Source organism: Nocardia ninae NBRC 108245 (assembly GCF_007990755.1).
GTDB classification, from domain to species: Bacteria; Actinomycetota; Actinomycetes; order Mycobacteriales; family Mycobacteriaceae; genus Nocardia; species Nocardia ninae.
The window spans coordinates 115,344-161,209 of the sequence record NZ_BJXA01000011.1 but is presented as its reverse complement, the minus strand read 5'-3'; the positions used below and the strand labels follow the sequence as shown (position 1 = coordinate 161,209).

48 protein-coding genes (1 of these 48 only partly in view) are annotated in these 45,866 nt (G+C 68.1%); 21 read left to right on the top strand and 27 right to left on the bottom strand.

Features of this window, described 5'->3' with window-relative positions:
* Together NN4_RS11505 and hpf are read left to right on the top strand one after the other, a co-directional pair.
* A partial coding sequence (locus NN4_RS11505; RefSeq protein WP_147129900.1) for a type I phosphoribosyltransferase occupies window positions 1-381 on the top strand: 381 nt, incomplete at its 5' end.
* Between the two features lie 182 nt (window positions 382-563).
* Window positions 564-1,316, top strand: coding sequence for a ribosome hibernation-promoting factor, HPF/YfiA family (gene hpf, locus NN4_RS11500; RefSeq protein ID WP_371865643.1), 753 nt, complete (start codon window positions 564-566; stop codon window positions 1,314-1,316).
* 82 nt (window positions 1,317-1,398) lie between these two features.
* Here the strand turns inward: hpf and NN4_RS11495 are convergent, their stop codons facing one another.
* Genes NN4_RS11495 through NN4_RS11480 form a run of 4 tightly spaced genes read right to left on the bottom strand, consistent with a single transcriptional unit; the run spans window position 1,399 to window position 4,261 of the window.
* Window positions 1,399-2,535 carry an MAB_1171c family putative transporter gene (locus NN4_RS11495; RefSeq protein ID WP_147129899.1) on the bottom strand — a complete coding sequence of 379 codons (1,137 nt, stop codon included), beginning with the start codon at window positions 2,533-2,535 and terminating at the stop codon, window positions 1,399-1,401.
* Window positions 2,532-3,056: a hypothetical protein gene (locus NN4_RS11490; RefSeq protein WP_147129898.1), complete on the bottom strand. Its 525-nt coding sequence runs from the start codon at window positions 3,054-3,056 to the stop codon at window positions 2,532-2,534. Before NN4_RS11490 ends, NN4_RS11495 begins: the two co-directional genes overlap by 4 nt.
* A 49-nt stretch (window positions 3,057-3,105) precedes the next feature.
* Window positions 3,106-3,543 (bottom strand): XRE family transcriptional regulator, encoded by a 438-nt coding sequence (locus NN4_RS11485; RefSeq protein ID WP_147129897.1) that lies wholly within the window; start codon window positions 3,541-3,543, stop codon window positions 3,106-3,108.
* 10 nt (window positions 3,544-3,553) lie between these two features.
* Complete coding sequence (locus tag NN4_RS11480; protein ID WP_147129896.1) at window positions 3,554-4,261, bottom strand: helix-turn-helix domain-containing protein; 708 nt, start codon at window positions 4,259-4,261, stop codon at window positions 3,554-3,556.
* Between the two features lie 317 nt (window positions 4,262-4,578).
* Here NN4_RS11480 and NN4_RS11475 point away from each other — a divergent pair, with 317 nt between their 5' ends.
* Window positions 4,579-5,871 (top strand): acetyl-CoA C-acyltransferase, encoded by a 1,293-nt coding sequence (locus tag NN4_RS11475; protein ID WP_147129895.1) that lies wholly within the window; start codon window positions 4,579-4,581, stop codon window positions 5,869-5,871.
* A 216-nt stretch (window positions 5,872-6,087) separates the two neighbouring features.
* Here NN4_RS11475 and NN4_RS11470 read toward each other — a convergent pair whose 3' ends face one another.
* From NN4_RS11470 to NN4_RS11460, 3 genes are all read right to left on the bottom strand, one after another.
* Entirely contained in the window at window positions 6,088-6,333 is a 246-nt protein-coding gene (locus NN4_RS11470; protein ID WP_135233024.1) for a hypothetical protein, read from the bottom strand.
* Between the two features lie 279 nt (window positions 6,334-6,612).
* Window positions 6,613-7,233: a 5,6-dimethylbenzimidazole synthase gene (bluB, locus tag NN4_RS11465; RefSeq protein ID WP_147129894.1), complete on the bottom strand. Its 621-nt coding sequence runs from the start codon at window positions 7,231-7,233 to the stop codon at window positions 6,613-6,615.
* A 294-nt stretch (window positions 7,234-7,527) separates the two neighbouring features.
* A complete protein-coding gene (locus NN4_RS11460; protein WP_147129893.1) occupies window positions 7,528-8,802 on the bottom strand; it encodes a fatty acid desaturase family protein in 1,275 nt (424 codons plus the stop codon).
* 364 nt (window positions 8,803-9,166) lie between these two features.
* Here NN4_RS11460 and NN4_RS11455 point away from each other — a divergent pair, with 364 nt between their 5' ends.
* Window positions 9,167-10,165 (top strand): endonuclease/exonuclease/phosphatase family protein, encoded by a 999-nt coding sequence (locus tag NN4_RS11455; protein WP_147129892.1) that lies wholly within the window; start codon window positions 9,167-9,169, stop codon window positions 10,163-10,165.
* Window positions 10,166-10,212: 47 nt separating this feature from the next.
* On the opposite strand, the gene NN4_RS11450 is transcribed toward NN4_RS11455, so the two are convergent.
* The 4 genes from NN4_RS11450 to NN4_RS11435 all read right to left on the bottom strand — a co-directional run bounded on the left by NN4_RS11450 (window position 10,213) and on the right by NN4_RS11435 (window position 15,005).
* Window positions 10,213-11,649 (bottom strand): fatty acid desaturase, encoded by a 1,437-nt coding sequence (locus tag NN4_RS11450; protein WP_147129891.1) that lies wholly within the window; start codon window positions 11,647-11,649, stop codon window positions 10,213-10,215.
* A gap of 82 nt (window positions 11,650-11,731) precedes the next feature.
* On the bottom strand, window positions 11,732-12,889 hold the full coding sequence (locus NN4_RS11445) for a ferredoxin reductase (RefSeq protein WP_147129890.1): 1,158 nt from the start codon (window positions 12,887-12,889) through the stop codon (window positions 11,732-11,734).
* 150 nt (window positions 12,890-13,039) lie between these two features.
* Entirely contained in the window at window positions 13,040-13,582 is a 543-nt protein-coding gene (locus NN4_RS11440; protein ID WP_147129914.1) for a DUF6912 family protein, read from the bottom strand.
* Window positions 13,583-13,592: 10 nt separating this feature from the next.
* Window positions 13,593-15,005, bottom strand: coding sequence for a WS/DGAT/MGAT family O-acyltransferase (locus NN4_RS11435; protein WP_147129889.1), 1,413 nt, complete (start codon window positions 15,003-15,005; stop codon window positions 13,593-13,595).
* Here NN4_RS11435 and NN4_RS46755 point away from each other — a divergent pair.
* The 3 genes from NN4_RS46755 to NN4_RS11420 all read left to right on the top strand — a co-directional run bounded on the left by NN4_RS46755 (window position 14,937) and on the right by NN4_RS11420 (window position 19,473).
* A complete protein-coding gene (locus tag NN4_RS46755) occupies window positions 14,937-15,725 on the top strand; it encodes an Rv3235 family protein (RefSeq protein ID WP_308633309.1) in 789 nt (262 codons plus the stop codon). The genes NN4_RS11435 and NN4_RS46755 overlap by 69 nt on opposite strands.
* A gap of 205 nt (window positions 15,726-15,930) precedes the next feature.
* A complete protein-coding gene (secA, locus tag NN4_RS11425; RefSeq protein WP_147129887.1) occupies window positions 15,931-18,783 on the top strand; it encodes a preprotein translocase subunit SecA in 2,853 nt (950 codons plus the stop codon).
* A gap of 288 nt (window positions 18,784-19,071) precedes the next feature.
* On the top strand, window positions 19,072-19,473 hold the full coding sequence (locus NN4_RS11420) for a nuclear transport factor 2 family protein (protein WP_135233015.1): 402 nt from the start codon (window positions 19,072-19,074) through the stop codon (window positions 19,471-19,473).
* Between the two features lie 11 nt (window positions 19,474-19,484).
* Here the strand turns inward: NN4_RS11420 and rsgA are convergent, their stop codons facing one another.
* Genes rsgA through NN4_RS11405 form a run of 3 tightly spaced genes read right to left on the bottom strand, consistent with a single transcriptional unit; the run spans window position 19,485 to window position 23,345 of the window.
* On the bottom strand, window positions 19,485-20,501 hold the full coding sequence (gene rsgA, locus NN4_RS11415; RefSeq protein ID WP_147129912.1) for a ribosome small subunit-dependent GTPase A: 1,017 nt from the start codon (window positions 20,499-20,501) through the stop codon (window positions 19,485-19,487).
* Window positions 20,498-21,808, bottom strand: coding sequence for a 3-phosphoshikimate 1-carboxyvinyltransferase (gene aroA / locus NN4_RS11410; RefSeq protein WP_147129913.1), 1,311 nt, complete (start codon window positions 21,806-21,808; stop codon window positions 20,498-20,500). The genes rsgA and aroA overlap by 4 nt, the downstream gene beginning before the upstream one ends.
* 28 nt (window positions 21,809-21,836) lie before the next feature.
* A complete protein-coding gene (locus NN4_RS11405) occupies window positions 21,837-23,345 on the bottom strand; it encodes an aldehyde dehydrogenase family protein (RefSeq protein ID WP_147129886.1) in 1,509 nt (502 codons plus the stop codon).
* A gap of 209 nt (window positions 23,346-23,554) precedes the next feature.
* On the opposite strand from NN4_RS11405, the gene NN4_RS11400 reads away from it, so the two are divergent.
* A complete protein-coding gene (locus NN4_RS11400) occupies window positions 23,555-24,340 on the top strand; it encodes an SOS response-associated peptidase (RefSeq protein WP_147129885.1) in 786 nt (261 codons plus the stop codon).
* A gap of 23 nt (window positions 24,341-24,363) precedes the next feature.
* Here NN4_RS11400 and NN4_RS11395 read toward each other — a convergent pair whose 3' ends face one another.
* Both NN4_RS11395 and ybaK read right to left on the bottom strand, forming a co-directional pair.
* Window positions 24,364-24,678, bottom strand: coding sequence for a hypothetical protein (locus tag NN4_RS11395; RefSeq protein ID WP_147129884.1), 315 nt, complete (start codon window positions 24,676-24,678; stop codon window positions 24,364-24,366).
* Window positions 24,679-24,750: 72 nt separating this feature from the next.
* Window positions 24,751-25,245, bottom strand: coding sequence for a Cys-tRNA(Pro) deacylase (gene ybaK / locus NN4_RS11390; RefSeq protein ID WP_147129883.1), 495 nt, complete (start codon window positions 25,243-25,245; stop codon window positions 24,751-24,753).
* A 173-nt stretch (window positions 25,246-25,418) separates the two neighbouring features.
* Here ybaK and NN4_RS11385 point away from each other — a divergent pair, with 173 nt between their 5' ends.
* Window positions 25,419-26,258 (top strand): sigma-70 family RNA polymerase sigma factor, encoded by an 840-nt coding sequence (locus tag NN4_RS11385; protein ID WP_371865645.1) that lies wholly within the window; start codon window positions 25,419-25,421, stop codon window positions 26,256-26,258.
* A 20-nt stretch (window positions 26,259-26,278) separates the two neighbouring features.
* Complete coding sequence (gene rsrA, locus NN4_RS11380) at window positions 26,279-26,554, top strand: mycothiol system anti-sigma-R factor (RefSeq protein WP_107660878.1); 276 nt, start codon at window positions 26,279-26,281, stop codon at window positions 26,552-26,554.
* Window positions 26,555-26,630: 76 nt separating this feature from the next.
* Here rsrA and NN4_RS46885 read toward each other — a convergent pair whose 3' ends face one another.
* Window positions 26,631-26,705 carry a 50S ribosomal protein bL37 gene (locus tag NN4_RS46885; RefSeq protein ID WP_022597109.1) on the bottom strand — a complete coding sequence of 25 codons (75 nt, stop codon included), beginning with the start codon at window positions 26,703-26,705 and terminating at the stop codon, window positions 26,631-26,633.
* A gap of 135 nt (window positions 26,706-26,840) precedes the next feature.
* Here NN4_RS46885 and NN4_RS11370 point away from each other — a divergent pair, with 135 nt between their 5' ends.
* Together NN4_RS11370 and NN4_RS11365 are read left to right on the top strand one after the other, a co-directional pair.
* Window positions 26,841-27,056, top strand: coding sequence for a biotin/lipoyl-binding carrier protein (locus NN4_RS11370; protein WP_107658974.1), 216 nt, complete (start codon window positions 26,841-26,843; stop codon window positions 27,054-27,056).
* Window positions 27,057-27,078: 22 nt separating this feature from the next.
* Window positions 27,079-28,593 (top strand): sensor histidine kinase, encoded by a 1,515-nt coding sequence (locus NN4_RS11365; RefSeq protein WP_107658973.1) that lies wholly within the window; start codon window positions 27,079-27,081, stop codon window positions 28,591-28,593.
* Window positions 28,594-28,706: 113 nt separating this feature from the next.
* Here the strand turns inward: NN4_RS11365 and NN4_RS11360 are convergent, their stop codons facing one another.
* Both NN4_RS11360 and NN4_RS11355 read right to left on the bottom strand, forming a co-directional pair.
* Complete coding sequence (locus NN4_RS11360; protein WP_011211115.1) at window positions 28,707-28,961, bottom strand: WhiB family transcriptional regulator; 255 nt, start codon at window positions 28,959-28,961, stop codon at window positions 28,707-28,709.
* Window positions 28,962-29,213: 252 nt separating this feature from the next.
* The gene (locus NN4_RS11355; RefSeq protein ID WP_107658972.1) at window positions 29,214-30,158 is read right to left on the bottom strand and encodes a diacylglycerol/lipid kinase family protein; all 945 of its coding nucleotides are present in this window, start codon (window positions 30,156-30,158) and stop codon (window positions 29,214-29,216) included.
* A gap of 96 nt (window positions 30,159-30,254) precedes the next feature.
* Between NN4_RS11355 and NN4_RS11350 the strand changes: the two genes are divergently transcribed.
* Window positions 30,255-30,689 (top strand): hypothetical protein, encoded by a 435-nt coding sequence (locus NN4_RS11350; protein WP_234391228.1) that lies wholly within the window; start codon window positions 30,255-30,257, stop codon window positions 30,687-30,689.
* Between the two features lie 21 nt (window positions 30,690-30,710).
* Here NN4_RS11350 and NN4_RS11345 read toward each other — a convergent pair whose 3' ends face one another.
* From NN4_RS11345 to NN4_RS11325, 5 genes are read right to left on the bottom strand one after another with little or no spacing between them, the layout of a single operon-like run.
* The gene (locus NN4_RS11345) at window positions 30,711-31,397 is read right to left on the bottom strand and encodes an endonuclease V (protein WP_147129881.1); all 687 of its coding nucleotides are present in this window, start codon (window positions 31,395-31,397) and stop codon (window positions 30,711-30,713) included.
* A gap of 10 nt (window positions 31,398-31,407) precedes the next feature.
* Window positions 31,408-31,893 (bottom strand): GNAT family N-acetyltransferase, encoded by a 486-nt coding sequence (locus NN4_RS11340; protein WP_147129880.1) that lies wholly within the window; start codon window positions 31,891-31,893, stop codon window positions 31,408-31,410.
* Window positions 31,890-32,501 carry an acid phosphatase gene (locus NN4_RS11335; RefSeq protein WP_147129879.1) on the bottom strand — a complete coding sequence of 204 codons (612 nt, stop codon included), beginning with the start codon at window positions 32,499-32,501 and terminating at the stop codon, window positions 31,890-31,892. The genes NN4_RS11340 and NN4_RS11335 overlap by 4 nt, the downstream gene beginning before the upstream one ends.
* 56 nt (window positions 32,502-32,557) lie before the next feature.
* Entirely contained in the window at window positions 32,558-33,793 is a 1,236-nt protein-coding gene (locus NN4_RS11330; RefSeq protein WP_147129878.1) for an Rv3212 family protein, read from the bottom strand.
* Window positions 33,794-33,820: 27 nt separating this feature from the next.
* Entirely contained in the window at window positions 33,821-35,581 is a 1,761-nt protein-coding gene (locus NN4_RS11325) for a DEAD/DEAH box helicase (RefSeq protein ID WP_147129877.1), read from the bottom strand.
* A gap of 368 nt (window positions 35,582-35,949) precedes the next feature.
* On the opposite strand from NN4_RS11325, the gene NN4_RS11320 reads away from it, so the two are divergent.
* The 3 genes from NN4_RS11320 to NN4_RS11310 are packed head-to-tail and all read left to right on the top strand — an operon-like array spanning window position 35,950 to window position 38,677.
* Window positions 35,950-36,807 carry an SCO6745 family protein gene (locus NN4_RS11320; RefSeq protein WP_147129876.1) on the top strand — a complete coding sequence of 286 codons (858 nt, stop codon included), beginning with the start codon at window positions 35,950-35,952 and terminating at the stop codon, window positions 36,805-36,807.
* Window positions 36,808-36,861: 54 nt separating this feature from the next.
* Window positions 36,862-37,929, top strand: coding sequence for an alpha/beta fold hydrolase (locus NN4_RS11315; protein ID WP_147129875.1), 1,068 nt, complete (start codon window positions 36,862-36,864; stop codon window positions 37,927-37,929).
* A gap of 58 nt (window positions 37,930-37,987) precedes the next feature.
* On the top strand, window positions 37,988-38,677 hold the full coding sequence (locus NN4_RS11310; RefSeq protein ID WP_147129874.1) for a ferritin-like fold-containing protein: 690 nt from the start codon (window positions 37,988-37,990) through the stop codon (window positions 38,675-38,677).
* A 3-nt stretch (window positions 38,678-38,680) separates the two neighbouring features.
* Here NN4_RS11310 and NN4_RS11305 read toward each other — a convergent pair whose 3' ends face one another.
* Window positions 38,681-39,517: a helix-turn-helix transcriptional regulator gene (locus tag NN4_RS11305; RefSeq protein WP_147129873.1), complete on the bottom strand. Its 837-nt coding sequence runs from the start codon at window positions 39,515-39,517 to the stop codon at window positions 38,681-38,683.
* A gap of 102 nt (window positions 39,518-39,619) precedes the next feature.
* Between NN4_RS11305 and NN4_RS11300 the strand changes: the two genes are divergently transcribed.
* Together NN4_RS11300 and NN4_RS11295 are read left to right on the top strand one after the other, a co-directional pair.
* Entirely contained in the window at window positions 39,620-40,171 is a 552-nt protein-coding gene (locus NN4_RS11300) for a YceI family protein (RefSeq protein ID WP_135233001.1), read from the top strand.
* A gap of 143 nt (window positions 40,172-40,314) precedes the next feature.
* A complete protein-coding gene (locus tag NN4_RS11295) occupies window positions 40,315-40,542 on the top strand; it encodes a DUF3107 domain-containing protein (RefSeq protein ID WP_107658961.1) in 228 nt (75 codons plus the stop codon).
* Window positions 40,543-40,617: 75 nt separating this feature from the next.
* On the opposite strand, the gene fasR is transcribed toward NN4_RS11295, so the two are convergent.
* Window positions 40,618-41,274, bottom strand: coding sequence for an HTH-type transcriptional activator FasR (gene fasR / locus NN4_RS11290; RefSeq protein ID WP_107658960.1), 657 nt, complete (start codon window positions 41,272-41,274; stop codon window positions 40,618-40,620).
* A 309-nt stretch (window positions 41,275-41,583) separates the two neighbouring features.
* Between fasR and NN4_RS11285 the strand changes: the two genes are divergently transcribed.
* The 3 genes from NN4_RS11285 to NN4_RS11275 all read left to right on the top strand — a co-directional run bounded on the left by NN4_RS11285 (window position 41,584) and on the right by NN4_RS11275 (window position 44,975).
* Complete coding sequence (locus tag NN4_RS11285; protein ID WP_371865642.1) at window positions 41,584-42,753, top strand: DUF3152 domain-containing protein; 1,170 nt, start codon at window positions 41,584-41,586, stop codon at window positions 42,751-42,753.
* A gap of 86 nt (window positions 42,754-42,839) precedes the next feature.
* Window positions 42,840-44,024 (top strand): adenylyltransferase/sulfurtransferase MoeZ, encoded by a 1,185-nt coding sequence (gene moeZ, locus NN4_RS11280; RefSeq protein ID WP_147129872.1) that lies wholly within the window; start codon window positions 42,840-42,842, stop codon window positions 44,022-44,024.
* A 96-nt stretch (window positions 44,025-44,120) separates the two neighbouring features.
* Window positions 44,121-44,975, top strand: a complete 855-nt coding sequence (locus tag NN4_RS11275) for a TIGR02569 family protein (protein ID WP_135232998.1) — start codon at window positions 44,121-44,123, stop codon at window positions 44,973-44,975.
* 85 nt (window positions 44,976-45,060) lie between these two features.
* Here NN4_RS11275 and NN4_RS11270 read toward each other — a convergent pair whose 3' ends face one another.
* Window positions 45,061-45,866, bottom strand: the 3' portion of a protein-coding gene (locus tag NN4_RS11270; RefSeq protein WP_147129871.1) for an MFS transporter. It continues 685 nt past the right edge of the window; 806 of the gene's 1,491 nt are visible here — the last part of the coding sequence; the start codon falls outside the window, past its right edge; the stop codon is at window positions 45,061-45,063.

Here is a 45,866-nt window from a genome sequence, read left to right as displayed (position 1 = left end):
CGGACGGCCGATCGGCCACTGGTGCTGGTGCCCGCGCCGAGCCGGAAGGTCGCGGCGCGCAAGCGCGGTGGTGATCCGGTGCTGCGTGCGGCGGAGGTAGCCGTGAGTTGGCTGCCCGATAGCCAAATGGTATCCGTGCTCCGGGTGTGGTGGGGTGTCCGTGATTCGGTGGGGTTGACACCCGGTGCGCGGGCACACAATCTGCGCGGGCGGATCACGACGATACCCGCTTGCCCGGCGCTGCGCGAGATCGCGGAAAACGCCGAGGTAGTGCTGGTCGACGACGTGCTGACGACCGGAGCGACGGCACGCGAATCGGTGCGCGCGCTTGCCCGGATCGGATTACGGACGCGTGCCGTGCTGGTTACCTGTGCTGCTTGACTCCGGGAAATTTGCGTGAACACTGGCGCACTCCCGAATGTCGTACTACCGTCGCGATCACACACCCGAACCGGGAGTTTGGAGGTGGCGCCTCGGACATCATGTGCCGAGAGATCGTCGATCGGCACGGCTCAATCCCGCCGCACGCACATTGTCTGTGCGGCCATATTCGGGAGGTACGCGTGACGACTTCTTCACGACCTTCAGTGCAAGACGCTGACCCTTCGGTGCTGGACGACCGCACCGTCGACGTGACCGAACAATCCACTGCAGACCGAACCAGGACGCCCCGTGCGGACGTCGTGGTCAAGGGTCGCAATGTCGAAGTTCCGGATCACTTTCGAATCTACGTCGCGGAGAAACTCTCCCGCCTCGAACGCTTCGACCCGTCCATTTTCATTTTCGACGTCGAGCTGTTCCACGAGCGAAATCGACGGCAGCGCAAGAGCTGTCAGCGCGTCGAGATCACCGCGCGCGGTAAAGGCCCGATCGTGCGGGCCGAGGCCTGCGCCGATAGTTTCTACGCCGCGTTCGAGTCGGTGACGGCCAAACTGGAGAGCAGGCTGCGGCGCACCAAGGACCGCCGCAAGGTGCACTACGGGGACAAGACCCCGCTGTCGGTCGCGCAGGCCACCGCGGATCTGGTGGATGAGTCGCTGTTCGCGCAGCCGAACGGATCCGGCGCGCATGACCACCCCGAGGGCGACACCCGCCGCTCCGAGGAGCAGGCGGAGAATCAGGAATACGCGGCCGGACCCGGGCATATCGTGCGCACCAAGGTGCACACCGCGACCCCGATGTCCGTCGACGACGCCCTCTACCAGATGGAGCTCGTCGGCCACGATTTCTTCCTCTTCCAAGACCGGGAGACCGACCGACCGTCGGTTGTCTACCGTCGGCACGCCTTCGACTACGGGCTCATCCGGCTCGCATAGTTCGGCTGCCACCTTCCACCGCTCCGGGTATCCAGCGCCCGAGTCGGGTGCCCGGAGAACCCGCACCCCGTCACAGCGATCGTCAGCCGCCCCGGCTGGGCTTCGGCAGTAGTTTCGTCAAACCTGTTGGTAACGTGTGAGTTTCGTGTATCCGCCAAGCTCGTGCCAGTTCGAGCAGGCGGCGGATGTCGGAGTCGAGATCGCTGGACGGTGTGCCGAATCGATCGGATTCTCTGGTGCCTGCGGTGGGGGCGATACCGGCCCGCTTGGCGGTGATCGCCTGCCACAGTCGCTGGGCATAGCGCTCGTTACTCGGCGGACCCGACATGGCCTGCTCGGCGGGCAGATACCGGTGCAGGTGCATCAGCGCGTCCCGGATCTCCACCGTCATCCGGAGCAGGCGGGCGTCCGGCGGGACCGGACCGCTTGCGGGCAGCACGATCTCGGGTACCGCCGCGGTGAGTTCGGACCACAGCGGCCGCAGGCGACGGCAGCGCCGACCGGACCGGTCCCACCCGGCCCGCGCCGACACCAGCTCCGCCAGCGGTACCGCCAGCATCGCGGCCAGCACGAACACGGTGCCGAAATTCGGTGCCGCCCAACGGGTCAGGTGCGGGTCGTCGGCGTTCCAGTGACCGGTGTGCCGGGCGATCGAGCTCACCAGGCTCGCGCCCGCGATGACCGGCGCGGCGAGCAGCGCGGTGAAGACGGCCCGCTCGTACCTGCTGACCTGACCGGTGCGCAGCTCGCGCAGGCCGACCCGCCAGACCAGCCTGCCCGCCGCGATCAGCGGAATCCACATCACCGCCGACACCACGAACTCCTGCCAGCTGCTGTCCTGGCCGAGCAGGGTGCCTGCCCGCCGGTAGGGCGTGCCGATGATCAGGATCAGCCCGACGGAGGCGACGGCGGCCAGGTCGTAGTACCGCTGCCGACGTGCCGCGACGCGCGGATCGGTGTCGGCCCACAGGGTCGCGGCACCGTAGATGTTCGCGATCGCGAGCATGGTGGCGCCCATCGACAGCTGGTGCATCAAGCTGCCGAACTGCGGTGCGATGCCCCGCTCCAGCAGGACGAGCGACACTGCGGTCCAGGCCAGTGACCGGTTGAGCAGCCGGTCGATAGCAGTGTGATTGAGCACCGCGAAACGGCCGAGGGCCACGGCGACGACGAAGACGATCACCGGCACCGCGAAGGCCGCGGGGACGGGGGAGCTCACCGACGACGGTCGCGGAAGAATGTCCGGTGTAGCAACGAGTCTCGGCGTGGCGGGCGCATGGCGTGCAGCATGACCATGTCGGCGAAGGTTTCGGCGTCGCGTTCGCGGGTGGTGCCGTAGTCGGTCCGGCCCAGCACGTGCGCGATGGACTCCGGCGAGATCGAGGGTAGTAGTTCGGCGACCGCGGCCACCGTCGGCGTGGTCGCCGCGGGTTCGTCGTCGGTCGGCTGCTCCGGGCCGTGACCGAGCAGCATGTGGCCGAGCTCGTGCACGATGATGTGCTCGGCGTGCCACTCGGTGGTGTCCGCGCCGTAGACGATGACGTCACTGTCCTGCTTCGCGATCCACAAACCGCTGCCGGTGCCGCACCCGGTGCCCGCCAGCAACGCGGTATCGATCGGCAACAGACTGATGCTCCGGCCGCGATAGCGCGCGACATCGTCGAGATAGCTCGACAGATCCCACGGGTGGGGTATCGGTACGTCGCGGGTCAGGTTCCGGAACCGGGCCTGCATGGCCATGCGATCGATCTCCTACAGCAAGCTCGTTGCCCCCATGTAGGTGGAGATGTTACCGACTCGGCGGTACGGGACGATCGGTGCTCTCGATGATCCGGGCCAGGATCGACTGATCGACGTTGGAACCGCGCAGCGCGATGCTCGAAACATTGGCATCGCGCATGGTCGCGAGCAGCTCGAGCTCACGGTCGATCGCCGCGGCCGCCGGGCCCGTGGTGGTGAGGTAGTCCGCGGCGACGCCGAAGCTCTGCGCGATCGCCGCGAGGACCTCGGGTTCGATTGCGGCGGAACCGTTTTCGCCGTCGAAGTCACCACGGCGTAGTCGCTCCAGCTGGCTCGCCGGGATGGTCCGGCGCAGGTAGTCCCCGGCCTGCTCGGCCACCGTCGCATTGCTGCGCTCGGGCGCGGAGCGCGGGTGCACGACGGCGAAGAGCCGGTTGAGCTTGTGGCTCAACGTGAGCGTCCCATTGGTCGGCGCGTTGTTCGTCATCTCCGTCACCTCAGTGCCCGCCGTTTCGACTCGCGGTCGTGGCCAGGTTGGCAGCCAGCCACCGTGCCCGGAACTGGGCTTCTGTCGCAGCATCCACGTCCTCCGATCGTCCGGCCAGCCAGCGCCGGTATCGCCGTTCCTGTAGTTCGGTAGCGTCGCTGACTTCGGCGGGCACCTCCAGCAGGTGCGCGAAGGCCATTTCGACGAGAGGGTGCAGGGCGCGGCCCGGTCCGCCGTTGCGTTCCAGCATGGTGGTGGCGTAGCGCGCCGACAGTTTGGAGACCACGCGGTTGAGCTCTTCGATGGCCGCGACCAGCTGCGGGTCGGTGGCCGTACCGCGCTCGACCGCGTCGTTGAGCCGGCCCGCGGTGGCGAGCAGGCCGGTGAGGTCGGCGATTTCGAAGCGGATCGAGTCGGGCCCGGCCACCACGGATTCGCCGGTGTGGCGGGCGGCCGGGCCCGGCTCGTCGGCGGTCGGCGTGCCGCCCGCGTAGGTGCGCGCGGCACTGCCGGGCAGCCAGCGCAGCGGCGCGTCGAGTTTGTTCAGCGTGTGCGTGCTGATCGCCGCGTCGCCGTCCTCGATCTTGCGAATCGTCGGTGCTGAAGGCCCCCCGAGGTCGCCGATCTGTAACTGCGTGAGTCCGAGCTCGTCCCGGCGCTCCTTGATGATTCGGCCGAATCTCTTCTGGCGTCGCGACAGCTCCGAAGGGCTATGCATAGTGGCTTCAGGGTAGGCGCGAGCAGGGCTGAAAGCAAATCGATAGAAAGTGTTTGAAAAATCAGTGGAAATATTGCTACTGTTCTGAGGCGCCGAGTCGATCCGACATCGGCCTTGCGGAGCGTTCCGGGACGAGCAGGGGCGTTCGTCGGGACGGGCGCCTTCCGGTCTGTTGCGCAACGGCGCGCGGCAGGCCGGAATCAGCGACGGTGGAGGGGATCGCCGCTGCGCACGGGGTCACCGTCGGCGAAGGGGGTCGACGGTGAACTTACTATGGAGTAAGTTTGGTGGTCATAGATCTCTCGAAAGGAAATCGCATGGCCACCAAGGCTGCTCGCCGTGCCGTCATCGTGTCCGGTGCGCGCACGCCGTTCGTGCGTGCGTTCACCGGATACACACGGATGGATTCCATCGCCCTCGCCGATGCCGCCGTTCGGGGATTGCTGGAGCGCACCGGGTTGCCCGGCGCGCAGGTGCAGGCGATCGTGTGGGGCGGGGTGATCCTGCCTAGCGCAGCGCCGAACATCGCCCGGGAAATCGCGCTCGACCTGCGGCTGGACCCCGGCTGCGAGGGATACACGGTGACCAGGGCCTGCGCGTCCGGCCTGCAGGCGGTGACCTCCGCCGCGGCCGCGATCGAGCGCGGCGAGTACGACATCATGATCGCGGGCGGCAGCGACTCCACCTCCAACGCCGAGGTCAAACTGCCGCAGAAGGTGGTGCACGCCGCGGCGCCGCTGGCGCTCGGTAAGCCGAAGCCGAAGGATTACCTGTCCGCGGTCGCGCAGCTCGCGCCGTTCACCGACCTGCTGCCGAGCAGGCCGAAGATCGCCGAGCGCACCACCGGCGAGGTGATGGGGGAGTCGGCCGAGAAGATGGCTCGCATCCACGGCGTCAGCCGCGCCGACCAGGACGAATTCGCCGCCCGCTCGCACCATCGTGCGGCTGCGGCCATCGATTCCGGCCGGTTCGACGACGAGGTTCTGCGGGTGCGGACCCCCGAGGGCACCGAGATCGCCCGCGACGGACTGGTCCGCGGGGACACCAGCATAGAAAAACTATCGAAACTCAAGCCCGTGTTCGCCGAAAACGGCACCGTCACGGCGGGCAATGCCAGCCCACTCACCGACGGTGCGTCCGCGGTGTTGCTGATGAGCGAGGAGAAGGCCCTCGAACTCGGCTACCGGCCGCTCGCCGCGTTCCGCTCCTGGAGCTACGTCAGCGTGGATCCGACCGACCAGGTGCTCATCGGACCCGCCATCTCCATGCCGCGGGCGCTCGACAAGGCCGGAATGTCGTTGGGCGACATCGACTTCGTCGACATCCACGAGGCTTTTGCCGCGCAAACCCTGTCCGTGCTCGCTGCTCTCAGCAGTGACGAGTGGGCCAAGACCCGGCTCGACCGGGACACCGCCGTCGGCGAGATCGACATCGACACGCTGAACGTGCACGGTGGGTCGGTCTCCCTTGGTCACCCCTTCGGCGCCACCGGAGCTCGTATGGTCACCACCATGGCGAACGAACTCGCCCGCACCGGGAAGAACGCGGCACTGCTCGGCATTTGCGCCGCGGGTGGTATCGGTGCGTCGGCGGTCCTGGAGCGCGTCTGACCGTCGCGTCCTGCGCTACATGGCAGTCCTGGAGCGCGTCTGGCCGCCATGCCCCCGCACGGTATCGGCACTCCGGTGGCGAACCACACATCGTTTTCGTGAGCCGCACAGCCCTTTTCGTGAGCCGCAACCCCGTATAGCGGGTGTGGGGCTCACGCAGAGGGGATGCGGTGTAGCGAAGGGCGGGTACGGCTCGGGCCGAAAGTCGGGCTCGGGCTAGCGCGGGCGGCGCGGGCGATCCGGGGGGATCACCGGGATGGTGCCGTCGGCGGTGGGGCGGGCGCCGTAGGGGGTGAAGGTGCGGCGCGGGGTCTGTGATCGCCCGCCCTCCTCGGCGATGATCCGCAGGCAGGTGTCGTGGTGGGTCTCGCCGGGATGGCCCTCGCGGCGCAGGCGCAGCATGGCATGCGCGAGGTCGATGCCCAGCTCATGCGACAGCCGGACGGCGTCGACATTGGCCATGGCAAACCTCCTGAGCTGACGAGCTTTTGTGCGCGAGACGAATCCATTGTCCTAGATGGATATCCTCCTTGCGTACCCACTCGGCACCCAGACGAATCCTCGAGGTTGCGCGCGACGGCCGCGCACCCGGTGATCTCACGCACAGCGAATCGCGGGCGGCGGTCGCCAATCGCGTGCGAAATCGCGTGCGGCAGGCGCGAGTTCATCGAGGTGGTCCAGTCCGGGGGCGTGCGCCGTGGGGGTGATGGGTTGGATCGCGGGACGTCAGTCAGGTGTGCGTCAGGCGCGGAAGGTCTCGTGGTGCACGGCGTCGTGCAGGGGGCGTCGGGCGCGCCAGCCGAATCGTTCGAGGTCGGGGACCTGCTGGAATTCCTGCACCGGACCGACGCACAGCCAGGCCACCGGCTGGATGCCCTCGGGTAGCGCGACGAGGTCGGCGAGGAATTCGGGGTCGTAGAACGACACCCAGCCGACACCCACCCCCTCGGCGGTCGCGGCCAGCCACAGGTTCTGGATGGCGAGAACCGCGGAGTAGACACCGGTTTCGGGCACGCTGGCGCGCCCGAGCACCTGCGGCCCACCGCGGCTGTGGTCGTAGCTGACCACGATGCCCGTGCCGCTCTCGATGATTCCCTCGATCTTGATCGGCTCGAACGTCGCCGCTCGCTCCGTCGGCAGCGACGCACGGAACTCCACCCGCTTGTCCGCCACGTGATCCGCGAATTTCCGCAATGTGCTCGGATCGCGCACCACCACGAAATCCCACGGCTGCGAATTCCCGACGCTCGGCGCTCGATGCGCGGCCTCGAGAATCCGCCACAATGTCGCGTCGTCCACGAGCTCGCCGGTGAACTCCGCGCGCACGTCCCGCCGCACTCGAATCGCCTCGTAAACACTCAACCCGTCAGCACCCACGCGCCTACTCAACCACTCGGCCCTACTACGCAGACGAGCAGAGTCATATGGTCGTGGATCGATCTGGATCAGCCACCATATGACTCTGCTCGTTATGACTCTGCTCGTTTCTCGGAGTGGCTCGGCAAACGACTGTGCGGGCGGCTGTAAAAGCCGCCCGCACAGTCGATTTCTCGATCATCCGGTGATCACTACTGCGACCCTTGCCCGTAGTGCTCGATGAAGTTGCCGTTACCGTCGCGCTCGCAGGTGCCGCTCAGCGGGCCCGGGCCGACCGGTTCACTTCGTGAGTTGCAGGGCGCGCTCGACCGGCGCGGGGCGGCGGGTGAGACGGCGGCGGCCGGAGGCGAGGGCGGTGCGCAGGCCGTGGCGTTTGCCGGTGACCGGGTCGATGAACGGGCCCGTTTTGCCGGCGAACTTGCGCTCCGAGGCGGTTTCGGGGGCGTCGTCGGCGGTGTCGCGCAGGTACTTGTCCGGCAGCGACAGCTTGAGGATGGTGCGCCAGGCCTTGAAGTACTGCACCGGCAGCGAGCCGGTGGTGTAGGGCAGGTCGTACTTTTCGGCCAGCTCCCGGACGCGCACCGCGATCTCGGCGTACCGGTTGCTCGGCAGGTCGGGGAAGAGGTGGTGTTCGATCTGGTGGCTGAGGTTGCCGGTCATGAAGTGGGTGAGCGGTCCGCCGGAGATGTTGGCGCTGCCCAGCATCTGGCGCAGGTACCACTGGCCCTTGGTCTCGCCGTGGACATCGGCCTTGGTGAACTTCTCCGCCCCGTCGGGGAAGTGCCCGCAGAAGATCACCGCGTTGGACCATACGTTGCGGATCGCGTTCGCGGCGAGGTTGGCGGTGAGCGTGGAGAAGAACGCGGGGCCGGTGAGCGCCGGGAAGATCACATAGTCCTTGAGGACCTGCTTGCCCATCTTGGTCAGCGCTTCGCTGCGCTTGCGCTCGAAGTCGGCCCGCTCGGGGGTGCCCGGCTTGAAGCGGCCCGCGGCCAGCTTGCCGAGCTCCATGTGCTGGATGGCGACGCCGTATTCGAACAGCAGCTGCAGCACCAGGTTGTAGATCGGGTTGCCCAGGTTGAACGGCTTCCAGCGCTGATCGCGGGTCACCCGCAGCAGGCCGTAGCCGATGTCGTCGTCCATGCCGAGCACGTTGGTGTACTTGTGGTGCAGGTAGTTGTGCGTGTGCTTCCAGTGCTTGGCCGGGCCCGCGTTGTCCCATTCCCAGGTGCTGGAGTGGATCTCCGGATCGTTCATCCAGTCCCACTGCCCGTGCATGGCGTTGTGCCCGATCTCCATGTTCTCGATGATCTTGGAGGTGCTCAGCAGGGCGACACCGGCCAGCCAGGCCGGCGGTAAAAAGCTGGCGAACAGGACGCCGCGGCCGCTGATCTCGAGGGCACGCTGCAACCGGATGACGTTGCGGATGTACCGCGCGTCGCGCTCACCGCGCGAGGATTCGATATCCCGCCGGATCGCGTCGAATTCCGCGCCGAGTGCTTCCACGTCGGCCTCGGTGAGATGTGCGTATTCCTTGACATCCGAGATCGCCATGGCGGTTACAGTACCGTAAGTTACGTGACCGTAGGTTACGAGAGGCTGAACGCCGATGTGGTAAATCCCCCATTGCGATCACGATCATATGGTGCTAGATCAAGTATGCGGCCGTACAGCGTAAAGCCTTCTCTCGCATGGCGTTACGGCTCGACGGTGACCGGCGGCCCGGGTTCGATCTCGACCCGTCCGGTGAATCGCGACCGGCGTTCCCGCGCCAACTATGCCGCGTCCCGCGCCGGAGCGCCATCCGAACTGGGGAGGCCTCATCAACCAGCCATTTTGTCGAACTTTTGCCAAAAAGTCACGCGCTGTTCCGAAGATTCCCCTAACTTCCAGCGTCTCTGACGAATGGAGTTCGATCATGCGATTATGCAAGGCGTTGCTCACGGCCGTTCTGCTGGCGAGCACCGTGCTGGTGGGGGTCGCGCCGGCGGCGCAGGCCGGCGACCACGAGCGGGTGCGCGTGCTGACCTGGAACATTTTTCACGGCGGACGTGAGCCCACGCCGGACAATCTGAACGACCTGATCGACCAGGTGATCGATATCGAGCCGGACGTGTTCTTCGCCGTGGAGACCTACGGCTCCGGCGACCTCATCACCGACGCGCTGACCCGCCGTGCGCACAACGGCCGCTACACCGGTGTCCGCATCACCGACCGGCCCGCCGGGCAGGACAACCTGTGGATCTTCACCAAGTACGAGGTCGTCGCGACCTACCCGAAGCCACAGGGCGGCCCGGTGAGCGACTTCAATCTCGGCGGCGTCCGGGTCCGCGTGCCGCACGACGGTGAGCTGAATCTGTTCGCCACCTGGCTGACCTACACCGATCCCTGGGACGGCTATCTGATCGACGAGAACGCGATCGACCGCCGCGACGGCCGCGAACCCCGCCACTCGGTCGCCGCCGTCGTGCAGGCCGAACGCGCCCAGACGCAATACATCACCGACATCGTGCAGAACCAGCTACCGCGAATGCTCGGCGGCAACACCGCACCCGTGCTGCTCGGTGGCGACTTCAACACGCTGCCCGGCGCGGACTGGACGCCGAGCCAGGCCGACTGTCCCAACCACTTCGGGCTCAGCTATCCGCTGACCGCAACCAAGGTCGTCACCGACACCGGTTTCGTGGACACCTTCCGCGCGGCCAACCCCGACGTCTGCGCCGTCCCCGGCCGCACCTGGAGTCCACTACCCACCGAGAAGCTGATCACCGATCAACGGATCGACTTCCTCTTCGCCAAGGGCAACGTCGAAACGCGGGCGGCCCGCATCGTCGATCAACGCATGCGGCGCCACGGGCCTGGCGTCTTCTACTCCGACCACGCGGCGGTCGTCAGCGATCTGAAGGTGCGCTGGTAATCCACCGACCGAGCCGGGAGCTGATCACTCCCGGCTTACTCGATCGGTCAGCGCCGGCGACGATTGCGGAACAACGCCCGCTGCCGCTCGGCCTTGCGCTTCAGCGACGCCTGCTCGGTGCGGGCCCGGTCCTGCAGCGCGACAGTGGCCTCGCGCAGCGCCTCCTTCTCGTGCTCGGCCTTCTCGCTCAGCGCGCGCTTGGCCTCGCGCAGCATTTCCTTCTCCTGCCGCGCCTTCTCCTTGAGCACCACCTTGGCCTCGCGCATCGCCGAACGCAGGCCGCGCCGCTGCCCGGTCTCCGGGTCGACGCCGAGCCAGCTCGCGGTGTCCGAACTCGGCAGCGACGGCAGCGTGATGCCGGCGAACTTGTGTTCCGAGGACGTCTCCGGCGCGTTGTCGGCGGTGGCCTTGAGAAAACGGTCCGGCAGCGCGAGCTTGTGGATGGTCCGGAAGGCGAGCAGGTACTGCTTGCCGAGCGAGCCGGTGGTGTAGGGCAGGTCGTACTTCTCGCACAGTTCGCGCACCCGTACGGCGATCTCGGCGTACCGGTTGCTCGGCAGGTCCGGGAACAGGTGGTGCTCGATCTGGTAGCAGAGGTTGCCGCTCATGAACGCCATCGCGGGCCCGGCCTTGAAGTTGGCACTGCCGAGCATCTGCCGCAGGTACCACTCGCCGCTGGTCTCACCCTCGAGCTGTTCGATGGTGAATTTCTCGGCGCCGTCGGGGAAGTGGCCGCAGAAGATCACCGCGTAGGCCCACAGGTTGCGCACCAGGTTGGCGGTCGCGTTCGCCTTCAAAGTCGACATGAATGCGGGTCCGGTGAGCGCCGGATAGAACACGAAGTCCTTGCCCACCTGACGCGCGATCTTGCGGGCGAACTCGCGGTTCGGCTCGGACCGCCAGCCGGGCGGGGTCCCGGAGAGCTCTTTCTCGATGTCCCAGTCGTGCAGCGCGATACCCCACTCGAAGGTCGCGGCGAGCACCAGGTTGGCCAGCGGTTGCACCAGGTGAACCGGCCGCCAGGCCTCGTCGCGGGTCATCCGCAGGATGCCGAAGCCGAGGTCCTCGTCCTTGCCGAGCACGTTGGTGTAGGTGTGGTGCGAGTAGTTGTGCGCCCGCCGCCACTGCGACGACGGCCCGGTCTGGTCCCATTCCCAACTGCTGGAATGGATCTCCGGGTCGTTCATCCAGTCCCACTGCCCGTGGCTGATGTTGTGCCCGAGCTCCATGTTCTCGACGATCTTGGCGACCGACAGCAACGCGGTGCCGGTGAGCCAGGCCCAGCGGTTGCGGCTACCGAACAGCACCGCCCGCCCGGCCACCTCGAGACAGCGCTGCGCGGCGATGGTGCGCCGGATGTACTTGGCGTCCCGCTCGCCGCGCGACTGCTCCACCGAGCGCCGGATCGAATCGAGCTCCTGCCCCAGTGTTTCGATGTCTGCCGCAGTCAGGTGGGCGAACGCCTGAATATCGGTGATTGCCACCGGGTGTCCTTTCGCTGCTCAATTTCACTCGAGGGTACCCAAACACCGTCTGCGGCGGGGTGAGCCGAGGCTCGGCGCGTGCTCAGACGTCGAGGGTGCAGTCGCCCGCCGCGGCGGAGATGCAGGTCTGCACCTTGTCGCCTTCGCGATGCTCGTCACCGTTGCGTAGATCACGCACGTGCCCGGAATTCAATGTCACGACACAGGTTTGGCAGATTCCCATGCGGCAACCGAACGGCATCTGCACGCCGACGGACTCGCCCGCCTCCAGCAGGCTGGTCGCGCCGTCCACCTCGGCGGTGCGCCCGGTTTTACCGAAGGTGACCGTGCCGCCCTCGCCGACCGCGGAGCGCGCGATCTCGAACCGCTCCACGTGCAGCCGATCCGAGATGCCCGCGTCGCGCCAGTGGTGTTCGATCTCGTCCAGCATCGCGGCGGGGCCGCAGGCCCAGGTGTGCCGCTCGCGCCAGTCGGGGAACTTCTCGTCGAGCCCGGCGAGGGCGAACTTGCCGTGCTCGCCGGTGAGGTGCAGGTGCGAGTCGAAGCTCGGGTGCCGGTCGTGCAGGTCGCGCAGCTCGGCGCCGAACATGACGTCCTCGGCGGTGCGCGCGGAATGCAGGTGCTGCACGTCGGTGACCATGTCACGGCGGTCCATCGCCCGCAGCATCGCGAGCACCGGGGTGATCCCGCTGCCCGCGGTCAGGAACAGCACCTTGTCCGGCGGCGGGTAGGGCAGCACGAAACCGCCCTGCGGCGCGGCGAGCCGGACCACGGTGCCGACCGGGACGCCGCTCACCAGATGGCTGGACAGGAAGCCCTCCGGCATCGCCTTCACGGCGATCGAGATGACGCGCTTGCCGCCCGCCTCCGGATCCGACCAGTTCGGCGGACAGGTGAGCGAGTACGAGCGCCAGTGCCAGCGGCCGTCGATCAGCACGCCGATGCCGATGTACTGGCCCGGCTCGTATTTGAAGTCGAAGCCCCAGCCCGGCTTGATCACCAGGGTGGCCGAGTCCGCGGTTTCCTTGCGCACGTCGACGATGCGACCGCGCAGTTCGCGGGCCGACCACAGCGGGTTGGCCAGATGCAGATAGTCATCCGGCAGCAACGGGGTGGTGACGCGTGCCACGGCCCCGCGCAACACGTTCAATCTGCCGCCGCGCTCGGCGACCGCGGCGGCCGGTGCCTCCAGCCACTCCCGCACGCTGCGCACGGAGAATCCCCCAGTTTTCGAGCTCATCGCTGCCGTTCGTCTTCCTGTTCGTCGGATGCGCTGCCCACGCCTCAGCAAGGTTACGGCATCGTAGGTTAGCCGGGAGGTCGTGGCCGCTCCACCCCATCATCCCCGGCGCGCGGGCGCGCGTCAGTACGCGCGGGCGATAAGGGAGCGTCAGAGCAGCTCGAGCAGGAACGGCAGCTCCTGCGCGGCGTACCAGGCGAGCTGGTGATCCTCGGCGTCACCGAGCACGAACTCGGCGTCGGTGTCGCCCAGATCGGCGGCGTCGACCACGTCGACGGCCTTGGCCACCTGCGGCTCGGCCTCGGCCAGGTCGACGTGCACGCAGCCGATCTGGTCGTAGGTGATCGGCCCGGCCAGCTTCACCACGGCGTCGTCGAGGTCGGAGCGCAGCTTCGCGCCGGTCACATCGGCGGCGATCACCGCGCGCCGGTAGACCGGCCTGCCCGCGTCGGCCGGTGCCGCGGTCGCGTCCTCGTTGTCTTCGGCGTCGTCGCGTTCGGCGGCGAGCAGGCGCAGCGAGGCGCGGGCGGCCTCGCCCATCGCCACCTCGGCCAGCTCCTCGTCGTCGCCGGAGGCGTACGCCTCGCGCAACGCGGGGGTCACCGCGAAGGCGGTGCCGCCGATCGGGCGCAATTCCCGGTTCGTGACGAGCTCGCGCAGCATCGGCACCGTCGCGGGGATATAAACCCGCATTTTCTCCTGATCAGACGCAGGCACCGAGCATCTCCTCCATGGAATCGCGCACCGACGCGGCCAGCACGCCGATGTCGGCCATCGCGTCGCGGTCGGCGTTGAGTCCGTAGAAAACGCGTCCGTCATAGGACGTGATCCCGATGCTCGAGGCCTGATTGCGCAGCAGTGGCGACACCGGATACATCTCCAGCATCCGCGCGCCGCCGATGAACATCGGCGTCTGCGGACCCGGTGCGTTGGTGATCACCAGATTGAACGTGTGCTCTGCGAAGGTACTCGCCGCACGCACGCTCATGGCATGCAGGCTCGCCGGAGCGAAACCGGCCAGGTGCACCAGGGTGCGCGCGCGAACGCCGCGATGATGCTTGCCGTTCGCCTCGGTGGCGTGCGAGATGTGCGAAAGCCGCATGACCGGATTGGGTTCGCCGACCGGCAGGTCGATCAGGAACGAGGAGACCTCGCTCGCCGGTTTCAGCTGATCGCTGTCGGGCCCTTCGACATACACCGACATCGGCACCACGGCGCGCAACGTGGTCGACTCGGTGAGCGTCTCACCCCGCGACAGCAGCCAATTGCGCAGCGCACCGGAGACCACCGCGAGGATGACGTCGTTGATCGAGCAGTCGAACCGCTTGCGGATCTTGCGGTAGTCCTCGAGATCGGTGCGCACCACGTCGAAGCGGCGGTTGCGGGAGGTGCGCGCGTTCAACGGGCTGTCCGGCGCGCCGGTCGTCGCCGCGCGCACCGCCGAGACCACCGAGTCCACCGCCCGGCCCGCGGCGCCGATCACCGCGAAGGCGTGGCCGCTCGCGTGCCGGGCCACCTCCAGCGCCTCGCGCGGCTGCGCGGCCAGGTGGGTCAACGCCCCGATCAACAGCTCCACATCGTTGGGTTCGCGCGGCGCGTGCCAGGCGTTGTTCGCGAGCTCGCGCGGCGACGGCCCGGTATCGAGGATCACATGGCCGATCTCCAGCGCGGTGTCGCCGTCGACCAGGGCCGAGTGCGTCTTGGTGAAGATCGCGCAGCGGCCGTCGGACAGGCCCTCGATCAGATACATCTCCCACAGCGGCCTGCTCTGATCCAGCGGCCGGGAGGCCAGCCTGGCGACCAGATCGTGCAGTTGCTCGTCGGTCCCCGGAGTGGGCAGGGCCGAGCGGCGGATGTGATAGGTGATGTCGAACTGGCTGTCCTCCACCCAGACCGGGCGGCCGAGGGCGAACGGGATCTCCACCACCTTGCGGCGATAGCGGGGGACCAGCGAGAGCCTCGCCTCGACCAGATCGACCAGCCGGTCGTAGTCCAGCACGGGATCGGCGCCGTGCTCGGCATTCCGGACGATCGCGAGGGCGCCGATATGAATCGGGTTGCTGCTCGACTCGAGCCGATAGAAGGACGCGTCCTGCGGGGTCAGTCTCGTGATCACGCTGCCCGATGCTCCCTTTTTTCGATGCCGCCTCACGCCTATTGTGCTGCTGCCACAAGGGTTCAGCTGCTCCGCTGTGGCTTATTCGGTGAAATCGGCGTTCCCCTTTACCCGCTGCGGCTTCCGTGGCAAGCTGTCTGCCTCGAGCCAGGGGAACTCGATTCGAACACAGGGGGACACCGGATGCACAGTCGACGACCATCGCTTTCGCCCGCGCCACGGCTCGAGCCACCGCTGGATGGTGCTCGGCCGGGCCGCCCTCGATCGGAGGCGTTGTCGCCACGAGCCGCGCTGCCCTGTCACCGTCGCATGCCGTCACATAGCGGGTCGACCAGTCGGGCGGCGGAGCGACGCGCCCGGCACGACGGTCGTCCTCCATCGTACGGCAGGGATGGTGAAACAGGTTCGGCCGCAAGTCGATTCGCGGAAAGTTCGCTACGGCTGGTGCTGGAGGTGCTGGACGGCCGCCGCCCCGCGGTCCAGCTGCGCAGGCTCGCCGCGCCGTCGGTGCTCGCCGCGATCGAGACGCTGGCGCGGTCGGTGCCGCCGGGCCGCAAACTCGGTCCGGCCACGTTGACCAAGCTCGGTGTCGAGCTGACCGCCCCGAACACCGCCGAGGTGTACGGCAGATATCAGCGGGGGAATCGGGAGTTCGCGGTGGCCGCGTGCGTGGTGTTGCACCGGGCCGGCTGGCAGCTGACCGCCTTCCGCGTACTGTGAGTACCAGGGCGGACGACACGGCCATGGGCTGATGTTGCCGAACGGCGCTGCTCGTCGGCACTGACGTACGGCGCCGCATTACCATGAAGCGTGCAGCGGATTCCGCACTCGTAGCGCGAACCCGCACGCCGGCCGTGAGTCCACCCCTCGGCCCGGCGCCGACGACGACACGAATGACACACCGACCAGAGGACTGACGAGACCCGTGCCTGCGCTGACACTGACGAGGTTGCTACGGATTGGTGAGGGTCGCATGGTCAAGCGGCTCGCCAACTTCGCCGATCAGGTTCTCGACCTCGAGTCGGAGTACGAGCAACTCACCGACGCCGAGCTGCGCGGCAAGACCGACGAATTCCGCGAGCGCTACTCCGACATGGTCGAGGAGGGCGCGGCCGATCCGCTCGGCGCGCTGATGGCCGAGGCCTTCGCGGTGGCGCGGGAGGCCTCCTGGCGGGTGCTGAACCAGAAGCACTACAAGGTGCAGATCATGGGCGGTGCCGCGCTGCACACCGGCAACATCGCCGAGATGAAGACCGGTGAGGGCAAGACGCTCACCTCGGTGCTGCCCGCCTACCTCAACGCGATCAGCGGCGACGGCGTGCACATCGTCACCACCAACGACTACCTCGCCAAGCGCGACTCCGAGTGGATGGGCCGCGTGCACCGCTTCCTCGGGCTCGAGGTCGGCGTGATCCTCGGCGGCATGACGCCCGCCCAGCGGCGGGTGGCCTACGGCGCCGACATCACCTACGGCACCAACAACGAGTTCGGCTTCGACTACCTGCGCGACAACATGACGCACTCGCTCGACGACCTGGTGCAGCGCGGGCACAACTTCGCCGTGGTCGACGAGGTCGACTCCATCCTGATCGACGAGGCGCGGACCCCGCTGATCATCTCGGGTCCGGCCGACGCCTCCAGCAAGTGGTACGCCGAGTTCGCGCGTATCGCACCGCTGTTGAAGAAGGACCTGCACTACGAGGTCGACATCAAGAAGCGCACCATCGGCGTGCACGAGGCCGGCGTCGAGTTCATCGAGGATCAGCTCGGCATCGACAACCTCTACGAGGCCGCCAACTCGCCGCTGGTCAGCTACGTGAACAACGCGATCAAGGCCAAAGAGCTCTACACCCGCGACAAGGATTACATCGTTCGCGACGGCGAAGTGATCATCGTCGACGAGTTCACCGGTCGCATCCTGGTCGGGCGCCGCTACAACGAGGGCATGCACCAGGCGATCGAGGCCAAGGAAGGGGTGGAGATCCAGCCGGAGAACCAGACCCTGGCGACGATCACCCTGCAGAACTACTTCCGCCTCTACGACAAGCTGTCCGGCATGACCGGTACCGCCGAGACCGAGGCCGCCGAGCTGCACCAGATCTACAACCTCGGCGTCGTCCCGATCCCGACCAACCGGCCGATGGTCCGCGCGGACCAGTCCGACCTGATCTACAAGACCGAAGAGGCCAAGTTCGCGGCCGTGGTCGACGACGTGGTCGAGCGGCACGAGCGGGACCAGCCGGTGCTGATCGGTACCACCAGCGTCGAGCGCTCGGAGTACCTGTCCAAGCAGTTCACCAAGCGCGGCATCGCGCACACCGTGCTCAACGCGAAGTTCCACGAGAAGGAAGCCGAGATCATCGCCGAGGCCGGTCGGCCCGGTGCGGTGACCGTCGCGACGAACATGGCCGGTCGCGGTACCGACGTCGTGCTCGGCGGCAACCCGGACATCATCGCCGACCTCATTCTGCGCCGGGAGGGCCTCGACCCGGTCGAGACGCCGGACGCCTACCAGCAGGCCTGGCTGCCGACGCTGGAGCAGGTCAAGGCGCAGACCGCGGCCGACGCCGATCGGGTGCGCGAGGCGGGCGGGCTCTACGTGCTCGGCACCGAGCGGCACGAGTCGCGCCGCATCGACAACCAGCTGCGTGGTCGTTCCGGCCGTCAGGGTGACCCGGGCGAGTCCCGGTTCTACCTGTCGCTGGGCGACGAGCTGATGCGCCGGTTCAACGGCGCCGCGCTCGAGGCGATCATGACCAGGCTCAACCTGCCCGACGATGTGCCGATCGAGGCCAAGATGGTCTCCAAGGCGATCAAGAGCGCGCAGACCCAGGTCGAGCAGCAGAACTTCGAGATCCGCAAGAACGTGCTCAAGTACGACGAGGTGATGAACCAGCAGCGCACCATCATCTACGGCGAGCGCAACCGGATCCTGCGCGGCGAGGACATGGAGGGCCAGGTCCAGGGCATGATCACGGACGTGATCACCGCCTACGTCAACGGCGCCACCGCCGAGGGCTACGTCGAGGACTGGGATCTGGACAAGCTGTGGACGGCGCTCAAGACGCTGTACCCGGTCAAGATCAACTACAAGGACCTGACCGGTGAGACCGCGGTCGGCGAGGCGGGCGATCTCAGCCGCGACGAGCTGCTCGAAGCGCTGCTCGACGACGCGCACGACGCCTACGCGCGCCGCGAGGCCGAGATCGACGGGCTGGCCGGCGCGGGCAGCATGCGCAATCTCGAACGGCAGGTGCTGCTTTCGGTGCTCGACCGCAAGTGGCGCGAACACCTCTACGAGATGGACTACCTCAAGGAGGGCATCGGCCTGCGGGCCATGGCGCAGCGCGACCCGCTGGTCGAGTACCAGCGCGAAGGCTTCGACATGTTCACGGCGATGCTCGAGGGCCTGAAGGAGGAGTCGGTCGGCTTCCTGTTCAACCTGCAGGTAGAGGTGCAGCAGCCGCAGCCGGACGGCGTCTCGGTCGATCAGGGCCTGCGTTCGCCGGTCGGTGCGATGGCCGCGCCGCGCCCGCTGCCCACCGACGAAGCGCCCGTCGGCAACGGCACCGCCGCCCCGGCGGCGTTGCGCGCCAAGGGCATCGACTCCGGTAACCAGCGCGGTCTCAGCTACTCCGGACCCGATGAGGGCGGGCACCGCGAGGTGCACAGCGACGCCGAGGAGTACGGCGACGGCACCACCCGCCGCGAGCGCCGCGAGGCCGCCCGCGCACAGGAAAAGCCCAAGCGCGCCCCGAAGCCGCGCCGCCGCCACTGACGTGGTGTAGCTGAAACGCAAAGGCGCCCAAGGACTCCGGTCCCTGGGCGCCTTCGCGTTTTTCGGACAAGCAGTGCACTCCGGCGGGCGTACTTGACACGGGGATGCCCCTGCGCGACGACTGATCTCGCGAGCACATGCGTAACTCGCCGGGAACGGGCGAACGTGCCCGCCGAACTACCGCCGGCCGCCAACCTCACCGCTGTCACACCTGACTCTGGCCTGAATTTCCGGAGAGGCGGGACAGAATGCGCGCGTCGGGTGTCGAAGAGGCGTACGTTTTTCTGGGTGGACCGAAGCACAGTTGAGGCATGGGTCAGCGAATATGAACGGGCCTGGCGATCGCCGGGCACGGACAAGCTCGGCGACCTCTTCGCCCCCGAAGTCGGATACCAAGTCTCCCCGTGGGCCGAACCGCTCACCGGGCTACCCGCGCTGGCGAAGTTCTGGGAAGCCGGGCGGGACGGGCCGGACGAGACGTTCTCGATGGAGCCCGAGGTCGTCGCCGTGGACGGACTGACCGCCGTCGTCCGGGCGGAGGTCGAATACCCCGGTCAACCGGCGCGCTGGCGCGACCTATGGGTCCTGCGCTTCGACGGGGAGGGCCGCTGCACCTGGTTCGAGGAGTGGCCGTTCGCTCCCGGCCAGCCGGACGGGCAGGACCGATCCAGCGAAGCGCTGCGCAGCTGAGCGAGCGGTAGCTAGTCGATCGGCCGTGGTCCGCTGTTGTTCTGCCAGTGCTCGTTGGAGTTCAGCGCGGTGAGCAGCAGCCGGATGGCGGCCACCCGGCGCTCCTTGCCGGGCAGTTTGTCCAGTGCGCACTCGGGGTCGGCGGGCGGCCCGAGGTGGGTGCAGCCGCGGGGACAGTCCTCGATGGCGGCGGCGAGGTCGCTGAAGGCGGCGACCACGTCGTCGGGGGTGATGTGGGCCAGGCCGAACGAGCGGATGCCCGGAGTGTCGATGACCCATCCGCCGTCGGGCAGCGGCAGCGCGACGGACTGGGTGGAGGTGTGTTTGCCCTTGCCGACGCCGGACACCTCGCCGACGGCCCGATACGCGTCCGGCACAAGGCGATTCACCAGCGTCGACTTGCCGACGCCGGAGTGGCCGATGAACGCGGTGAGCCGTCCGGTGAGCAGCTCGAGCACCGGCGCCAGCGGGTCGTCGACCCCGCCGTAGACGATGGTGAGGTCGAGATCCTCGAAGGCGGCGGCGAATTCGGACTCGGCGGCCAGATCGTGTTTGGTCAGGCACAGCACCGGGTGCAGCCCGCCTGCGTACGCGGCGACCATGCAGCGTTCGACGAAGCCGGTGCGCGGCGGCGGGTCGGCGAGGGCGACCACCATGAACAGCTGTTCGGCATTGCCGACCACGATCCGCTCGAACGGATCGGTGTCATCGGCGGTGCGCCGCAACACCGTTCGGCGGTCGGTCACCCGCACGATGCGGGCCAGCGAGTCGGGCCGGCCGGACATATCGCCGACCACGTCGACCCGATCGCCGACCACGATGGGGGTGCGCCCCAGTTCCCTGGCGCGCATGGCGACGATGTGCCGGTTCGGGTCGCCGCCGAGCACACAGCCCCAGCGGCCGCGATCCACCGCGACCACCATCGCGGATTCCGCATCATTGTGCTGCGGACGGGTTTTCGTGCGGGGACGCGAACTCTTGCCCGGGCGTACCCGGACGTCGGATTCGTCGTACTCGCGCTTCCTCAGTGCGCCGCCTCCTGATCGGAGCGCGTCGGATCGAGCATCCGCTCCCACAGCGCAACGAAATTCGGCAGCGTCTTGGCCGTGGTGCCGATGTCCTCGATCTCGATGCCGGGCACCCGCAGCCCGAGAATCGCTCCGGCGGTGGCCATTCGGTGGTCGGCGTAGGAATGCCAACGGCCGCCGTGCAGTTCGGCGGGCTCGATCTCGAGCCCGTCCTCGGTCTCGGTGACCTTGCCGCCGAGCCGGTTGATCTCGGTGGACAGCGCGGCCAGCCGGTCGGTCTCGTGGCCGCGCAGGTGTGCGATACCGCGCAGGTGCGACGGTGAATCTGCCAGTGCCGCAAGGGCCGCGACGGTCGGGGTCAGCTCGCCGACGTCGTGCAGGTCGATATCGATGCCGGCCAGGCGGTCGGGGCCCTGCACGGTCAGCACGCCGTCGAAGACCCGCGCCTCGGCGCCCATCCGCACCAGGATCTCGCGGATCACGTCGCCGGGCTGGGTGGTCAGCCGCGGCCAGTGCGGGATCTTCACCTCGCCGCCGGTGACGGCGGCGGCCGCCAGGAACGGGGTCGCGTTGGACAGATCCGGCTCGACGTCCCAGTCCACCGCGCGGATGGGGCCGGGAGAAACCTCCCAGGTCTGCGCCTTGCGGCTGTGCTCGGGCGCCTGCACCTGGACATCGGCCAGGCGCAGCATCTCCACGGTCATCTCGATGTGCGGCATGGACGGCAGGGCCTTGCCGTCGTGGTGCACGATCAGGCCCTCGTCGAACCGCGCCGCCGACAGCAGCAGCCCGGAGACGAACTGGGAGGACCCGGAGGCGTCGATGGTCACCGTGCCGCCGCGCAGCGCGCCCTTGCCGTGCACCCGGAACGGCAGCGCATCGCCGTCGATGTCGGCGCCGAGACCGCGCAGCGCGTCCAGGATGGTGCTGAGCGGGCGCACCCTGGCCTGCGCGTCACCGTCGAAGGCCACCTCGCCCGCGGCGAGCGTGGCCACCGGCGGCAGGAAGCGCATCACGGTGCCCGCGAGCCCGCAGTCGACGGTGCCGCCGCGCAACGGGGCCGGGGTGACGGTGAGCGTGTCACCGTCACCCTCGATGCCGGTGCCCAGTGCGCACAGGGCCGCGATCATCAGGTTGGTATCTCGGCTGCGCAGCGCGCCGGACAGCGTCGACGGTCCGTCGGCCAGGGCAGCCAAGATCAATGCCCGGTTCGTGATCGACTTCGATCCAGGCAGGGTCACGGTCGCGTGCACAGGGACATCGACATGGGGCGCTGGCCAGAAACTCACCTGTCCATCTTCGCCCATCATCCGGCCGGACACGCGGGCGGTGTACTTACTTGTGCCGACCGTGCAGGAACGGAACCAGCTTGCGCAGCAGCTTCATGGTGGACTGGGTGCGCGAGTAGCTGAGCAGCGCCATGCCGGGAATCGCGAAGCGCTGCACCGCGATCGAGTGCGGGCGGGCGAATTCGCGCAGGCCGGGCTCGCCGTGGATGCGACCGATACCGGAATCGCCGACGCCGCCGAACGGCAGGCCGGGGATGGCGGCGAAGGCGAGCACCGAGTTCACCGAGGTGGCCCCGACGTGCAGCCTGCGCGCGATCTCCAGGCCGTTCTTCTTCGAGTACACCGCCGAGGACAGCCCGTACTTGGAGCTGTTGGCCAGCTCGACCGCCTCGTCCACGCCGTCCACGGTGCGGATGGTGACCGTCGGGCCGAAGGTTTCCTCCTGCACCGCTTCGGATTTCTCGTCCACGTCGACCAGCACCACCGGCTCGATGAACGGCGCCTTCACCGATTCCGGGCCGCCGAGCACGGCGGTGCCGCCGTTCTTCAGCGCGGACTCGATGTGGCGGCGCACGATGTCGACCTGGCTCGGCATGGTCATCGGGCCGTAGGAGGCGTCGGCGCCCGAGCCGGGGCCGACCTTCTCCAGGATCTTCTTCACCTCGGCGACGAACTCGTCGCGCACCGACCGGTCGACGTACACCCGCTCCACGCCCGCGCAGGTCTGGCCGCTGTTGGCGGTGGCGCCCCAGGCGACCGCGTCGGCGGCGGCCTTCACGTCCGCGTCACCCGCGACGATCACCGCGTCCTTACCGCCGCATTCGAGCAGCACCGGGGTGAGATTCTCGGCGGCGGCGGCCATGATCCGCTTGCCGGTCGCGGTGGAGCCGGTGAACGCGAGCTTGTCGACGCCCGACTTGACCAGGGCCGCGCCGGTGGCGCCGTAGCCGTTGATCGTGCTGAACACGCCCTCGGGCAGGTCGGGGTTGGCCTTGGCGAACGCCTCGGCCAGGAAGTTGCCGATGCCGGTGGAGTACTCACTCGGCTTGAACACCACGGTGTTGCCCGCGGCGAGCGCGTAGCCGATCGAGCCGTTAGGGGTGTAGACCGGGTAGTTCCACGGGCCGATCACGCCGACCACGCCGAGTGGGCGCTGCTCGACCCTGGCGGCGAAGTTCGCCATGAACGCGCCGGGGGAGACCTTCTTGGGCGCCAGCACCTTCTTGGCGTTCTTGGCCGCCCAGGCGATGTGCTCGAGCGCGAGCATCAGCTCCAGGAAGGCGTCGTCGAGCGGCTTGCCGTTCTCGGCGTGGATCAGCTGGCAGAACTCGTCGGAATCGGCGACCAGCCGGCTCGACCAGCGCAGCAGGTGCGTCTTGCGCTCGTCGTAGCTCAACGCGCCCCAGGTGGCGGCGGCCGTGCGGGCCTTCGCGACGGCCGCGCGCACCGCGTCCTCGTCCGCGATCGGGTAGGTGCCGATGACCTCGCCCGTCGCCGGGTTGACCGACGTGAGCGCCGTATCGTTGTCGGCCGGTTTGATGTCGGTGGAAGTCACGGTGAGTCTCTCCTCTTGCCGGTGATTGCTCGGGACGACGTCGATCCCGGTTGCTCCTGGCGGTGGCCGGTCGGGGCGCGCATGCGTCAGCGGACGGGCACAGCGACCACCCATCCTCTGAGAGAATGTTAGGTCAAAACTCTCAACTGGTCACCAGCTATGGATCAATTGTCCATGAGAGTGTCGGTGGGAGGTGGAAGTATCGAGATATGTGCGGACGATATGCGACCACGACAGACCCCGGCCGGCTCGCGGTCGAGCTGGATGCGATCGACGAAACCGAAAGCACGCCGGGCTCGGGGAATTTCACCAATTACAACGTCGCGCCGACCACCCAGATCCTCACCGTGGTGGAGCGGCACGAGCACGGCCACAAAGACGATGAGCCCAAGTTGCGGCTGCGGCGGATGCGCTGGGGCCTGATCCCGGTGTGGACCAAGGTCGCCGAGCCGGGGGTGCCGGTGAAGGGCAAGCCGCTGTTCAATGCCCGCGCCGACAAGGCCGCGACCACGCCGTCGTTCCGGGACGCGGTGAAGTACCGGCGCTGTCTGGTGCCGATGGACGGCTGGTACGAGTGGGTGGTCGAGCCGGACCCGGCGGCCAAGGGCAAGGTGGCCAAGAAGCCCTTCTTCATGGCCCAGGAGGACGGTTCCCGGCTGTATATGGCCGGGCTGTGGTCGGTGTGGCGGGACAAGTCGCTGCCCGACAGCGAGCCGCTGCTGTCCTGCACCATCCTGACCACCGACGCGGTCGGCGACCTGACCCGCATCCACGACCGGATGCCGCTGCCGATGCCGAGGGAGCACTGGGACGCCTGGCTCGACCCGGACCACCCCGCGCCGTCGAGCCTGCTGGAGACGCCCAGCGAAGACGTGATCGCGGGCATCGTGGCGCGACCGGTGCCCTCGCTGGTCAACAGCGTGAAGAACAATGGCCCCGAGTTGCTCGCGCAGGTGAGCGAGCAGGAAGAAGCCGGGCAGATCAGCATGCTCTGACCGCCCGGCCTCCGATCAGCGGATCAGATCGAGCACTTCACGGCGGGGCTGGCGATATTCAGGCCGCATTTGACGATGCCGGTGACCAGGTCGATCACCTTGCTGGTCACCGTGCCGCCGAGCTTCTCGGCCTTGCCCGTCTTGTCGTCGGACTTGGGGGCGTTCGGCGTGCTCGGGGCGTCGTCCTTTCCGAGGCCGTCGAAGGGGAAGTCGATCTGGGCCGCCGTCGGCGGTGCGGCGGTGGCCGTCGGGGCTTGCAGCGCCACCGCGCCGAGGGTCAGGGCGAGAGTTCCGAGCAGGGCGACGATCACGGTGCGTACACGCTGGTGCGCGGGCATTTCGCATCACATCCTCGAGTCGGACGAATCTGGCCCGTCCATTGACGCACAGATTGTGTCGAATCGAGTGGATTACACCGTCCTCACTGTGGCGGTCACCGCCGAGGTCAGCCGGATCAGGTCGGCGGGCGCCAGCTCGATCTCCAGCCCGCGCCGCCCGGCGCTGCACAGGATGCGATCCCAGGACAGCGCGGACTCGTCCACCACGGTCGGCAACGGCTTGCGCTGGCCCAGCGGGGAGATGCCGCCGAGCACATATCCGGTGGTGCGTTCGGCCTTCACCTTGTCGGCCATGGCCGCCTTCGACACCCCCAACGCGGCCGCAGCGGCCTTGAGCGACAACGTATTCGGCACCGGAAGCACGGCCACGGCGAGCGAGCCGTTGGCCAGTTCGAGCACCAGTGTCTTGAAGACCTGCGCCGCCGTCACCCCGAGTTCGCCGGCCAGCGCGTCCACCGCTTCGGTGCCGTAGGAGTCGGCGCGCGGGTCGTGCTTGTAGGCGTGCACCCGATGGGCAACCTTGGCCTGCGTCAGGGTCCGGATCGCCGGGGTCGAGGCTCCTGCCATGGCGGACACCTTAACGAGCAGACCCGCCCGGACCGCAATGGATTTTGCGAGGCCGGCGTTTCGCTGCGGGAACACAGGACGTGTCCCGCATGTTGGAAGCGAATACACAGCGCACGGCCGGGACGAAACCCCCGGCCCCGCGACTGATCAGCCCCGTGAACGACGTGAAGGAGATGTCGGTGCCCCTGCTGCTCGACGAACGTCCGAGAGGGACGACGGCGTCGCTGACGGAAGCCGGATTCCCCTTCGAATTGCCAGTGCCGGTAGATTTGGCAGGTACGGCGATCGAAGGGACAGGTGTGACGAGCGACCATGTGGCGCGAGCGACGGGCCCGGAGGAGGCAGCGCAGCGTAACCACGCAGGGACCCGCGAGGGCCGCGAATCTGACACTGACGTGGTGACCGACGGTGTCGGTGCCGCGGTCGACGAAACCGAGCTGGTCCAGCGGTTCGAGCGCGACGCGCTCCCGCTGCTCGACCAGCTCTACGGTGCCGCGCTGCGGATGACCAGGAATCCGGCCGACGCCGAAGACTTGGTGCAGGAGACCTACGTCAAGGCGTTCCAGGGTTTCAAGTCCTTCAAGGAAGGCACCAATCTGCGTGCCTGGCTGTACCGGATCCTGACCAACACCTACATCAACTCCTACCGCAAGAAGCAGCGCCAGCCCGCGCAGTACCCGACCGACGAGATCACCGACTGGCAGCTCGCGGCTACCGCCGAGCACACCTCGCAGGGTCTGCGCTCGGCCGAGGTCGAGGCCCTGGACGCACTTCCCGACGACGACATCAAGGCCGCGCTACAGGAGCTGCCGGAGGAATTCCGGATGGCCGTGTACTACGCCGATGTCGAGGGCTTCCCGTACAAGGAAATCGCCGACATCATGGGCACCCCCATCGGTACCGTGATGTCCCGGCTGCACCGCGGCCGCAAGCAGCTCAAGGGTTTGCTCGCCGATGTGGCGCGCGAACGTGGATTCAACCGTTCGGGGGAACGCCAGGAGGTCAAGCAGTGAACGCCGAGCGGGATCCGGATATGGATCTGGACTGCACCGCTGTGCTCACCGACATTTGGTTGATGCTGGACGGCGAGTGCAACGACGAGACCCGTGCCCGGTTGCAGCACCACATGGACCATTGCTCACCCTGCATCGAGGCCTACGGCATCGAGGAGAAGATCAAGGGTCTGCTGAGCCGTAAATGCGGTGGCGACCGCGCACCGGACGCCCTGCGCGATCGGCTGACCTTCGAGATCCGCAAGACGGTCACGATCACCCAGGTGGAATCCACGATCGAGACCTCCGACTCCTAGGTCCTACGCAAAACTGAGCGGCACGCCTTCCTTACGGAAGTGCGTGCCGCTCTGCGTTTTTCGGCCGAGCTCTCGCTCAGGCGTTTGGCCGCTTGCCGTGGTTGGCTGCGTTGCCCTTGCGACTACGCTTCTTACGTCCGCGCTTACCCATGAGTAGTCTCCCTTCTGATTGAAGGCCATTCTTTCACGTGTGGTTGGCTATACCTGCAGCGGATACAGGCCGCACGGCTCGGCTGCTCGAACCCGCCGGGCGAGCCGCGTGAACCAACCGAGTGAATGGGGTGTCATGGCCGAGGAAGTGCTCGCCGAGCTGGTGTCCGTCGTCTACCAGGTCGTGGTGAACGAGGGGGACGTGGTCAAGGAGGGCGACACCTTGGTGATCCTCGAGTCGATGAAGATGGAGATCCCGGTGCTGGCCGAGGTCGGCGGCACCGTCACCTCGATCGGCGTCAAAGAGGGCGACGCCATCAAAGCCGGTCACCTAATCGCCGTCATCTCCTAGAAAACGTTAGCGGTAGATCTTCATGGCGACGCTGAGCGAGCTATTAGCCGAACACACCGACTTACCCGGCGTCGCCGTGGATCACCTGCAGCGGGTGGTGGGCGATTGGCAGCTGCTTGCCGATCTGTCCTTCGCCGATCTGCAGCTGTGGGTCGGTGCGGGACCGATCGCGGCGGGCGCCGACATCGTGTGTGTCGCGCAGTGCCGCCCGACCACCGCGTCCACCGTGCACCACGAGGACCTGGTCGGCACCCTGGCCCTGCAGGCCGATCATCCGCAGGTGTTCGAGGCGTTGATGTCGGGCAAGATCGTCCGCGCCGATCGGGACGTGGAGACCGCGGGCGTCTATCACCCCACTCCGGTGCACGCGATCCGCGAGGCCATCCCGGTCCGCTGCGGCGACGATGTCATCGCGGTGCTCAGCCGCGACACCGACGTGCAGCGCTCGCGGGTGCGCAGCACACTCGAAATCGCTTATGTCGCTTGCGCCGACGACCTGTGCCAGATGATCGCCGACGGTACCTTCCCGACCACCGAGGACCGCGCGGCCACCCACTCCAGCCCGCGCGCCGGTGACGGTTTCATCCGGCTCGACACCGAGGGCATCGTCGTCTACGCCAGCCCGAACGCCCTGTCCGCCTATCACCGGATGGGCTTGCAGGCCGATCTCGCGGGCCAGGATCTGGCGGTGCTCACCCGCTCGCTGATCACCGATCCGTTCGACGCCCAGGAGGTGGTCGGCGACATCCAGGCCGCGCTGGCCGGGCGCACCGGCCGCCGGATGGAGGTGGAGGCGCGCGGCGCGACCGTGCTGCTGCGCACCCTGGTGCTGCGTCCGCACGGCGAATTGGCCGGCGCCGCGGTGCTGGTGCGCGATGTCACCGAGGTCAAACGCCGCGATCGGGCGCTGCTCAGCAAGGACGCCACCATCCGGGAGATCCACCACCGGGTGAAGAACAATCTGCAGACCGTCGCCGCGCTGCTGCGGTTACAGGCGCGGCGCACCGAGAACGAGGAGGCGCAGGTCGCGCTCACCGAGTCGGTGCGCCGGGTCACCTCGATCGCGTCGGTGCACGAGATGCTGTCCATGTCGGTGGACGAAGAGGTCGACCTGGACGAGGTCGTCGACCGGCTGTTACCGATCATGGCCGACGTGGCCACCGTGCACACCGCGCGGATCAAGGTGCGCCGCGCGGGTTCGCTCGGCGTCTTCTCCGCCGAACGCGCGACCCCGCTGGTGATGGTGCTCACCGAACTGGTGCAGAACGCGATCGAGCACGCCTTCGATTCGGGCGAAGACGGCACGGTGACAATCCGTTCCGAGCGTTCCGCGCGCTGGCTCGACGTGATCATCAGCGACGACGGCCGCGGCCTGCCCAGCGGATTCAGCCTGGAATCCTCCGACCGCCTCGGCCTGCAAATCGTGCGCACCCTGGTGACCGCCGAACTCGGCGGTTCCATCGGCCTGCACCCCGGCGCGGATATCGGAACCGATGCGGTGCTTCGTGTTCCGCTGGGCCGTCGCTCCGGTCGGTAATAGCCGTTTCGTTATATGTGTTGGGACACAAGAGAGCCCGGCACCTCGAAGGTGCCGGGCTTAAATGCGTTCACCGGACCGGGGCTGAATGGTCCGGTAAATCCGATCGTCTGCTAGACGACGGTGCGGGTGCGCGTGCGTGCGTTACGACGCTTGAGCGCCCGGCGCTCGTCTTCACTCATACCGCCCCACACGCCGGCATCCTGTCCGGACTTCAGGGCCCAGGACAGGCAGTCAGCGGTTACGGGGCAGCGAGCGCAGACCAGCTTGGCATCGGCAATCTGCGCGAGCGCAGGACCACTGTTACCCACCGGGAAAAACAGTTCGGGGTCCTCGTCGCGACAGATGGCCTTGTGGCGCCAGTCCATTCCTCTGCTCCTTTGCTGGGCGCCGCAAATGGCGCCGACGGTTTGTGGATCGTTCACTTGTGCGACTCGAATGTTTCCGCACGGTTGCTTGTGAATGCTTTCACGAACACCGTAGATGTCAATAGGTATCTGGTGCACCGTGGGGAAGCTCACGCTCTAACGGCCCCCGCTAGGGGAACCTGCCCGGTCCTTTGTACTCGCTCTACCCAGTTTTCGCAGCACTACCACGATGTTTTTCGTGCGTTTCCTGCATCACTCTGGTCGCGGCGCCACGACATCCAAGACGGCGGGCACGGCCGTGAAATCCACCACGTTGCGCTTCCCGATAAAGTCGCCATCGATTTGCAGACCGATGGGTTCCTTCGTCTCGATACGCACGGACGGAACGTTGTCTTCGCGAAACAAATTGCGAGACTTGGGGTTTCCGTCGACTGCCAAGAGCTGTCTGGCAAGCAGCAGTGTAGGCAGTACAGACATCGAACGCACGGCAAACACGCCGAGACCGTCTTCGAACCTGGTGCCCGGGTTGGTGTGCACCGGGGTGGTGTTCAGGTAGGTCCAAGGGGTTGTGTTCGTTACGAAGGCGTAATGCACGTCGGTGACCGGTTCGTGCCCGGGGACCTCGATCCGGACGGTCGGCTCCTTGCGCCGGGCCCGGAAGAACTGCCGCACGGTTGTCCGGAGGTAGCGGGCCGGGGTGGCCGTCTTGCCGTCGGCGCGGCTGGCGTCGATCGCCTCGCAGACATCGGCGTCCAGGCCGACGCCCGCGCTGAAGGTGAACCACCGGTCGTCGGCCAGGCCGAGCCCGATCCTGCGGTCCCGATCCAGCGTGAGCAGATCGATGAGCTGGTTGGTTGCTGTCACCGGGTCCGGCGAGATTCCGAGCGCCCGCGCGAACACGTTCGCCGAGCCGCCGGGGATCACCCCGAGCCGCGGCAGCCAGGCCTGCCCGTCGTTGAGTTCGGGCAGCGGCAGGAAGCCGTTGATGGTCTCGTTGACCGTCCCGTCGCCGCCGTGCACGACGATCAGGTCCATCTCGTTGGTGGCGGCCCACTGGGCCAATTCGGCGGCGTGGCCGCGATGCTGGGTGTGCGCGACGGTCAACTGCGTGCGGCTCTCCAGCGCGTGCGCCAGCAGATCCCGAGTCGCCGGAGTGGTCGAGGTGGCATTCGGATTCACGATCAGCAGCGTCCGCACGACCCGCAGCCTAATCGTCGCCGGATCCGGTCCGAAAAGCCGCTGAACCGGAGCGGTCGGGAGGACGGCCACTACGACGGGTCGTAGGCTTGCCGGGTGGCTGAACGCAAGGGTGACGGTGGCGTGCCGAGGACGGTGCGCGGCGCGGGTGGACTGGTGACGCTGGAGGGGGCGGTCGCGGTGATCGTCGCGCTGGTGTTGATCGTGCGCGGGCTGCTCGGCCACGACCAGACCGCGGCCAGCGGGTACGGCACCGCCGCCTGGTTCGGCATCCTCGGTGGCGCGGTGCTCGCCGCGGGCATCGGACTGCTGCTCGGCAAGCGCTGGGGGCGGGCGATCGCCGTGATCGCCCAGCTGCTGCTGCTGCCGGTCACTTGGTCGCTGCTGACCGACTCACACCAGCCGGTATGGGGCACGCTGCTCGGCGTGGTCGTCGTGGCCGCGCTGGTGTTGCTGTTCGCTCCGGCCTCTACGCGGTGGATGGCCGCCGACTACGCCATCGAGCCGGAGAAATCTGATCCGTCGAGCTGACCGTGGCATTGTCGCGTGGGGCTATGCGCCGAGTGCGGCGCGTAGCTCGGCGCGGCACAGGGAGTCGGCGCGCCTGGTGGTTTCGGGGAGCCGGTAGCGGGGCGTGAGGGCCAGCACTTGGGCGCAGGCGGTGTCCAGGTCGATGCGGTGGCCGACGGAGACGAAGACGGGTTTCACGTCTGTTCTGGTGCGCAGGGCGCTGCCGACGACCTCGCCGTCGATGGTGATGTCGGTGCGGGCGCCGCGCTCGGGACCCGGTTCGCGGTAGTCGCCCCAGACGGACTTGGCGACGCCGATCGTCGGTATGCCGGTGAGCACACCCAGGTGGCAGGCCAAGCCGAAGCGGCGGGGATGCGCCAAACCTTGTGCGTCACAGACGAGTAGGTCCGGTGCGGCGTCGAGTTGCGCCAATGCCCGCATGGTCGTGGGCAATTCGCGGAACGCGAGCAAACCGGGGTGGTAGGGGAAGTTCGAAGTGCCGTGTGCGACAGCAGATTCGATGGTTTCCAGGGTGTTCGCGCGCAACACCACCACGGCCGCGGCTACCTCGCCGGTCTCGGCGTAGGCGGAGTCGAGCCCGGCGATGGTGCCGAATTCCCCGGCCTGCCGGGTGGTTTCGACCTTCGGCCGCAATTCGTCCTGTACCGCGATGGCCGCATCGGGGGTGCTCGGCCAGGCGTCCTCGTCGAAATGTTCGAGCCACGTCATCGTCGGTGAACTACCGCGCTTCCTTGGCCAGCTTGCCCAGTGGCTCACCCGTGAGGCGGTAGCCGACCCACTCGTTCTGCGCTGCGGCACCGAGGGATTCGTAGAAATCGATGGAGGGTTTGTTCCACGTCAGCACGGCCCAGTCGAGCCTGCTGTAGCCGTTGTCCACGGCTTCCTTGGCCAGCGCGGCGAGCAGTGCCTTGCCGTAACCCTTGCCGCGGGTTTCCGGCTTGACGTAGAGGTCCTCCAGATAGATGCCGTGCACGCCGTTCCAGGTGGAGAAGTTGAGGAACCAGATCGCGCAGCCGACCAGCTCGCCGTCTTCGTCCACCACGTGGGCGAAAACCTTCGGCTCGGCGCCGAACAGCGCGGTGTCGAGTTGGGTTGCGGTGACGGTGCATTCGTCGCTGGCCCGCTCGTACTCGGCCAGGTCATGGATGAGGCCGACCAAGCCGGGTACGTCGGCGGGAACGGCGCGACGCAGCGCTACAGTCACAGTGTTTCTCCCTCAGCGGTGGGAACCAGGTTGTGCGCCAAGATGGTTCGCACGTCGTGTTCATGGCCGAGCACGGTCAGCGCGCCGGTGGACATGGCGAACCGGCGACCCTCCCTGACGTCGAACTCGGCCCAGCGGGCGATCAACGCCCGGGAGAAGTGTCCGTGCCCCACGAGCACGATATCCCGCTCGGGCAGTTGCGGCGTCACGGCGGCGAGCACCCGATCGGCGCGGGCCTGCACCGCGTCCGCGGACTCGCCGCCCGGTACGGCGCCGGTCCAAATGGTCCAGCCCGGTGCGCTCTCCCGGATCTCCGGGGTGGTCAGGCCCTCGTAGTCGCCGTAGTCCCATTCCGCGAGGTCCTCGTCGACCGTGCTCGTGGGCAGTCCGGCGAGCTCCGCGGTCTGCCGCGCCCGTTGGCGCGGGCTGGTGAACACCAGCGGATCGCGCAGCTTCAGCGCGCTCAGCAGCGGGCCCGCCGCCCGGGCCTGCGTCTCGCCGCGCTCGGTGAGCGGCAGGTCGGTGCGGCCGGTGTGGCGGTGCTGGGTGGACCAGGTGGTCTCGCCGTGTCGGAGCAGTACCAGCCGGGCATCGTCGAGTACGGACATGGATCCATCATGGTTCACCGGTGCGCCGCCGAGTCGTCCGGCCGGTCTATCGCCGGTCAGCCGAGGGCGTAGAGCTCGGTGCCGCGCTGCTCGAGGATCGTCGTGCCGAGCACCGCTAGCGAGATGGGCGCGCCGCTGTAGCCGGGGCGGTCCACCGGGATGCGGCCGACCTCGGCGCCGGACGCGGGATCGAGCGCGGCGATCGCACCAGCGGTCGGCATCAGCAGCCTGCCCGCCATCATGCTGGGGGAGCCGAGCGCGCCGGCCGCGGTCCAGATCGGGTCGAAAGTGCTGCCGTTCAAGGCGATTACGCTGTTGCCGGTGAAAACCAGGTAGGCCGAACCGATCCGGGTGGTCGCGGTCTTATCACTCAGCGGGGCCGAAAGCTGATGCACCACAATCGGATTACCGGACGCGTCGTAAACGGCGAGCCGTGGTGCGGCCGCCGCCGTCCCGGCGGCGGCCGGAGTGCCGGGCAGGTAGAGCACGATCCTGTTGTCCGACACCGCGAGTACCCGCGCGTCGGGGGAGTCCGCGCCGGGGCCGGACAAGACGTGCGAGCCGGACTCCTCGGGCACCGTGTTGTCCTTCGGCGCGGGATTCAGCATGGTCAGCCGGTTGGCGGCGTCCTCGGGGCAGCGTTCCAGTACGCCGAGCCGGGACGGACTCGAGCCCGCCGAGAGCAGCGTGCAGCCCTTGCGCGGTTGGGTTTTCACGTTGACCGGCGCGTCGACGAAGCCGTATTCGATGGTGCGCACCAGGTCCGAGCGCCACATCTCCAGCCGCTCCGGCCCCTGGGCGAGCACATAGGTGCCGTCGACGGAGAGCCGCACGGACGGATCCATGTAGCTGCTGCGCGCGGTGCGCCTGGCACCGCTGTCGCCGGTCAGCAGCGTGGCCTGACTACAGCCGCGCTCGTCCAGATACACCGCGACCACGGTGCTGAACTGGCTCTCGATCCCGCAGAGCGGCATGTCGCGCCGGTAGTACCACAGGTCCTTGCCGGTCAGCGGGTCGTGACCGGTGACCGTGCCTTCGTCACCGGTGACGACGACACCACCCGCAGTCAGCGCCCGAGCGCTCGCGGCGTTCGGGGCATGCCACAGTTCACGCAGCGAGGTCGGGAGTTGGTCGGCGGCCACCGGGGTCGGCACGGGCGAGCTCGCGGTCACCGACTCGGTGCCGCTCGCATCGCCGCGCACCCACACCGCCACCGCCGCGATCACCACGAGTGCGGCGATCGCGGCAGCGGAGATGACGTCGGCGCGCGTTCGCCGCTCGGGTGCGAGCACGGTTGCGAGAGTAGCGGATCCGGCCGGTCAGACCGAAGCCGTGGCGGGCTCTACCGTGCTGGCGCTGTCTTCGGTGCCATTCTCGCCGGCCGGCTTGCGGCGGCGACGCCTGCGGCGCGCGGGCTGGTCACCGGACTCCGCGTCACCGTTCTCGGGGTCGGCCGAGGCGTCGGCGGTAGCGGTTTCGCCACCGTTGTCGGCCTCGCCCGCGGGCTTGCGGCGACGGCGCCGACGACGGGCGGGCTGGTCGCCGTTCTCGTCGGTGGACGCGTCGTCGCTCGGCGGCGCGTCGTGCGGTGCCGAGTCCTCGGTGCCGTTGGTCGCGGTGCCGTTGGTGTTCGTCTCGGTCTCGTCGATCGGCCTGCCGCGCACGGTGCGCTTGCGGTTGCGCGTGCGCGGGGCCCGCGCCGGGCGCTCCACCACGACCGCGTCCTCGTCCCGCTCGGCCGGCTTGGCCTTGCGGATGGTGCCGGTCACGCCCTCGGGGATGCCGAGTTCGGCGAACAGGTGCGGCGAACGCGAGTAGGTCTCCACCGGCTCCGCCATACCCAGGCCGAGCGCCTTGTCGATGCCGGCCCAGCGGCCCAGTTCGTCCCAGTCGATCAGCGTCACCGCGATACCGGTGCGCCCGGCCCGGCCGGTACGCCCGATCCGGTGCACGTAGGTCTTCTCGTCCTCGGGGCACTGGTAGTTGATGACGTGGGTGATGTCATCGATGTCGATGCCCCTGGCCGCGACGTCGGTCGCGACGAGCACGTCGATGCCGCCCTTGCGGAACTTGTTGAGCGCCTTCTCACGGGCGATCTGACCGAGGTCGCCGTGCACGGCGCCGACCGAGAAACCGCGCTCGGCGAGATCGTCGGCGACCTTCTGCGCGGTGCGCTTGGTCCTGGTGAAGATCATGGTCGCGCCGCGGCCCTCGGCCTGCAGGATCTTGGCGACCAGCTCGCTCTTGTCCAGCGCGTGCGCCCGGTAGACGAACTGCGCGGTGCGGTCGTGGATGGCCGTCTCGTGCGCTTCCTCGGCCCGGATGTGCGTCGGGCGGCTGAGGAAGGTGCGGGCCAGGGTGATGATCGGGCCCGGCATGGTGGCCGAGAACAGCATGGTCTGGCGCTTGTCCGGGACCATGGTCAGGATGCGCTCGATATCGGGCAGGAAGCCGAGGTCGAGCATCTCGTCGGCCTCGTCCAGCACCAGCACGCCGACCTTGCCCAGGATCAGGTGGTTCTGGTTCGCCAGGTCCAGCAGGCGGCCCGGGGTGCCGACGACGACGTCCACGCCGTTGCGCAGCGCCGCGATCTGCGACTCGTAGGGACGGCCACCGTAGATGGAGGCCACCTTCAGCGAGCCCTGATGGTTCTTCAGGTACTTGCCCGCGTTCTCCAGGTCGGAGGTGACCTGGATGCACAGCTCGCGGGTCGGCACGATGATCAGCGCGCGCGGCGTGCCGTCGAGCGGCGTGGTGCCGGTGTCGGCGGTGGCGATGCGGTGCAGCAGCGGCACGCCGAAGCCGAAGGTCTTACCCATGCCGGTGCGGGCCTGGCCGATGAGATCTTCGCCGGCCAGCGCCAGCGGCAGGGTGAGTTCCTGAATTGCGAAAGTACGTTCGATGCCGATCTCGTTCAGCGCGCGCACGATTTCGTCGCGAACGCCCAATTCGGCAAATGTCGGTGCGGTATGTGTTGCGTCCAGTTCGGCGGTCAACAGCGTCTCCGCTACCCCGGGTTCCTGTTCGACAGTGATCTTGCTCAGGTTCGTGCCTTCCTCGTAATCGCGTCCCGCGCGCACGAGGTGGGGCGGACCGGTCGGCCCGCGACGACCACGTCTCCGCCTGTGATACTCACCCGGCCACGCTCTGGAGATCTTCGGGTGCCGCGACTGGGCGGCTACCTCGGGAGATCTCGGCGCGGCGCACTGGTGATGCGGAGCTGGTGCGCGCACATTTTCCTGGACCACGAAATCGCTGCTCGTTATGCCGATCGGATCGGTACCGCTGGGCGGTGCACGCACAGATCAGGCAAGTCGGTCGAGCGAAACTTTTCGTTGTCCGGTGCGATTGTAGCGTGATATTGTGCGCGGCTCGAATTGCCACCGTCGATTATTCGGAATCCGAACTCGGCTATCGCCGGGTGGTTCATCGACGTACGCTGCGCCACATGGCAATTCATCCCGCGCGGCAAATCTGGAAGACTCTCGAGCCACTACATGACGTGGTCTATTTCGGGACCGGCGTCAAGGAGGCCGGAGTCGCGATCGGACTGCGCGGTTACTGGCAAACTTACTTCGCATTTCGGGCGGCGCCGCTCGGCGCGGTGACGCCCGCCACAGTCGAGGCGATCTTCGCCGGTTTTCATCCGGAGATGGTGCGCAAAGCGCTGCCCGGCGCCTGGGCCCTGGCAACCCCCGAGCAGTGCCTGGCGGTCCGGCTCGACCTGTCCACCGCGCTGCTGCGTGAACTCGGCGCCGGTGAGGCGGAGTGTGCCCGCGCCGTCTCGCTGCTCGCGCCGGTGCAGGAGCAGGCCGACCCGACGGGCAGGCCGCTGTTCGCGGCGAACGCGGCATTGCCGCTGCCCGCGGACCCGGTGGGCGCGCTCTGGCAGCTGACCACCTCGCTGCGCGAGCACCGCGGCGACGGGCACGTGGCCGCGCTGGCGACGCACGGCCTGACCGGGCGGCAGGCGATGGTCATGCAGGCGGCGGCGGGCAAGGCGGCCGAATCGGTGCTGCGCGGGGCGCGCGGGTTGTCCGAACGGGAGTGGGCGGACGCGTTCGACGAACTGCGGGCCAGGGGAGTGGTCGAGGGGGAGCCGGTCAGCCCGGCATTGACCGGCAGCGGTGCCGAACTGCTCGGACGGGTCGAGCAGAGCACCGACGACGCGGCTTGGAACGGTGCGCTCGCGGTGCTGTCCGCCGACGCGGTGACCGAGCTGACGACCTCGCTCGCGCCGCTGGCCGACCGGGTGCACGCGGCCATCGTGCCTGCGGCGAATCCGCTCGCCATGGGCAAGCGGTAACCACAAACCGGACTTGCCTGTTACCGCCGGTACCGGATGTGAGACATTCTCCGGGTGAATATCGCGGACACCGTCACGACCGCCGCCCGCAACGCGTGGGCGCTGACCTTCGGTTCGGGCGTAGAGGCACCGGATCCCACGCCGTCGACGGTGCTCTGGGACGAGCCGCATCGGCAGCTGCGTCGCTTCGAGCACCGCCCCGGCGACACCGAAACCGCCGTGCCCGCAACGGATTCCGCGGTGCTGCTGGTGCCGCCGCTGGCCGCGCCCGCGACCTGCTTCGACCTGCGCCCCGACCAGAGCCTGGCCGGCTTCCTGCTGGAGACCGGCCGCGCACCGTACGTGATCGACTACGGCGACATCACCTTCGGCGACCGGCGGATGGGCTTCGAGGACTGGATCGACGAGATCCTGCCCGAGGCGGTGCTGCGCACCTCCGCCGACCGCGACGGCAAGCCGGTCGACCTGGTGGGCTGGTCGCTCGGCGGCACGCTGGCGCTGCTCACCGCCGCCGCGCACGCCGAGCTGCCGATCCGCTCCGTCACCGCGGTGGGCGCACCGCTGGACTACGACAAGCTGACCGGCATCCCGCAGCTGCGCGCGGTGGCCAAGTTGACCGGCGGGATCGCCACCTCGACGCTGGTGCGCGCCGCCGGTGGCGTGCCCGCGCCGCTGACCAGGATCGGTTACAAGATCACCGCCTGGGACCGCGAGCTGACCAGGCCGTGGTTCGTCGCGAGCAATATCGCGCGCACCGAGACGCTGGCGCGGATGGAGACCATCGACCGCTTCATGGCCGAGATGCCCGGCTACCCCGGTCGTTTCTACGGCCAGCTGTGGGGCAGGTTGATCCTGAACAACGACATCGGCCGCGGCGTCGTTCAGCTCGGTAAGCGGCGCATCGAGCTGGCCCAGGTGAGTGCCCCCGTTCTGCTGGTCGGCGGCCCCACCGACGTGATCACCCCGGCCGCCGCCGTCGAAGCGGGCACCCGGACGCTCACCGGCGCGGCCTCGGTCCGCTTCGAAACCGCCCCGGGCAGCCATCTCGGCATCCTCACCGGACCGGAGGCCCGCGACTCGACATGGGCATATTTGGACAAGTTCCTCACCGAGGCCGCGTGAAAATGGACAACTTTCGCGCTGCGGCGGCGTGACCATCGCGGAGTACTAGGCTGGGGCCATGGGAGCACAGTCACCTGCCGCGCTGGGTGTTTCGTCGACCGATGCCGACCTCGCCGACCACCCGGGCGTCATAGATCTGTTCGCGGTGCTCGCCTACGGTGAGATCTCCGCGTTCTATCGGCTGGCCGAGGAAGCCAAGCTGTCGCCGACACTGCGCGGCAAGGTAGCCGTCGCCAAGATGGCCTCCGCCGAGATGGGGCACTTCAACGCGCTGGAGGCGGCGCTGGCCGAGCGCGGGGTCGACATCTTCGACGCGATGGCGCCGTTCGTCCGCGCGCTGGACGCCTACCACGCCTCCACCGACCCCTCCACCTGGCTCGAGTCGATGGTGAAGTTCTACGTCGGCGACGGCATCGCCGCGGACTTCTACAACGAGATCGCCGGTGCACTGCCGCCCGCGGTCGCCGAGGTGGTCCGCGACGTGCTCGCCGAGACCAGCCACTCCGAGTTCGTCGTCGAGGAGGTGCGGCGCGCGGTCGAGGCCAGCCGCTCCGAACGTGACCGGCTCACTCTGTGGGGCAGGCGCCTGCTCGGCGAGGCGATCACGCAGGCGCAGTACGTCATGGCGCAGCGCGACGAGCTGACCGAACTCGTGCTCGGCGCCGCGGGCGACCTCAACGGCATCGCCTCGCTGTTCGAGCGCATGCAGGCCAGCCACGCCGAACGCATGGCGAAGCTGGGGATCTGAGGGCTACTCGTTGACGGCCGCGGGCCGGACCAGTCGCAGGCCGGGTGTCTGCGTCTGGGCTTGATCGGTGAGCCACACGATGATGCTCTGATCGCGATCGGCATCGAGCGTCTCGAACGGGACGTGCACCAGGCCGTGCACCGGATGGTCGATCTGCAGCATGCCCGAGACGGGCGCCCCGACATGGTGTGGCTTCCAGCGGGTCGCGAACTCCGGGTGGCGGCGCAGCGCGTCGATCGTCTCCACCAGCGAATCGTCGCCGGGCCAGCGCAATTTGGCGCGCGACAGAGCCGCGGCGAAGGTGTCCGCCACCTCGGACCAGTTCCGCAGCACCTGGCGCGCGGTCGGTTGCACGAACGTGTACCAGGCCAGGTTCGGCTGTCCCTCGCCGTCGAGCAGGCCCAGCGGTGCGGCGAAGTCTTCCCACGCCGCGTTCCAGCCGAGCACATTCAGCCTGCGCCCGACCACGAACGCGGGGGTCGGCTGCAAGGCGCGCAGGATCGACTGGATCGTCTCGGCGACCTTCTCCTGCGCGGATTCGCTACCGGGGCAGTGGGATTCGTTGCCGGAGGCCAGCGCGAGCAGGCTGAAGTGATGGCGTTCGTCGCCACGCAGCAGCAGTGCGTCGGCGAGCGCGTCGATCACCGCGACCGAGGGATTGGTGTCGCGCCCCTGCTCGAGCCGCGCCAGATAGTCGGCACTGACTCCCGCGCGCACGGCCACCTCTTCGCGGCGTAACCCGGGCGTGCGGCGCCGCCTGCCCTCGGGCATGCCGACGTCGGCCGGGCGTAGCTCAGCGCGTCGCGCGACGAGGAATTCGGCGAATCCGTTGCGTGCCATGGGTCCCATCGTGCCGTGTCCTAGGAGGCTTAACCTCGCCCTACGGGGGCCATGATAACTGCGGTCTGGTTAACGGACCGTGGTCCGGCAAAGGTGGTTGGCATGACAACTTCTTCCGAGTCCACCACGACCACCCAGTCGCTGAAGCCCGGCTCCTGGACCCTGGACACCGCGCACTCGTCGGTGGCCTTCACCATCCGCCACCTCGGCATCTCCAAGGTGCGCGGCGGATTCACCCGCTTCGAGACCGAATTCGTGGTCGACGAGTCCGGCGCCGCCACCCTCGGTGCGACCATCTACCTCGACTCGTTCGACACCGGCAACGCCGACCGCGACGCGCACATCCGCACCGCCGACTTCCTCGATGCCGAGAACCGCCCGACGCTGACGTTCCGCGCCACCGAGCCGGTGCAGATCGCGGAGAGCTTCGAGGTGCAGGGCGAGGCCACGCTCGGCGCGATCACCAAGCCGGTCACCCTGGACGTCGAGTGGGGTGGCGTGCAGGAGTTCGGCGCGACCGGCAACCGGCACGCGGGCTTCTCCGCCACCGGCACCATCAAGCGCACCGACTTCGGCGTCGGCGGCCCGCTGCCCGGCATGCTCAGCGACAAGGTCAACATCGAGCTGGAGATCCAGCTCATCGAACCGAAGTAGTACCGCCGCACCGAACTGGCCCGCACAACGGTGTGCGGGCCGTTGCTGTTCGCTGAGGGCGCAGGCAGCCGTCTGCCTGCACGGCGTTGCCCTGCACTAGCCTTGGATCGACAGCACAGGACTCTTACGTTCGGAGGTTGGCCGTGGAGGTCAAGATCGGTATTTCGGATAGCCCGCGCGAGCTCTTGATCAACAGCTCGCAGACCCCGGACGAGGTCGAGGCGCTGGTGGCCGGTGCCCTGAACGGCAGCGGCGGCGTCGTGTCCCTGACCGACGACAAGGGTCGCAAGTTCCTGATCCAGGCTTCGAAGGTCGCCTACGTCGAGATCGGCACCGTCACCAGCGGTCGCGTCGGCTTCGCCACCGTCTAGTTTTCTCGGCCCCTGGGGCCGACAGCAACGAGCCCCTGCAACCTCGGGATGCAGGGGCTCGCGTCGTTCGTATGCTCAGTCGATGGGGTGCAGCGGGACGTGCGACAGACCGCCCCAGGCGAGCGAGACGGTGGTGTCCACGGCCTCTTCCTTGGGGATCGGCCGATCCGCCTCCAGCCAGTAGCGCGCGGTGAATTGGCTCGCGCCGACCAGGCCGACCGCGAGGATGCGCGCCCGGTACGGGTCCAGGCCGGAGTCGTGCGCCACCACGTCGAACACCGCGTCCACGCAGGCCTCGGTGGCCTGCTCGACCCGGCGCTGCACCTGCGGCTCGCTGGTCAGGTCGGATTCGAAGACCAGCCGGAAGCCCTGCATCTCGTTGTCGACGAAATCGAAGTAGGCCTGCACCGCGGCCCGCACCCGCTGCCGGTTGTCGGTGGTCGACCGCAGCGCCTGCCGGACGCTGGACACCAGCATGTCGACGTAGTTCTGCAGCACCGCCAGATACAGCTCCAGCTTGCTGGTGAAGTGTTGGTACAGCACCGGCTTGCTCACTCCGGCGCACTGCGAGATCTCGTCCATCCCCGCGGCGTGGTAGCCGCGCTGTACGAAGACTTCGCTGGCGGCCGCGAGTAGTTGTTGACGTCGCTCATCGCGCGGAAGCCGGGTGCCGCGTTTGGCGGGCTCGGACGACGATCTACGGGACGCCATCCGGTCCACGAGGTCAGTCATTTCGGCTCTCCCAGTTGATTCCCCGGCAAGGGGTAAGCACCGGGTATCCCAAGAACGATACTCGGTTGTTGCGCGCCCGCAGACCGGGCCCGGAGAACTGAGGGAACCCGGTGAGAAATGTCGCACCGCCCGGCGGTTGTGGCGTGCCCGACGGCGCGGCAGGCCCGCTGTGAGAACCTGGTGTCCGTGACTTTCCGCGCCGACCGACCCGGGGAGCGGCACGCAGACCCCCCGGTCACGTCCGGCGGTGGACGCGATCCGCGCCGCCGTGCTGGCCCCGGCGCGCCCGGTTCCGTAGGGTCGGAACCCGTGGCAAGGTCAGGCCCAGAAGCACGACCGGGCGCAGCCGCCCGCACCGGCGCTGCGCCGCCGCTCGATGCCGAAGCAGGCTCCGCCCGCAGGCCGGACCGCAACGGTCGCCCCAACGGTGTCGATCCACTTACCCGGCAGCCCGATTCGCCCGCCACCCGCCGCGACCGCGACGGCGTCGAGATCTACGACCCGCTCGGTCTCTACGCTCAGCCGGACCGCTCCCATCAACCGCTGCGCGCCAGCTGGGATCCCACCGCTCCGACCGAGGGCCGAACCAGGGAACGCCCCGACCGCAGCGTCAAAAAGCAAAGTGCGCTGGGCAGATTCGTCTCCACCTACGGCTGGCGGGCCTACGCGTTACCGGTGCTGTTCGCCGTCACGGTGCTGGTGGTGGTCGACGCGGTGCGCGGCTCCGACCCAGCGACCACGGTGAGCGGCGTGCCCGGCCTCGGCCACCTGAGTCCGCGGGCCGCGAGCGACGGCATCATCGGCGGACCGGCCGGCGACGGCCAGTTCCCCACCGACCTGCCGACCGGCGCGCTGCCGCAGGGTGGCAACTTCGCCGAAACCGGCACCGGCACTTGGCATGTGGTGCCCGGCGCGTCCGCTCAGGTCGGCACCGGCACCGACTCGGTCTTCCGCTACACCGTGGAGATCGAGGACGGCATCGACACCACGGGTTTCGGCGGCGACGAGTCGGTGGCGAAGCTGATCGAGTCCACCCTCGCCAACCCGAAGAGCTGGACGCACGATCAGAAGTTCGCGTTCCGCCGGGTCGACCAGGGCGACACCGAGTTCCGCATCTCGCTCACCTCCCGCGAATCCACCCGCAAGGCCTGCGGATACGAGATCCCGATCGACTCGTCCTGCTACAACGCCGAGCTCGGCCGGGTGGTGCTCTCCGAGGTCCGCTGGGTGCGCGGCGCGATCGCCTTCGAGGGCGACATCGGCTCCTACCGGCAGTACCTGATCAACCACGAGGTCGGTCACGCCATCGGCTACCACCAGCACCAGCCGTGCGAGACCGACGGCGGCTTGGCCCCGGTGATGATGCAGCAGACCTTCGGCACCAAGAACAATGACATCGCGACCCTCGAGCCCGACGGCGTCGTCCCGATGGACGGCAAGCGCTGCCGCTTCAACCCCTGGCCGTACCCGCGCGGCTGACATGCGCGACGATGGGTCGGGAAGAACGGTCTGGTCGCGGGTGTTGCACAACGAGATCGACCCATTCGATTCGAGGAGTCCTGGACGTGTCATCACCTAAGTCCCTGCCGCCGCTGGTCGAGCCGGCCGCGGAGCTGACCAAGGACGAGGTCGCCCGCTACAGCCGCCACCTGATCATTCCGGACCTGGGCGTCGACGGGCAGAAACGGCTGAAGAACGCCAAGGTCCTGGTGATCGGCGCCGGCGGGCTCGGCTCCCCGGCGCTGCTGTACCTGGCCGCCGCCGGCGTCGGCACGCTCGGCATCGTCGAGTTCGACGAGGTGGACGCCTCGAACCTGCAGCGCCAGATCATCCACGGCGAGTCCGACATCGGCCGCCCGAAGGCCGACAGCGCGCGCGACTCGATCCTCGAGATCAACTCCGGCATCGACGTCCGGCTGCACAAGATCCGGCTGGAGCCGGAGAACGCCGTCGAGCTGTTCGCCGACTACGACCTGATCGTGGACGGCACCGACAACTTCGCCACCCGCTACCTCGTCAACGACGCGGCGGTGCTGGCGGGCAAGCCCTACGTGTGGGGCTCCATCTACCGCTTCGAGGGCCAGGTCTCGGTCTTCTGGGAGGACGCCCCCGACGGGCGCGGCATCAACTACCGCGACCTCTACCCGGAGGCCCCGCCACCGGGCATGGTGCCGTCCTGCGCCGAGGGCGGCGTGCTCGGGGTGCTGTGCGCGTCCATCGGTTCGGTGATGGTGACCGAGGCGATCAAGCTCATCACCGGCATCGGCGAGCCGCTGCTCGGCCGCCTGATGGTCTACGACGCACTGGACATGAACTACCGGACCATCAAGCTGCGCCGTGACCCGGAGCGTCAGCCGATCACCGAACTGATCGACTATGAGGCGTTCTGCGGGGTGGTGTCCGAGGAGGGTCAGGCCGCCGCGGCCGACTCGACGGTCACCGCGCGCGAGCTGAAGGATCTGCTCGACGCGGGCAAGGAGATCGAGCTGATCGACGTGCGCGAGCCGGTCGAGTGGGACATCGTGCACATCGATGGCGCGCGGCTCATCCCGAAGGACCGCATCCTGTCCGGCGAGGCGCTGTCCGAGCTGCCGCAGAACCGCCCGATCGTGTTGCACTGCAAGACCGGTGTGCGTTCGGCGGAGGCCTTGGCCGCGCTCAAGCGCGCGGGTTTCGCCGACGCCACCCACCTGCAAGGCGGGGTCATCGCCTGGGCGCGGCAGATCGATCCGTCGCTGCCCGTCTACTGATCCGTCGAAGGACGCTGTGACCCCCGCCCTAACGGCGGGGGTTGCACTTCGGCGCGGCGTCCTGTACGGCGTCCACCACGGCGGTACGGTACGGCCGTGACTTCTGTGGAACCTCCCGAGCACGTGCGTGCCACGTTCGGTCTGCGCGAAGTTTCCCCGGTCACGCTGGGCGATTGGGAGGGTGGCTGGCGATTCGGGGACGTGGTGCTCAGCCCGGTCGCCGATCACGCGCGGGCGGCGTGGTCGGCGAAGGTGCGCGAGACGCTGAAGGTGGACGGGCTGCGCCTGGCCCGCCCGGTGCGCGCGACCGACGGCCGCTACGTGGTCTCCGGCTGGCGCGCCGACACTTACCTGGAAGGCATCCCGGAACCCCGGCACGACGAAGTGGTTTCGGTGTCGCTGCGCCTGCATCAGGCGACGACCCATCTTGAGCGGCCCCGGTTCCTGGTGCAGCCGCCGGTGGCGCCGTGGGTCGATGTGGACGTGTTCGTCGCGGCCGATCGAGCCGCCTGGGAGGCGGTGCCGCTGCGCAGCCTGCGCGCGGGCGGCCCGCTGCCCTCGGCGGACTCACCCGACGGCCAGCGCAGCATGGAGCTCATCGGCCAGCTGGCCACCCTGCGCAAGCCGGTGCAGACGCCCGCCCAGCTGGTGCACGGCGACCTGTTCGGCACCGTGCTGTTCGCAGGGACCCACACGCCGGGCCTCACCGACATCACGCCGTACTGGCGGCCCGCGCCCTGGGCGGCCGGGGTGATCGTGGTGGACGCGCTGGCCTGGGGTGGTGCCGACGACGGACTGTTGGAGCGCTGGCGCGATCTGCCGGAATGGCCGCAGATGTTGTTGCGCGCGGTCATGTTCCGGCTCGCGGTGCACGCCCTGCATCCACGGTCGACGCCGGAGGCGTTCCCCGGCTTGGCGCGCACGGCCGACATGGTCCGATTGATGGTGTAGCGCAGACGAAAACGCCGGCCGCCGAGAGGCGAGCCTTGCGGCTCAGTGCCTTTCGACGACCGACGTGCGTGCTGCGTTGTGCCGGTTACACCTTGGCGTAGGCCAGCGACGGCATCCGCTCCACCGCGAACGAAGACCGCAAGTAGAACCACCAGGTGACCGCGCCCATCAGCAGGAACGCCACGGCATAGGCCCAGAACGCGGGCGCCATCGAGTGGTAGTGAATGTTGGACAGTCGCAACGCCTGCTGCAACAGCCAGCCGCCCGAGGCGCCCACCGCGCCGATCACGCCGATCGCGGCGCCTGCCTGCCGCCGGGCCGACGCGGTCGACTCGGTGAGGTCCAGACCGTGCTCGGCGGCGTACTTCTTGGAGATCGCGCTGAAGATGGTCGGGATCATCCGATAGGTGGAGCCGTTGCCGATGCCGGTCATCACGAACAGCAGCAGGAACGAGATCAGGTACAGCGGGAAGCTTTTCAGCTCCAGCGCGGCCATGATCAGCGCGACCGAGACGGCCATGCCGCCGAACACGCACACGGTGATCTTGGCGCCACCGATCTTGTCGGACACCCACCCGCCGAACGGCCGGCTGAACGAGCCCACGAACGCGCCGAGGAAGGCCAGGTTGCCGATGGTGCTGATCCAGCCGATCTTGGCCAGCTCCGGGAAGTTGGCCTTGATCAGCGTCGGGAAGGCGAAGGAGAACCCGATGAACGAGCCGAAGGTGCCGATGTACAGCAGCGCCATCACCCAGGTGTGCTGGTTGGTCAACGCGAGCCGGTAAGACTTGCCATCGGACTTGGCGCTGGCGACGCTGTCCATGTAGCGCAGCGCGCCGAAGGCCGCGATGAGGATGAACGGAATCCACACCAGCACCGACAGCGTGATGC

What these genes read in the sequence shown, in the direction of transcription:
- NN4_RS11490 (WP_147129898.1), bottom strand. Translation starts at nt 3,056, where the DNA reads ATGGCCATGCAGGCCCGGTTCCGGAACCTGACCCGCGACGTACCGATA.
- NN4_RS11485 (WP_147129897.1), bottom strand. Translation starts at nt 3,543, where the DNA reads ATGACGAACAACGCGCCGACCAATGGGACGCTCACGTTGAGCCACAAG.
- NN4_RS11480 (WP_147129896.1), bottom strand. Translation starts at nt 4,261, where the DNA reads ATGCATAGCCCTTCGGAGCTGTCGCGACGCCAGAAGAGATTCGGCCGA.
- NN4_RS11475 (WP_147129895.1), top strand. Translation starts at nt 4,579, where the DNA reads ATGGCCACCAAGGCTGCTCGCCGTGCCGTCATCGTGTCCGGTGCGCGC.
- NN4_RS11470 (WP_135233024.1), bottom strand. Translation starts at nt 6,333, where the DNA reads ATGGCCAATGTCGACGCCGTCCGGCTGTCGCATGAGCTGGGCATCGAC.
- NN4_RS11460 (WP_147129893.1), bottom strand. Translation starts at nt 8,802, where the DNA reads ATGGCGATCTCGGATGTCAAGGAATACGCACATCTCACCGAGGCCGAC.
- NN4_RS11455 (WP_147129892.1), top strand. Translation starts at nt 9,167, where the DNA reads ATGCGATTATGCAAGGCGTTGCTCACGGCCGTTCTGCTGGCGAGCACC.
- NN4_RS11445 (WP_147129890.1), bottom strand. Translation starts at nt 12,889, where the DNA reads ATGAGCTCGAAAACTGGGGGATTCTCCGTGCGCAGCGTGCGGGAGTGG.
- NN4_RS11440 (WP_147129914.1), bottom strand. Translation starts at nt 13,582, where the DNA reads ATGCGGGTTTATATCCCCGCGACGGTGCCGATGCTGCGCGAGCTCGTC.
- NN4_RS46755 (WP_308633309.1), top strand. Translation starts at nt 14,937, where the DNA reads ATGAATCGGGTTGCTGCTCGACTCGAGCCGATAGAAGGACGCGTCCTG.
- aroA (WP_147129913.1), bottom strand. Translation starts at nt 21,808, where the DNA reads ATGGGCGAAGATGGACAGGTGAGTTTCTGGCCAGCGCCCCATGTCGAT.
- NN4_RS11400 (WP_147129885.1), top strand. Translation starts at nt 23,555, where the DNA reads ATGTGCGGACGATATGCGACCACGACAGACCCCGGCCGGCTCGCGGTC.
- NN4_RS11395 (WP_147129884.1), bottom strand. Translation starts at nt 24,678, where the DNA reads ATGCCCGCGCACCAGCGTGTACGCACCGTGATCGTCGCCCTGCTCGGA.
- ybaK (WP_147129883.1), bottom strand. Translation starts at nt 25,245, where the DNA reads ATGGCAGGAGCCTCGACCCCGGCGATCCGGACCCTGACGCAGGCCAAG.
- NN4_RS11385 (WP_371865645.1), top strand. Translation starts at nt 25,419, where the DNA reads ATGTCGGTGCCCCTGCTGCTCGACGAACGTCCGAGAGGGACGACGGCG.
- rsrA (WP_107660878.1), top strand. Translation starts at nt 26,279, where the DNA reads ATGGATCTGGACTGCACCGCTGTGCTCACCGACATTTGGTTGATGCTG.
- NN4_RS11370 (WP_107658974.1), top strand. Translation starts at nt 26,841, where the DNA reads ATGGCCGAGGAAGTGCTCGCCGAGCTGGTGTCCGTCGTCTACCAGGTC.
- NN4_RS11365 (WP_107658973.1), top strand. Translation starts at nt 27,079, where the DNA reads ATGGCGACGCTGAGCGAGCTATTAGCCGAACACACCGACTTACCCGGC.
- NN4_RS11360 (WP_011211115.1), bottom strand. Translation starts at nt 28,961, where the DNA reads ATGGACTGGCGCCACAAGGCCATCTGTCGCGACGAGGACCCCGAACTG.
- NN4_RS11345 (WP_147129881.1), bottom strand. Translation starts at nt 31,397, where the DNA reads ATGACGTGGCTCGAACATTTCGACGAGGACGCCTGGCCGAGCACCCCC.
- NN4_RS11335 (WP_147129879.1), bottom strand. Translation starts at nt 32,501, where the DNA reads ATGTCCGTACTCGACGATGCCCGGCTGGTACTGCTCCGACACGGCGAG.
- NN4_RS11320 (WP_147129876.1), top strand. Translation starts at nt 35,950, where the DNA reads ATGGCAATTCATCCCGCGCGGCAAATCTGGAAGACTCTCGAGCCACTA.
- NN4_RS11310 (WP_147129874.1), top strand. Translation starts at nt 37,988, where the DNA reads ATGGGAGCACAGTCACCTGCCGCGCTGGGTGTTTCGTCGACCGATGCC.
- NN4_RS11305 (WP_147129873.1), bottom strand. Translation starts at nt 39,517, where the DNA reads ATGGCACGCAACGGATTCGCCGAATTCCTCGTCGCGCGACGCGCTGAG.
- NN4_RS11300 (WP_135233001.1), top strand. Translation starts at nt 39,620, where the DNA reads ATGACAACTTCTTCCGAGTCCACCACGACCACCCAGTCGCTGAAGCCC.
- fasR (WP_107658960.1), bottom strand. Translation starts at nt 41,274, where the DNA reads ATGACTGACCTCGTGGACCGGATGGCGTCCCGTAGATCGTCGTCCGAG.